Below are 57,671 nucleotides of genomic sequence, written 5' to 3' on the forward strand. Positions count from 1 at the left end.
TTACCCTGATGCAGCGGCGGGCAGGCTTCGTCAACCGGCGGCAAACGCTGCGCGCGCTGTTCGCTTTTCGGCAGCCAGGGCTCAAGCGGCAGCGGCCACAGTAGCCGTTCGCGGCTCTGGGCATCGGGGCAGTCCGCCGCCACGCGTCTTCCCTGCGGATTTTGCCAGTAGCGCAGCCGCAGACCGTTAACGCCTTCCTGCCCCGGCGCCAGCAGCGTCGGCGGCAGGGTCTGGTTCAGCACCCAGCTTTGACGACGCTGGCGACAGTTATCATCCCCGGCGGGCAGCGGCTGACCGCCCGGCCAGCAGATGCTCTGCGCGCTGACCGTCGCGGGACGCGGATCGCGCGGCGTGCCGCCGACGGGCATATGGCCAGCCAGCAGATTCGCCACCTGATGCATAACCGGCACCGCCGATGCGAAACCGAACTGACCGGCGACCGGCGTGGCGTCTGGTCTGCCAACCCAGACGCCGATGAGATAGCGCGGCGTGATGCCAATAGTCCAGGCATCGCGATAGCCGTAGCTGGTGCCGGTTTTCCACGCCAGCGGCACAATGTCGCTCACCGCGCCGCTGGCGGAGGGTTGCGCGTCGCCCGCCAGTATGCGCCGCACGATCCAGGCCGCGCCCGGCGACAGCAGACGACGCTGCTGCAGCGGCTGATCCGCCAGCAAGCGCAGCTGGGCAGCGTTGCCCTGGCGCGCAAAGGCGCTGTAGGCCGCCACCAGCTCGTCCATTCGGGTGCCGGTTCCGCCTAACGCCAGCGAAAGGTTAGGCTCCGCGCCCGCCGGAAACCGCAGATTCAGGCCAGCGTTGCGCAGCCGCGCCGTCACGCTTTTCGGCCCGAGCGCGTCAAGCAGCTGTACGGCGGGAAGATTAAGCGATCGCTTTAGCGCTTCGCTCGCGCTCACCGGGCCGTGAAAACCGCTGTCGAAATTGCCGGGCCGGTAATCGCCAAAGCGGCGCGGCACGTCCTGCAGCAGCGACTCGCCGTGGATCAGGCCGTCGTCCAGCGCCATGCCATAAATAAAAGGTTTCAGTACCGATCCCGGCGAGCGCACGCTGGCGATCATATCGACATGACCGAAACGCCTCTCGTCACGAAAATCCACCGAGCCGACGTAGCCGCGCACCTTCATATCGGTGTGATCGACCACCAGAATCGCCAGCGAGGTACGCGGCGGCAGCGACGGCTTAAGGGAGAGAGCCAGATTTTCCAGCTCGCGCTGCAGCGAGCTATCCAGCGTCGAGACAATTTTATCTTGCGTGGAGAGCGACAGCAGACGACGCGCCAGCAGCGGCGCGCTCTGCGGCATCTGACGCGGCGGCAGCCAGACCGGCTCCTGAAGGATTTCATCAACCTCCTGCCGCGGCCAGATATGATTCTCCGCCAGTCGCTGCAGCACCTTATTGCGCGCCGCCTCGGCGCGCTGCGGCCAGCGATCCGGACGTAAGCGGCCAGGCGCCTGCGGCAGCACCGCCAGCAGCGCGGCTTCGCCTTTAGTCAGCTGTGAAGGCGGCTTGCCGAGCCAGATCCAGCTTGCCGCACCCACCCCTTCGACCGTTCCGCCAAAGGGGGCGCGGTTAAGATAGAGAGTAAGGATCTCACGCTTCGACAGGTGCCACTCCAGCTGTAACGCCCGCCACGCCTGCACCACTTTGCCAGACAGCGTACGCGGCTGCGGATCGATCAGGCGCGCCACCTGCATGGTCAGGGTACTGCCTCCGGAAACAACGGCGCCGGCGCGCAGGTTCTGCCCTGCCGCGCGCAGGATGGCGATTGGGTTAACGCCAGGGTGATGCCAGAACCAGCGATCCTCATAGTTGAGCAGAGCGTCGAGATAGGCGGGCGCAACCTCCTCCAGCGTGACCGGATAGCGCCAGACGCCCTGTTTATCGGCGAAGCGCCAGAGTGGCGTCCCATCTTCCGCCACCACCACGCGCGCCGGCTGTACCTGGCGCAGCGGCAGCGGAAACAGCCGATCCATGCCGAGCAGCGCCAGCAACAGCGCGACAAAAACAAGCGGCGGCCAGAGCCACCGCTTTTTCCAGCCTTGCAGCTTCATGCCTTAACGTACACTGATCTTCTCCGGCGTCGCGCCGACGGCGCGCCACTCCGGCACATACATCGACTCGACCTGCGGCGGCGGGAGACGGTAGCTGCCCGGCGTCACGGCGCGCGCCAGATAAAGCAGCGTCTCCGTTTTGTAGCCGCTCAGCGCCAGCGCCGCGACAAAACGATCGTCGCGGAATTCAATATGGCGGATATCCGCCTGCTGCATATCCGCCATGCTCTCCTTCAGCGCATCCGCGCCGTCGCCGAGGCTGGCGCTGCTGTCGCTGAGGTTCTGATTCTCCAGCTCCAGACCCGCAGGCAACAGATCCACCACCAGCGCATCGCTGACGCGTTTGCTGGCGGAGACCTTCAGACGTACCACCAGCAGCTGGCCGCTGCTGAGGTTATCGAGATCCGCCGGTTCGCCGTCAAGGGTGAAATAGTCGCGAGTCACGTTCAGCACGTTGTGCATCGGCTTCGGCGCAGCGAGCGGATAGCCCGTTACGTTCAGCACGCCATAGAGCGGCGACTGGCTGTGACTCGTCAGCGTGACGCCGCGCTGCAGCTGGTCGGCGTTCAGCCCCTGCGTCAGCGCGCCTGTGCCGTTCAGCGGCGGCGCTTCGCCCTCCAGCGCCGCCTGCCAGGCTTCGCCTTTATGCTGCTGCAGCGTGCGCGCCGCCAGGAACAGGGCGTTATTCTCCTGCGTAGAGAACCAGACCTGGCCGCGCGCCGCTTTCGCCAGATCCTGCATCAGCGCGTCCTGCATCTCCGGCAACAGCTGATTTTCCGCCAGCAGCGCCAGAATCAGCGCGCGATCGCGCAGCGGGCTGCCGTAATCGCCCAGCCAGCCGTCTGATTCGCGCGTCAGCCCGATGCCCTGCGCCAGCGCCAGCTGCGCGCGCTGCGGATCGCCCATCAGCTTCAGCGCCACACCGAGCTGCGCCAGCGCCAGTCCCGATTTAGCCTTGTCGCGCTTCTCATAGAGCGCGCGCAGCGCGCCGAGCGGCGCCTGCTGCTGACGCGCCAGCACCATACCCGCATAGGCCTGCACGCTGAAGCGCATCGCCTCTTCATTGCTGCTCCAGCGGGTTTCGATCTGCGCCGGATCCTGCAGATAGCGCAGCAGCCGTTCGTCAGCGCGCGTGATAACCTCTTGCGGCACGCTGTAGCCCGCCTCGCTGGCGCGCAGCAGGAAATCAGTGACGTAGGCGGTCAGCCAGAACTCCTCGTCGCTCTCTTTGCTCCACAGGCCAAAGCTGCCGTTGCCGCGCTGCATACCCGCCAGGCGCGCTATGCCGGTATCAATGGCGGCACGCCGCGCCTCGTCGCTGCTGGTTTTGATGCCCATTGCGGCGAGCTGCGCCTGATTAGTGAAAATGGACGGCCAGATGCCGCTGGCGGTCTGTTCCAGGCAGCCGTAGGGGTAAGCGTAAAGCGCGCTGATATAGTGGCCGATATTCAGCGGCGGCTGATTGCTGAGCGTAAACTGTCCGCTCAGCGTCTCCGGCTGCAGGCCGCTAAAGGCAGCGGCCTGCACCTGCCAGCTCTGCCCCGCCTGCATCACGCCGTCGAAGCTCAGCGTTTGCGCCGGATAAGCCGGACGCACGCCAATCTTCCAGCTGCGCTGACTGTCGGCCAGCGCCTCGCCCGCGAGCGTAAGGCCGGAGACCCGCACCTGCACCGCGCCCTCGCCGAAACCGCCCTGCGCTTTCACCGGTATATGCAGCGTGGTGCGCGCCCCTTTCGCCAGCTGAACGCGGTGCGTGGCGCCGCCGCTCAGCGTAATCTGGCCCTGCGTTTGCACATCCACCTTCAGCGCCTGGGGTTGTTCGGTAAGGTTGGTGAGATCGAGCGCGAGCATCGCCTGATCGCCGCTCGCCATAAAGCGCGGCGTCGCCAGTTCGCTGATCAGCGGCGCGGCAACCACCACTTTTCGCTCCGCCGAGCCGAAGCTGTCGTCGCTCCACGCCTGCGCCATCAGGCGCAGCTCGCCGTTAAACTGCGGGATCGGCAACTCCAGCGTGCCTTCGCCGTTTTTATCCAGCGTGACCGGCTGAAGCTGCTGCGCCACGATATTCACCTCGGTCAGCGGCTTTTTACCGCCGCGCGACTGGGCGTCGTCGTCGCCATCGCCGCCGAAACGCAGCGTCGCCAGACGCCCGCCGCCTTCAATCAGCTGGCCGAAGACATCATACTGATCGGCGTTATAGCGCTTGCGGCCAAAGAAGCCTTCCCAGGGGTCGGGCGTTTTGTAATCGTTAATGTTCAGCACCCCGCTGTCCACCGCCGACAGCAGCACCTGAATTTTCTCCGGCAGTTCGCCGCCGACGCGGCTGGCTTTAACTTTTACCTTCAGCGTCTGCTCGGGGCGAATTTTCAGCGGCGCGTCGAGCACCAGGTCGATACGGCGCGCGTCGATCGCTATCGGCAGATGCAGCAGGCCGATGGCGCGCTTCGGCGTAGCACCGCTGACCTTATCGCCGTCGCGCACCACAATAGCGCTGAGGTAAAGGTCATGGCGTTTCCAGCTGGCATCAAGCGGCACGTTGATGGTCGCGCCGCCCGCAGGCACGTTAATCGGCTGCCACCACAGGGTACCGCTGCTTGATTCAACCATCAGATAGCCTTTCCCCGCCGCAGGCGACTCCACCTGAACATGGGCGGTCTCGCCGGGCCGCAAAGCGGTTTTATCGAGCTTGAGCTTCACCTGGTCGGGCCTTAGCGCACCGGTGCCATTAGTGTTGTCTTCCCACCAGTAGCCGGCGCGGAACCGCACGCTGGAGACAATCTTCTCGCCGGCCTGCACTTCCAGACGATAAGATCCCCACTCCACCGGGAAACTGACCTTTTTGCTGTCGCCCGCGGCCAGCGAAATGCGCTGCGCATCCTCCTGCAGATCCTTCTCATCATTGCGCATCTGCCAGCCTTCGCTGTCGGAGAAGCTCCAGTAGTAGTCGCGCCGCTCGTGGATCAGGCGAACCTCAAGATCTTTAGCGGCCAGCTTCTCGCCTTTGCTGTTGGCGTAAACGATATCGAAGTCGGCGAGGCTGTTTTCCGGCACCGTAGGCTGCTGGGTATAACGATCGTAGCGGTAGTCATAGACCGATTCGCTCTTGAACAGCGGCCGAATGCCGGGCAGCGCGGGCGCGGGCCAGATAGTCTGGACAGCGCGGCGCGTAACCGGCCGGCCGCCCGTCTCCAGCAGGCTCGCCTGCAGGATTAAGTTAAGCGGCGAATGGATCTGCGCCCACTCGCTCTCTACCGTTAGCTGCAGCTTGCCATCATCGTCCAGGGTATCGTCGATATCATCCAGATTGCGTTTGCTCTCCTCCATGATGTCGCCGAACTGGTAGCCCGGCAGCGCGGCGACCGCTTCACGCGCTGGCCGCAGCATCAGCTGTCCCTGCAGTTCGTTGCCCGCCGCGGGCGCGCCGTAGAGATAGCGCCCTTCAATATTGAAAACGACGTCGTCGTCAGGCGACAGCGGACTGTCGCTGTTTTGCAACGTCAGCGCCATGCGCTCCGGCAGAAAATCTTCAACGTGAAAGCGCCAGCTGCGCGGCTGGCTGTCGCCGCTGTTCAGCCGCAGCGTCCAGTCGCCGGTCATCGCCGAGGCAGGAAGCGAAAAGCGCTGCTGATAAAAACCGCTCTCCGGCTGCCAGACAAAAGTTTGCGCGACTTCGCCGTTGGGCTGCACTACTTCAGCTTTTAGCGGCTGCGCAGGCAGCGGCCTGCCGTCGGCATCGCGCAGCAGCGCGTTGACGATCACCGTTTCGCCAGGGCGATAGAGATCGCGCGGGCCGAAAACAAGCAGCTGTTTGTCGTACCCCTGTGGTCCGGCGACGGGAAACTCCGCCAGGTCAAGCGCGGGCAGATTGAGGTCGATAAGCGACGTCTGCTCCTTTTGCGTGGCGATCAGCACCTTGCCTTTCGCCTGCGTCGGCAGGCGCAGATGACCGCTACCGTCGGTGACGCCGCCGGCAAGCTTCCGTCCCTTCTCATCCAGCAGCTGCACAGTGACGTCCGCCAGCGGCGCGCCGCTGGCGAGGCTCTGCGTAAAGAGCTCCATTTCGCCGGGAAAGCGGTGCAGTGACAGACCAATATCGCTGAGGGTAAACAGCGTGGCGGGCAGCGTATAGTTATAGGAGCCAGCCTGTTTCATTACCGCCAGATAAACGCCCGGCTGCTTCAGCGGCGTCACGTCCCCCAGCGGCAGCTGCAGTTTTTCGCGCGTGTTACGCGCCGGATTAAGTTCGAAGCGGCCGCTGTAGACCAGATCGGCGTTATTGAGCAGCTCGCGCGAGGACCAGTAAGAAAGGTTGTTGCCGTAGTTCCACTGCGCAAGAAAATCGTTTATCGAGGCGCTTTTAACGCGGAAGAAATCGACATCGACGCGCGACACGTTAAGCGCCAGTACGGGCAGGCCCTGAGTCAGGCGCAGCGGCAGCAGCGAGCCGCGGCTGGCGAAACCAACCATCGGCTGGATATCGCGCGTGGTCAGCGACTGGCTGAAGGGTGCCGCCAGAGTGGTGCCGTTGGCGGCGCGTAATCCCGCCTCTACGCTCACCGTCAGCTTGCGCGACGGCTCAGGATGGCGAAAGCGCAGCGACTTGCCGTTCTGCGCCAGCTCCCAGCCGCCGTCTACCTTGCCGCTTTTGTCATCGATCAGCTTCACCCGCGCGGCAAAATCCTGTTTGTCGTCGAGCGGGGTATTAAAGGTGAGCACCAGCGCGGCCGCGCCGTCCAGCTGAAGCTCAGAGAAGTCGATAACCGACACGACTTTTGCCGCCTGCTGCGCTGCGGCAGGCTCTGCGGCAGGCAGCGTAAAGGTTGTTGCGCCGCCAAGCAGCGCCGCGCCCAGCACGACGCCAGAGAGCAGCCGTTTTATAGCTCTTGCCATGGTAAATCCCTCACCTGTCCCCGAAGGTATAATTTCGCCGCGCAATTTCACCGCAAACCCGCCATTTTAGCAATGCCGCCCTTGAGATAGCATTCACATTCCCCGACACTGAGCTTTTACTGATGATAAGAAGAGGTTGCTATGACAGCCATATTTGTCTCCGCTGACTGGTTAAATGAACATTACGCCGAAGGTAACGTGCAGGTGCTGGACGCCCGCATGCTGCCGCCGGGCCAGGAGGCCGTACGTAATATCACAGCGGAGTATCTGGCGGGCCATCTGCCGGGCGCACCTTTCTTCGATATTGAGGCGCTTTCCGATCACAGCAGCCCTTACCCGCATATGATGCCGCGCGCCGAGCGTTTCGCCGTGGCGATGCGCGAGCTGGGCATTAACAGCGACAGTCACCTGGTGGTTTACGATGAGGGCAACCTCTTCTCCGCGCCGCGTGCCTGGTGGATGCTGCGTACGTTCGGCGTTGAGCAGGTCTCGATTCTGGCGGGCGGCCTGCAGGGCTGGAAAGCGGCTGGCCTGCCGCTGGCGACCGGACAGGTCGCGCTGCCTGAGGGCGAATTTGAGGCGACGTTCGATGACGCGCAGGTGAAGCGTCTGACCGATGTGCTGCTGATTAGCCATGAAGGCGGCGCGCAGATTGTCGATGCCCGCGCGGCGAACCGCTTTAACGCCGAGGTTGATGAGCCGCGTCCGGGTCTGCACCGCGGCCATATTCCCCGCAGCCGCAATGTGCCCTGGAACGATCTGGTGACGAACGGCGCGCTGAAGCCGGAAGCCGAACTGCGCGCTATCTTCGCCAGAGCGGGCGTGAAGCTGGATGAGCCGGTGGTGGCGAGCTGCGGTTCAGGCGTCACCGCCGCGGTGGTGATCCTGGCGCTGACCGTGCTGGGCGCGCGCAACGTCACGCTCTATGACGGGTCGTGGGGCGAATGGGGCAGCAGAGACGATTTGCCGATCGAGAAGTAACAGAAAGGTGCGGCAAGACGCCGCACCCGATTCAGATAATACGCGGACTGCCTTTAAAGTCGCGCAAAAAACTGCCCCAGCGACGTTCGTAAAAGGGCGTGATATGGGCAGTAAAAAAGTGGCTGACGCCCTTCTCGTCCGCCACCACTTCGCAGATATCAATCGGCGCGTCATCCGGCAACGTATCGGTTGCGACGCTGCCCGCCGCCTGAATAATCGCCTCAATATCGCTTTCCGCTTCGATGCCGATCAGCAGGTTCGGCTGTTGATCCGCGCTTTCGCGAATGCTGGCGACAAAGGCGCGGCGCACCTGTTTGTATTTACTGAACAGCTGCGTCAGCGAGTCGATCATCTGCGCGGGCGGCGTTGCTATTTCTGACAGCAGCAGCGCCTGGCCGCCTTCCAGCACAGTTTGCTGACTCAGGGCGTCGCCCTCTTCACCCAGCAGGTGGGCGATCTCCGCCGGAGAGAACTCTTTGCCGGTAGGCAGTTTGGGATTGAGGAACAGCGTTTCGCCGCGCGTCATCTCAAACAGCGTGCGCACCGGCAGGCGCAAATAAGCCTGCTCGCCCGCGATCGCTTCGCTCATCGCCTCCTGCGAGGTAAAAAAGGGAATGACGCTGCGGCCATCCTCTTTTTCCCAGTGTTGCAGATCGACCGGCGTATCCGCGGCGAACTGCGTCTCGGTGCTTTCGCCTGGCACCCAGACGTCCGCGGCCAGCAACAGCTGAAAAAATTCCGGGCGGTGCGCCGGCTCGGTAGCCGCCAGCTTCAGCACCTCTTCAAGACGGTTCATGTTTTGCCTTTCTACATAAGGCGACGGCAAGGCCGCCGCCAGATCCTTTACTTAAGCAGCAGATTCGCCAGGGTACGCACGCCGATGCCGGTTGCGCCTGCCGACCACTGATCCACCGCGCTCTTGCGGTAGGTAGCCGAGCAGTCGATATGCAGCCAGCCCTCCTGATAGCGGGTCACGAAGTGCGACAGGAACGCGGCCGCGCTGCTTGCGCCCGCCGAATGCGCCGCGCTGGCGATATTATTGAGATCGGCGAAATTAGACGGCAGATGGTTGCGGTGGAACTCCGCCAGCGGCAGACGCCAGAACGGCTCGTTCTCACTGGTGGCGCTGCCCATCAGCGACTGCGCCAGCACATCGTCGAACGTAAAGAGCGCGTGGTAGTCATTGCCGAGCGCGGTTTTCGCCGCGCCGGTCAGCGTTGCGGCGTCAATCAGCAGCGTCGGATGCTGTTCGCTGGCGTCGATCAGGCCATCGGCCAGCACCAGGCGCCCTTCCGCATCGGTATTCATCACTTCCACTGATTTACCGTTGCGGTAGCGGATGATATCGCCCAGGCGGAAAGCGTTGCCGCTGACCATATTGTCGGCGCAACAGAGGAACAGCTTAACGCGCTGCTTAAGGCCGCGAGAGATAGCCAGCGCCAGCGCGCCGGTCAGGGTCGCCGCGCCGCCCATATCGGACTTCATCGAGTCCATAAAAGCGCTCTGCTTCAGGCTGTAGCCGCCGGTATCGAAGGTGATGCCCTTACCCACCAGACAGGCGAATACCGGCGCGCTGTCGTCGCCGGTCGGGTTGTAGTCCAGCGCCAGCAGCACCGGCGGGCGGCTGGAGCCGCGTCCTACGGTGTGAAGGCCGAGATAACCCTGCTCGCGCAGGTCGTCGCCGCGCGTCACGCGATAGCTGACCGCCTCGCCGCCCACTTCGCTGATCAGGTCGATAGCGCTGTGCGCCAGATCTTCTGGCCCCAGCTCCTCCGCCGGCAGGTTAATGGTGTCGCGCACCCAGTCAATAATGCGCAGACGACGCGTAAACTCCGCCTGATCCTGTTCATTCAGCGTCGGCCAGACCACGTTGCGCTGCCCTTTCGGGCCGCGGTAGCCCTGCCAGAACGCCCAGCATGGCTCCAGATCCCAGCCTTCGCCGCTCAGCGCCACATGGCGAATACCCTGCCCGTCAATTTTGCGCGCCGCGCGCTGGATGGTATTGAGCTGATCCGCGCCATTCAGGTGAATGGTCATGCCGTTGTCGTTGCTGGTCAGAATCGCTTTCTCGCCCCAGCGCGCATCAGCGGGCTGGTGGCTCAGCGTAATGTTCATCGGTTGTGTTGTCATCGCGAAACTCCATATGCGTATAAGTATCATCCAGCCAGAAGCGCAGGCTTTAGCCGTTAAACGTCAGACCTGATAACAGATATTGCCGGGTGACGCCAGCGGATCCAGTCGGAGGCGCGCCGTTTCCGGATTTCACCGGAGAGACGGCGCAGAAATTAGCGTGAAGCGGACACCGGCGCGCGCAGGCGGGGAAGCACCTTTTGCACCAGCGCAATGGCGTAGTCGATCTCCTCTTCCGTGGTGAAGCGGCCGAGTGAAAAGCGCAGCGAACTGTGCGCCAGCGCTTCGTCAAGGCCGATGGCGCGCAGCACGTAGGAGGGTTCCATACTGGCGGAGGTGCAGGCCGAGCCGGATGAAAGTGCCAGATCTTTTAACGCCATAATCAGCGATTCGCCGTCGACGCCAGCGAAACTGATATTCAGAATATTGGGCGCGCTCTGCGTCAGATCGCCGTTAAGCTGTACGCCTTCCAGCGCGCTTAGCCCCTGCCACAGTCGCGCGCGCAGCGCGGCCAGACGCGCCATCTCGGTTTCCCGCGCTTCACGGGCCAGCGAAAACGCCTCGCCCATGCCGACGATCTGATGCACCGGCAGGGTGCCGGAGCGCATACCGCGCTCGTGGCCGCCGCCGTGCATCTGCGCGTCGATATTCACTTTGGGTTTACGGCGCACATAGAGCGCGCCGATGCCTTTCGGGCCGTAGAGTTTGTGGGCGGAGAAGGACATCAGATCGACCTTCAGTTCGCTGAGGTCGATCGGCAGTTTGCCGACGCTTTGCGTGGCATCGACATGGAAAAGAATATCGCGCGCGCGGCACAGCTCACCGATAGCGGCGATATCCTGAATCACGCCGATTTCATTATTAACGTGCATCAGCGATACCAGTACGGTGTCGTCGCGCAGCGCGTCGCGCACCGCATCAGGCGTGATAATGCCGTTAGCGGGCGGCTTCAGATAAGTGACCGTAAAGCCTTCGCTCTCCAGCTGTTTGCAGCTGTCGAGTACCGCTTTATGTTCAGTCTGGCTGGTAATGATGTGCAGGCCGCGCCCGCGCTGGGCATGCGCGGCGCCTTTCAGGGCGAGGTTGTCCGATTCGGTCGCGCCGGAGGTAAAAATGATTTCACGCGGATCGGCATTGACCAGTTCCGCTACCTGATTGCGCGCCACGTCGACCGCTTCTTCAGCCTGCCAGCCGAAACGGTGCGAGCGCGAAGCCGGGTTACCAAAGGTGCCGTCCAGCGTCAGGAACTGCATCATTTTGCTGGCCACACGCGGATCGGCCGGCGTCGTTGCGGCATAATCCAGGTAAATCGGTAATTTCATTGCGCTAAAGCTCCGTATCGAAAATCATACGTCTTTATAGCAGATTCGGCCCTGACCGCGTTAGCAGTAAGGGCCGCACAGAAGGGGATCAGGAGGCGCGAAGATTGACGTTGATTTCCTGAACGCGATTGTTCTGGAAGCGACGATTGTCCTGTGAATTCTGGCGATCGGCCACGTCGAGGATCTCCTGGTTGTTCACCAGCTCGGCCAGCGTGATGTTATTCAGAAAATCGCTGATGCGTACGCTGAGATCGCGCCACAGCACATGCGTCAGGCAGCGTTCGCCGCCCTGACAACCCTCTTTGCCCTGGCATTTAGTGGCATCAACGGATTCATCGACGGCAGTAATCACTTCGCCGACCGCAATGGCGCTGGACGCTTTGCCCAGCAGGTAGCCGCCGCCTGGTCCGCGGACGCTGGCCACCAGGCCATGCTTGCGCAGACGCGAGAATAACTGCTCCAGATAGGAGAGCGAAATGCCCTGACGCTCGGAAATATCAGCCAGCGGAACCGGCCCTTCATGGGAATGCAGGGCAACGTCCAGCATCGCGGTAACGGCGTAACGTCCTTTGGATGTCAGTCTCATAGCGTACTACCTCAATAGCGTCCGGTTATCGGAGGATTAGCAAAAGATAGCCGAAGTCTGACATTCCCGAGTATTTTGGTCAACTATTTAACCGAGTAATTTACTCAACTACTCTTTTTCGCCTTTGCGCTTTTCAAACGAGGCGAGCATGCCGCGCAGAATATTCAGCTCGTCGCGTTCCGGACGCGCACGCGTATAGAGGCGACGCAGCTTGCTCATCACCTGTCCCGGATTGCCTTCGCGGATAAAACCACTGTTAAGCATCATCTGTTCCATGTGCTGATAGAAGCGCTCCAGATCGTCCACCAGTGGATAAGGCGATTCAGCATAGACCGGCGCAGGCTGCGCTTTTTCCTGCGCCGCCAGCCACGCCATACGCACTTCATAGGCGATAATCTGCACCGCCATCGCCAGGTTGAGCGAGCTGTACTCTGGATTAGCCTGGATGGCGACGTGGTAGTGGCACTTTTGCAGCTCTTCGTTGGTCAGACCGACGCGTTCGCGGCCAAATACCAGCGCGACAGGGGCCTGCTCGCCCTCTTCCACGCTTTTGACGCCGCATTCGCGCGCGTCCAGCATGGGCCAGGGCAGCGAACGGGAACGGGCGCTGGTGCCGACTACCAGGCTACAGCCGGCAATCGCCTCGTCGAGCGTATCGACGATTTTCGCGTCACCGATAACGTCGCTGGCGCCTGCCGCCAGGGAGATCGCCTGCGAGTCAGGTTTTACCAGCGGGTTGACGAGATAAAGATTGCTTAAGCCCATGGTTTTCATCGCGCGGGCCACGGAGCCCATATTGCCGGTGTGAGAGGTTTCCACCAGCACGATTCGAATATTCTGCAGCATAGATTGGCGTCAGTCAGGAAATGATGGGCAGCATGCTAACATAACTGGAGACATTTAAAGAACGCGCTGCTATACTTCGCGCCGTTTTTCCTCGTTCTTTAACATCCAGTGAGAGATACCGATGCATCCGATGCTCAACATCGCCGTGCGCGCTGCGCGCAAGGCCGGCAACCTGATTGCCAAGAATTATGAAACCCCGGACGCGGTCGAAGCCAGCCAGAAAGGCAGCAACGACTTTGTAACCAATGTTGACCGTGATGCAGAACGACTGATTATCGAAGTGATTCGCAAATCCTACCCGCAGCACTCTATCATTACCGAAGAGAGTGGCGAACTGGCGGGCGACGATCAGGACATTCAATGGGTTATCGATCCGCTGGATGGCACTACCAACTTTATCAAACGCCTGCCACATTTCTCCGTCTCTATCGCCGTACGTATTAAAGGCCGTACTGAAGTCGCCGTGGTCTACGATCCTATGCGTAACGAGCTGTTTACCGCCGTACGCGGTCAGGGCGCGCAGCTTAACGGTTACCGTCTGCGCGGCAGCACCGCTCGCGATCTCGACGGCACTATTCTCGCGACCGGTTTCCCGTTCAAGACCAAGCAGCATGCGCCGGCCTTTATCAATGTAGTCACGAAGCTGTTTACCCAGTGCGCTGATTTCCGCCGTACCGGCTCTGCCGCGCTGGATCTCGCCTATGTCGCCGCTGGCCGCGTTGATGGTTACTTTGAAATTGGCCTGAAGCCGTGGGATTTCGCTGCGGGTGAACTACTGGTGCGCGAAGCGGGCGGCCTGGTCACGGACTTTACCGGCGGTCACGGTTATATGCACTCGGGCAACATCGTAGCGGGTAACCCGCGCGTGGTGAAATCGCTGCTTTCCAGCATGCGTGACGAGCTGAGCGAAGCGCTGAAACGCTGATATGAAAAAGGCCCCTGAAAAGGGACCTTGAACCACGCTGCGGACGTAAAGCGTGGTGGGTATGAATCGAAGAGCAAAGCGTCCCGCGCCATGGATGGCGCGGGCCGAGCGGTCAGGGATGACTTAAGCGACTTTGCGATCGATTCATACCCACCGCGTCCGCACCGTACAAAAACTAAAGGCGGCTTTTCAGCCGCCTTTTTTATTTCACTTACTTGTTAGCGTCGTTCGTGACTCAGAACCTGACGCGGTTGAGTGCGACGACCAATACGACCCATCACCGCTGCCAGCACAGCTTCAATCAGCAGCATAAAGAAGGCGTACCAGCTCGCTTTCGCGGTTGCCGCAGCAGCCTGGTCAGCCGCTTCGCGCGCTTTCTGTTCTGCCTGTTGCTTCAGCTGTTGATACTGCTGCATCGCTTTCTGATAGCTCTGCTCGGTCTGATTAACGATCTGATCGACTTCCTGATCGCTCTTACCGGTACGCGCCTTAATGATATTTTTCAGCGCGTCGCGGTCAGCCGCCTGCAGGGTATCGGAATGACGACCCATGACGCCTTTAACCCAGTTGGTAATATCCGTATCGGCATTCTGCGGATTCTGCGCGGTATTCTTCGCCTGGTTCTCCGCATTATTGGCTTCGCTATTCACATCCTTCTGTAAATTCTCCGGCTGCAATTCTGGTTTGCCGGTCTGGCGCAGCGTGGTTTGCAATTCATTTTGCAAATCATCGAGGTTGATATTATTTTCCTGCAGCTTCTGTTTTGCATAATCAGTAACCGTCGGCGCTGCGGCGGAAATACCGCTGCCTACCGCCTGGAAACCTGAGCCAATAATATTGAAAGCGCCGCCGATCAGGCTGCTGGCCAGTGTTACCGCAAGCCAGATAGTAAATAAGGTACTCAGACCAAACATCAGCAGACCATGCAGAGCGCCTTCGCGCTGTGCCAGACGGCCAGCCAGATAGCTACCAACCGCCATCGCGATTAACATGCTCAGTCCGGTCCAGATTAAAGCGCCGGTGCCAAGATGCTGCAGCGGATTTTGCTCCTGTTGCGGATCTACCGAGGTAGCGCCGATCGCGGTACCCAGCAGGGTCAGTAAAATATGCACAATCAGCGCGCCAATTACGCCAGCGAATACTGCGCTCCAGGAAATACGTTTTAAGGGTAATCCCGCGTGCGTTTCAGTAATGGTTTCTGTTGTACCATTATTAATCCGGGTTTCGTGCATGGTAGTTCTCCTCGCAACAGATAACGTTAAAAAATCAATATTATTAAAGGGACACAACATCTGGTTGTTTTATTTAGCGTAGACGAGAAAACTGTTTTCACCACAATAAGCGGCAATATATTGCGATTAACGAAGCGTAAATAGAGGAGATAAACCAGGCGGAATAAAGCAAGGACGCGAAAGATTATTTTCTCCGCGTCCTCTGTCGCGGCTGTTAGCCAAAAGGACGCAGGCCGCCGCCGATACCGGGCGTCGTGCTTTGCCACAGCGCAAATCCCACCAGGATCAGCAGCGCGCTGCCGACCAGTGCTAAAAGCGGCATCGCCAGCGCCGCCGTTGAGGCCGCCCGGCTTTCGCCGCCCAGACGCAGCGCCAGCGTTCGCGAGCGCTGCACTAGCAGGCCGATGGCGGAAATGGTTAGCGCTGTGCCCAGCGCCATAACCGCCGCCGACAGAACGCCCCAGAGATAAACGCCGATAACGCGGGAAAACAGCAGCATCATTATTGCGCCCGAACAGGGACGTAAACCCATAGACGCCACCAGCAGCAGCTGGGTTTTAAGGCTGACCGCCCCGGCGACCTGCTGCGCATCTGGCAGATGCGCATGACCACAGCCGCAGTGCGCGTCGTGCTGATGATCGGCGCGCAGAGCATGGATTTTCATCGGCGAACGCGGCCGCAGCTGACGCCGCAGCGCTTTTAACGCGCGCACGCCAATCCATACCCCCAGCCCAATTACCAACAGATAGCTCCCCTTCTCCAGCCAGTAGCTGCTGAGATGCAGCTGGCGCGAAGAGGTTTGCAGCACCACCAGCATAAACGTAACCAGAACGATCGCCACGCTGCCCTGCAGCAGCGAGGCCAACAGCGTCAGCCTGAGCGTAGTCTTGAGACGCGCCGGATGCGTCGCGAGAAAGGTGGTGATCACTACTTTGCCGTGGCCGGGTCCCAGCGCATGCAGAACGCCATAGGCCAGACTGAAGAGCACCAGCATACCGCCAGCCTGTTCGGGCGCGGTTTTGACCTGCTGCAGCAGCTGAGTCATCTGTTGATGAAGCCCTTTCTGCCAGCGCACGCTTTGCAGCAGAATCTGCGGCCAGTATTGCCACAGCGCGAATGCCGTCGCCGCCATCACAACAGCCAGCAGCCACAGAGGCCAGACGCGACGCGCAGCAGAACGGGAAAGCATCAGTGACATGTCAGCGTGACCTTTTGCGCAAACTGTCGCCCTAAATCCATCTCCTCAGGCGGCGCATTGGCTTTATCCAGCGACAGGGCGTACTGCTTCAGGCTGTCGTCTGGTTTCGGCGTATGCAGCGCCAGTTCGCAGCGCGACTTTAACGCCGCAGGCAGGCTAAGGGCATGGGCATCGCTGTAGGTCATATCAACGAAGTAGGTCGGGTCGAAAGTCAGGATATCGAAACGCTGCCCGGCTAACGCTGGCGGCTCTGCCAGCGGCAAAATAAACTCCAGCACCGCTTTGTTGCCGCTTCGCGACAGCGCGTACTCTTTTGGCAGGTTGAAAAATTTCACGCGCTGGCCGTTGTGCCATACCTCAGAGAAGTAGTGCTGACCCAGCACATTCGCCATCACTTCCGCCGCCAGTTTTTTCCATACTTCACTGCCGGGCTTCGCATCGCCCGCATCGTAAAGCAGATCGGCGGAGGTGATCTCATCCATCGTCCAGTTCATCTTCAGTCCGGTGAAGGTATCGCCGTCGGCGAGCAGTTCGGTTTTCATATCGATAAAGCTGTGTGGATGGGCATAGCTGGCCTGGCTCATCAGTAACAGTAAAGTAAAAAGGACGCCTCTCATAATGTTATAAAGTTACATTCCCGGTTAAAAGCGCATATAAGTAACAAAAAATTGTGACCCACGCTGAAGCATTGCAGAAAAAATCAGCAGCAGGCCGCGACCCTTTTCGCCATTGGCTATTCTTAGCGCAATACCGGACCGCTGGAATCTAGACTGATGAGTTCTGCTCCCTCTTCGGCACCACTCTTCACCCGATCACAGCGTCGTTGTCATCTGCTGCTGCTATTGTATCTGCCCACTCCCGCGCTAACGCTCGAAAAACTCTGTCAGTTAAACGGCGTTGACGCTGTCGTCGCCCGACAGGATATCGAAGATGTCGGGGATGAGATACAGCGTTATCACCAGCTGGAACTGCATCAAATGGTGGACGGCAGCTTTCGCATTCACGGCACCGAGCTGGATCGGCGACTTTGCCTGCTGCACTGGCTGCGGCGCGGGCTGCGCTTGTCGGAAAACTTCGTGCGCGACCATTTTGCCGCGCCGCTGCGCCAGCGCCTGAAAGCCATGAAAATAGAAAAAGCGCTCTACGACGAGATAAATTTGCAGGCGCTGATCCAGCACTGCAGCCTGAAGCTCTCCCGCGACTTTAGCGCGCGCGACCGCCTGTTTCTGCAAATCTTTATGAAGTATGGGCTGATGCAGCGCCAGCCGGCTCTGTTCAACGAGCGGCAGCGCGCCTGGCTTCAGCAGAAGTATGAGCGCGAGGCGGCGATGGACGTCATTCTTCACTGGCAAAAGCGCTGTCACCTGGCGCCGCATATCAGCGAAGCGGACTTCTGGACGCTGCTGTTCAGCCTGATCCATGCGCCTGGCCCTGATACGCTGCACCATCCCGGCAGCCAGCAGCTGATGCGGGAAACCAGACAGCTTATCGCCAGATTCGAACAGCTGGCCGAGCTGCGCTTCGGTGAACCTCAGGAACTGACGGAGCAGCTCTATACGCATCTGGCGCAGGCGCTGGATCGCTCCCACTTCGGCATCGGCATTGATAACAGCGTGGCGCTGGACGTCACGAAGCTCTATCCGCGCCTGCTGCGCACCACGCAGCAGGCGCTGGACGGGTTTGAAACCACCTACGATCTGCGTTTCAGCCAGGAGGAGGTTAGCCTGATTGCGGTGATATTCGGCGCCTGGCTGATGCAGGAAAACGCGCTGCAGGAGAAGCAGGTTCTGCTGCTGACCGGCGATAACGCCCGGCTTGAACAGCAGCTTGAGCAGCAGATCCGCGAAATTTCCCTGCTGCCGATCAATATCAAATATCAGGATATGAGCGACTTCCAGCGCGACGGCGCACCGCGTGAAATCGCGCTGGTGATCTCCCCTTACGCCACCTCGCTGCCGCTCTATTCGCCGCCGCTGATCCACGCCGAGCTGCCGCTGAGCGAACATCAGCAGCAGCGTATTCGGGCACTGCTGGAGGCTTAAGCCGCGCGCGGCCGCAAAAAGAGCGCGGGCAGCGCGACCAGCGCCATCACCCAGAAGAGATGGCCCTGCAGCGGGGTAAACAGCACGCCGCAGATCATGGTCATTACCGCGATGCCGCCGCCCATCGCCAGCGCTGAGTAGATCGACTGCAGACGGATAACGTCAGAACCGCTGCGCGCGGCGATAAAGCGCATCGCCGCCAGATGGCAGACGGTAAAGCTGCCGCAGTGCAGAATCTGCCCTACGATAAGCCAGGGTAGTTCAACGGTCGCGCCCAGCAATGTCCAGCGCACCAGCGCGCAGATGCCGGAGAGCAGCAGCAAATCGCGCGCGCGCCAGCGTCGAAACAGGCGATTGCTCAGGGCGAAAATGACAATCTCCGCCACCACGCCAAGCGACCACAGATAGCCCACCACCGAAGCGGAGTAGCCGCTCTGCTGCCACCATATCGCGCTGAATCCGTAATAGGCGGCGTGCGCCCCCTGCATCAGCGTAACGCACAGCATAAAGCGCCATACGCTGTTCTCACGCAGCAGATCGCGCCACGCCTGCCAGCCGCCGCCCGTCGCGCTGTGTCGCTCCTCGCCCTGCGGTCGCGTAAGCGGTGGCAGCAGCATGCCGCCCAGCATCGCCAGCACGCCGACGGAGAGCAGCGCCAGAATCGCCTGCGATGACCAGTGATTGACCAGCAGTCCGGTAAGTGCCGAACTGATAACAAACGCCAGCGATCCCCACAGCCGCACCGGGCCATATTTCAGTCCGATCTGCTGGGTCCAGGTGGCGGCCAGCGCATCGCTGAGCGGCACCAGCGGCGAAAAGAAGAGGTTAAAGCCTACCATAACCAAGAGCAGCCACAGCCACTGCTGCCCTATCCAGTATCCAGCGGCAAACAAGCAGGTCAGCAGCGCCAGCAGCCGCAGCGCGGCGATCAGCTGCGCTGGATGCTTCACCTGCGAAGCGATCAGCAAACTGCCCACAAAGCGCGCCACCATCCCGCAGCCGAGCAGCAGACCAATTTTTTCCGCATCAAGGCCAGTGCCCTTTAGCCAGACGCCCCAAAAAGGCAGATAGATGCCGTAGCAAAAAAAGTAAGTGAAATAGCCGAGACCGAGCCATTTTGACGAGCCGATCGCCATTCTGCCTCCCGCAGTGAAGGGTCCATAGAAGATAATTGCGCGTTACTCTAACTTAAAAAAGGCAATAAAAAAGGATGGCCGAAGCCATCCTTAATCGCGGTCACACAAGCTCAGGCTTATGCGTAAACCGGCAGACGAGCGCAGACTTCCAGCACTTTCTGTTTGGTGCGTTCGATAGTCGCTTCATCGTTGATGTTGTCGAGCACGTCGGCAATCCAGCCCGCCAGCTCGCGAACTTCCGCTTCTTTAAAGCCGCGGCGAGTCACAGCAGGCGTACCGATACGCACGCCAGAGGTGACGAACGGGCTTTTCGGATCGTTCGGCACGCTGTTTTTGTTAACGGTGATGTTGGCGCGGCCCAGCGCGGCGTCCGCCTCTTTACCAGTCAGGTTTTTGCTGACCAGATCGATCAGGAACAGGTGATTATGGGTGCCGCCTGAAACGATGTCATAGCCGCGTTCGATCAGCACTTCCACCATCGCTTTGGCGTTCTTAGCAACCTGCTGCTGATACGCTTTAAACTCCGGCTCCATCGCTTCTTTAAACGCCACCGCTTTACCGGCGATAACGTGCATCAGCGGACCGCCCTGCCCGCCAGGGAAGACGGCGGAGTTGAGTTTCTTGTAGAGCTCTTCGTCGCCGCCTTTCGCCAGAATCAGGCCGCCACGCGGACCCGCCAGGGTTTTATGGGTGGTAGAGGTGACGATATGCGCGTGCGGAACCGGGTTCGGATAGACGTCAGCGGCAATCAGACCAGCCACGTGCGCCATATCGACGAACAGGTAAGCGCCGACGCTGTCAGCAATTTCACGCATTTTCGCCCAGTCGCACACGCCAGAATAGGCAGAGAAGCCGCCGACGATCATTTTCGGCTGATGGGTTTTCGCCAGCTCTGCCAGCTCGTCATAGTCGATTTTGCCGCTCTCATCGATGCCGTAAGGCACGACGTTATAGAGTTTGCCAGAGAGGTTTACCGGCGAACCGTGAGTCAGGTGACCGCCATGCGCCAGGTTCATGCCCAGAATGGTATCGCCCGGCTTCAGCAGTGCGGTATAAACGGCGAAGTTAGCCTGAGAGCCAGAGTGCGGCTGCACGTTGGCGTAGTCGGCACCAAACAGCGCCTTAGCGCGATCGATGGCCAGTTGTTCAACGATATCAACATATTCACAACCGCCGTAGTAGCGTTTCCCCGGATACCCTTCCGCGTACTTGTTGGTGAGCTGCGAACCTTGCGCCTGCATTACACGTGGGCTGGTGTAGTTTTCAGAAGCAATCAGTTCAATGTGCTCTTCCTGACGCACTTTCTCTTGCTCCATCGCCTGCCATAATTCGGCATCATAATCGGCAATGTTCATTTCACGCTTTAACATCCGCATCTCCTGACTCAGCTAACTTTTAACGGCGGTTTAGGCTCCCTTAGGGAGCAAAGGCCAACAGTGTAAACCGTTTTGCCAGGTGACGGTAGCGCCAATTCCTCATTGCACGCAAACGATTGGCTTGCCGCTGGCAAAGGATTTTTACGCTTTCTTCCCCTGCACCGACACCGCGATTTTTCCTCAGGTTGTGACGTAGATTTTTTCAATTTGTATTTAAAGCTTGCCACTAAAATAGCCCGATTTTTTTCCGGGTTATTTACAACTGCTGAGGCGCGATCATAACATGCATTTAAAATGCAACTTTAAGCAGCCTGAGGAACCACCATGCTTGACGCACAAACCATCGCTACCGTGAAATCTACCCTTCCCGCCGTCGCCGCCGTCGGGCCAAAGCTCACCGCTCACTTTTACGATCGCATGCTTTCGCAGCATCCAGAACTGAAAAACGTGTTCAATATGAACAACCAGCGCAACGGCGACCAGCGCGAGGCGCTGTTTAACGCCATCTGCGCCTACGGCGCGAATCTGGATAATCTGGCGGCTTTACTGCCTGCGGTAGAAAAAATCGCGCAGAAGCATGCCAGCCTGACGATCAAGCCGGAACAGTACGCTATTGTCGGCGAGAACCTGCTGGCGACGATTAAAGAACTGCTGAATCCAGGCGATGAGGTGCTGGCGGCATGGGGTCGCGCTTATGGCGTGCTGGCGGATGTGTTTATCAAGCGCGAAGAGGCGATTTACCAGGAAACCGAGCAGCAGGAAGGCGGCTGGCGCGGTACGCGCGCGTTCCGCATTAGCGCTATTGAGGATCAAAGTTCGGTCATTAAAAGCTTTACCCTGACGCCGGTCGATGGCGGCGCAGTCGCAGCCTTTAAGCCGGGCCAGTATATTACCGTTCGTCTGCACCCCGCCGGTTTTGAGTTTCAGCAGAATCGCCAGTACTCGCTCACGCATACCAGCAATGGCAAAACCTACCGCATTGCGGTGAAACGCGACGCACAGGGTACCGTCTCCGGCTGGCTGCATGAAAACGCGCAGCCAGGCGATGTGCTGGAGCTAACCGCGCCACACGGCGACGTATTTATGGACGTGACGACCGACACGCCGGTGGCGCTGATCTCTGCGGGCGTGGGCGTGACCCCGACGCTGGCGATGCTGCATGCGCTGGCCGAACAGCAGCATGCCGCGCCGGTGACCTGGCTGCACGCGACGGAAAACGGTGCACAGCACGCCTTTGCGGATGAAGTGGCCGAGACGGGTGCTCGCCTGCAAGATTTTGAGAAGCGCGTCTGGTATCGCGTGCCGGATGCCGCCGATGCGGGCCGGTTTGATGCTGAAGGTATGATGGATCTGGCCAGCGAAGCCGCGCGCCTGCAGGATCCGCGCACGCAGTTCTGGCTGTGCGGGCCGGTAGGCTTTATGCAGTTTATTGCCGGTCAGCTACGCGATATGGGCGTTGATGCCTCTCGCATTCACTATGAAGTGTTCGGCCCGCATAAAGGGCTGTAAGGCCACAGCAGAAGCAGGCTACAGACGATACCTGAGCCTGCACGCGGGTGATATAGACCGAGGAGCAAAGCGTCCCGCGCCAGGGATGGCGCGGGCCGAGCTGGCAGGGATGCCGTTTTGCGTCTTTGCGATCGGGCCATATCACCCGCGCAGACACCCAGCCAACAGACAAAGCCCGCAAGCAGGCTTTTATCTTTCACAGGCGAAATTAGATCGCCTCTTCATCCTCTTCGCCGGTACGGATACGCACCACGCGCGAGACGTCAAAGACAAAAATCTTACCGTCGCCGATTTTACCGGTCTGCGCGGTTTTCATAATGGTTTCCACGCAGGTATCAACGATATCGTCGCCCACCACCATCTCAATCTTCACTTTTGGCAGAAAGTCGACCATATACTCCGCGCCGCGATAAAGCTCGGTATGCCCTTTCTGGCGGCCAAAGCCTTTAACTTCAGAGACCGTCATCCCGGTGATGCCGACCTCGGCTAAGGCTTCGCGCACATCATCGAGTTTGAATGGTTTGATAATCGCATCAATCTTTTTCATGTCAGACCCTTTTCTCACTCCCTCCGTGGCCGGATGGGGTGCTGTAAGTGTATACCCGCAGCGTCAGGCTACAGGGGCGTCGCCCGCAACGCATCCCGCCCGAAGGGGCATTTATCAACGCTTTCAGACGCTTCATCGCGCCAGAAAGCTACTCTTTAAAATCGCTGGCGTCCAGTTCATGTCGGGACAGCAGCTTATAAAACTCGGTGCGATTACGCCCGGCCAGCCGGGCGGCATTGGTGACATTGCCTTTAGTCATCTGCAGCAGCTTACGCAGGTAGTTAAGCTCAAACTGGTTTCGCGCCTCGACAAAGGTTGGCAGAACGCTGTTCTCTCCGCTCAGCGCCTGCTCGACCAGCGCATCGCTGATCACCGGCGACGAGGTGAGCGCCACGCACTGCTCAATAACGTTCACCAGCTGACGCACGTTGCCCGGCCAGCTCGCCGTCATCAGACGCTTCATCGCATCCACCGAGAAGCTGCGCACAAAGGGTTTATGTCGATCCGCCGCCTGGCGCAGCAGATGGCTGGCGAGCAGCGGAATATCTTCTGTGCGCTCATGCAGCGCGGGCAGCTTCAGATTGACCACGTTAAGCCGGTAAAAGAGATCCTCGCGAAACTCTTTTTTCTCCATCGCCTTTGGCAAGTCGCGGTGCGTCGCAGAGATAATGCGCACGTTAATATCGATATCATGATTGCTGCCGAGCGGTCGGATTTTGCGCTCCTGCAGTACGCGCAGCAGTTTCACCTGCAGCGACGGCGGCATATCGCCAATCTCATCCAGGAACAGCGTGCCTCCTTCCGCCGCCTGAAACAACCCTTCGCGCGCGCTTACCGCGCCGGTAAAGGCGCCTCTGGCGTGCCCGAACAGCTCTGACTCCAGCAGCTGTTCCGGCAGCGCGCCGCAGTTAATGGCGATAAAAGGTTTGTCCGCACGCGGGCTGGCGGCATGGATCGCCTGTGCCAGCACCTCTTTGCCGCTGCCGCTCTGGCCGTTAATCAATACGCTGACGTCAGACTGCGCCACCATATGCGCCTGCTCCAGCAGACGCAGCATCGTCGGGCTGCGGGTGACGATCGCCTCGCGCCAGCGGTCGTCGCTGGCTGGCGCGCGCTGCGCCAGCGCATCGTCAATCGCTTTATAGAGCGCATCGCGGTCCACCGGCTTGGTGAGAAAGCTGAATACGCCCTGCTGCGTGGCGGAAACGGCGTCAGGAATGGAGCCGTGTGCAGTAAGGATAATCACCGGCAGGCTGGGATTGTGCTTCTGAATTTCGCCGAACAGCGCCAGCCCGTCCATCTCATCCATACGCAAATCGCTGATCACCAGATCGATCTTCTCTTTCTGCAGCAGGCGCAGCGCTTCCGGCCCGCTGGCAGCGGTGGTCACCTGATAGCCTTCGCTAGTGAGACGCATGCCCAGCAGCTTCAGCAGGCTGGGATCGTCATCTACCAGCAGCAAACGTGCAGATTGTCTGGCCATTAAGGCTCCTCATGTTGCGAGGCTTCCGGCGCATGGCCGCCCTCTGTAACGTCCGGCGCTTTGCGTGAAGAGAGCTGGCGCTCAATATCGGTCAGGCGCTCCAGCTTATGCTGCGTGTCATTAAGGGTTTTACGCATCTGCGCATCCTGCTGGCGCAGCGCATCAAGCTGTGCATCGCTGCTCTGCTGTAAATGCGCGAAGCGCGAACGCGTTTCGCTGAGATCGAGCTGAGCGACCTGGTTGCTGCGCCACAGCTGGATCAGCGGACGCACCGCACCAGGGAAACGGCTGCTGTATTCGTCCAGCGCCTCGACATAATCGCGTCGCTCCAGCGGCGTGACGTTGCCGTTAGCCATCAGAATGCCGTTTTTAAACGCGCGCGCCCAGCCTTCAACCGGCCAGCGGTGCGCTTCGGCGCGCGCCTCTGCGGGCGACAGGCGCTCGGCGCAGTCGATGGCGCGCATCCAGTAGAGCGGATTACCCGTCGCCGCCGCGCTTTCGTTACGCCAGACGCTGGCGCAGTCAGTCGCCAGATAATCGGGAAGCCTGACCTCCGGCTCGGCGACAATGGCGTCGCGATGCGCGGACGAAGCGGCCGGGGAGGCGTTACAGCCGCTGAGAGAAAGGCTCAGCAGCGCTGTAAAAAGTGAGGCGAAGACGATGTTCATCTGTCAGAGTTTCCCGGCTGTGTGATTCAGTACGATACGAAAACAAACGTCGGCATCTTTGCTGTCAACCAGCTGCAGATCCCCCTGCATGCGACGCAGACAATCTTTAGCGATGCTCAGTCCCAGCCCGCTGCCTTTAACCGGCCCTTTGCGCTGCAGACTGCCCTGAAAAAAGGGTTCGAATATCATTTCCCGTTCTTTCGCGGGAATCGGCGTGCCGCTGTTAGCCACCTCTATCCATACTTTATCGCCCTGTAGCTGGCTGCGCAGCCAGATGCTACCGGATTCGCCGCCATAGTTCACGGCGTTAGAGTATAAGTTGTCAATCACGCGCATCAGCAGCACAGGTTCGGCGAGGCAGCGCTTCGCCTGTAGATCGCAATGCACATGCATCTGCTTAGCGCGCGCCGGCAGCGCATGGGCGCTCACCACCATATCCACCAGGTTAACAATATCCACCGCTTCCAGCGTCGTAGGGCCTTCTGACTGTTTACGGTTGTAGTCGAGCAGCTGTTCAATCAGGCGCTGCAGATGACGGCTGCTGGTATCCAGGATCGCCACTACCTCTTTCTGGTCACTGTTCAGCGCGCCGACCACTTCGTCCGCCAGCAGTTCGGTGCCTTCGCGCAGGCTGGCGAGCGGCGTTTTCAGCTCGTGGGAGAGATGGCGCAAAAATTCATGGCGCTGCGTCTCCAGCCACGCCAGCCGCTCGCTAAGCCAGACGATGCGCTGACCAAGCGAGCGCAGTTCGCGCGGTCCGCGAAAGGCCACGCTCGCGCCCAGTTCGCGCCCTTCGCCGAGCCGGTTAATCATGCGCTCGACGCTTTTGACCGGTCCGATAATCATACGGGTGAAAAGCAGCACCAGCGCCAGGCTGACGATAAACAGAATAAGCGCCTGCCAGCCGAAAAACTGGCCGCGATCGGCGATTTCACGCTGCAGCTGCAGCCCGCGCGCGAAGACTACTTCCCGCGTCTCCTGCACCAGCTGCGCATTAGCGGCGGAAAAGCGCTCCAGCGCCTGCGAGGCAGCAGCGACCGGATTACCGTTATCGCACTGCAAATCGGTTAACTGCGGCAGCGTTGCGCGCAGCGTCTGGAACACCGCCAGCGCGGGCAGGCTGGAAGCGTGAGAATCGAGTATCTGGCTGTATCGCGCGCGCTGGGTTTGATAGAGGCGCGACAGGGTGGCGTCGCCCAGCACACAATACTGCCGATAGCTGCGCTCCAGCTCCAGCGCGGTACGCGCCATCGCCTCGCTGCGCCGCACGTCGGTAAAGGTATTGCGATTGGTATCGACAGCCTGATCGCTTAAGGCTGACAGGCTTTCCCAGGCCTGCCATGCCAGCACCAGCAGCGGCAACAGCACCAGTAAAAACGCCATCAGCACCAGCTGGCGCAACGATCGGGGAAATAAACGCCATCTTCTCACGCGGTCGCTTCCTTTAATAAACGCTGTAAGGATGCTAGCGAAGTCCGCCGGTGGAAGATAGAGCGGAAATGAAAACGGCAGGCCTTCTGGCCTGCCGTGAGAGCGACGCCGCAGCATCGCCGAAAAAGAGGTGGAGCCTAACTCAACGTTTCGCCCGATGCTTGATAACGTTGCAAAGCAAGCGATTATCGGCTGGTGGACGGCAGGCTCCGTTTGGTGCGTCATTCAGTTTTTATGAGCTCTGCCGCAGTGCGGGGCAATCATAAACAGGAGAATGAGCCACGTAGTGATATTAGCAAACTTCGTGCCAGAAAATAAATAGCATTCTTTTTCAGACGGTTGCCCGCGTTAGCGGCTATTGCTGCCGTGAAGCGCGAAAGCCGAAGCGCATATCTGTCGCCAAATACCAACACATCTGCCCAGCACACGATTATAGGTTATTTATCAGTAAGATATATGTCTCCTTTTAGAGACAGCCTAAAGGGGAAATGTCGCTGTTTCCCAACACTTATAAAAAAGGAGACATCGCTGTCTCCTTTTTGCCTGCTTACCAGATTTATCCTAGCTGCTTACGCGCATTGCGGAAGATGCGCATCCACGGGCTATCCTCGCCCCACTCAGCTGGATGCCAGGAGTTGCTCACCGTACGGAATACGCGCTCCGGGTGCGGCATCATAATCGTGACGCGCCCGCTTTCGTTCGTTACCGCCGTAATGCCGTGAGGCGAGCCGTTCGGGTTAGCCGGGTAAGATTCGGTGACTTTACCGTAGTTATCGATAAAGCGCAGCGCGACCAGACCTTTCGACTCCAGCGCGGCCAGATGCGCGCCGTCACGCACTTCCACAAAGCCCTCGCCGTGAGAGACCGCAATCGGCATATGCGAGCCTGCCATGCCGTCCAGCAGCAGAGACGGGCTGACGGCCACTTCAACCAGGCTAAAGCGCGCTTCGAAACGCTCAGACTGGTTGCGCACAAAGCGCGGCCAGAGGTCACTGCCCGGGATCAGCTCGCGCAGATTCGACATCATCTGGCAGCCGTTGCACACGCCAAGCGCCAGCGTCTGCGGACGATGGAAGAAGTTCTCGAACTCATCGCGCACGCGGTTGTTGAACAGAATAGATTTTGCCCAGCCCTCGCCAGCGCCCAGCACGTCGCCATAAGAGAAACCGCCGCAGGCCACCAGTGCCTGGAACTCTTCCAGCCCGCGACGTCCCGCGAGCAGATCGCTCATATGCACGTCAACCGCCGTGAAGCCAGCGCGGTGGAAAGCAGCCGCCATCTCAACATGGGAGTTAACGCCCTGCTCACGCAGCACTGCGACGCGCGGACGCGCGCCGGTAGCAATCATCGGCGCAGCGATATCCTCTTCCGGTTTAAAGGTCAGGTGAACGTTCAGGCCGGGATCGTTATCGTCTTTACGCGCCTCATGCTCCTGGTCGGCGCAGAGAGGGTTATCGCGCAGACGCTGCATCTGCCAGCTGGTTTCGCCCCACCAGGTACGCAGCGTGGTGCGGCTTTCGCTGTAGATCGCGCTGTCGCCGGAACGAATAACAAAACGATCGCCGCGCTGCGCGCTGCCCAGAACGTGACTGCAGCCTGCCAGTCCCTGCTCCGCCAGCACCTTCTCAACCGCATCGCGATCTTCCGCTTTAATCTGAATAACCGCGCCCAGCTCTTCGGTAAAGAGCGCCGCCAGCGCGTCGCTGCCCAGCGCGGCGATATCGACATCGATGCCGCAGTGGCCGGTAAAGGCCATTTCCGCCAGCGTCACCAGCAGGCCGCCGTCTGCGCGGTCGTGGTAAGCCAGAAGTTTCTGCTGCGCCACCAGCGCCTGCATCGCATTGAAAAAGCCCGCCAGCTGCTGCGCATCGCGCACGTCGGCCGGTTTGTCGCCCAGCTGACGATAAACCTGCGACAGCGCGGTCGCGCCCAGCGTATTCGCGCCGTTGCCGAGATCGATCAGCAGCAGCAGGTTTTCACCCTCTGCCTGCAGCTGCGGCGTCACGGTGCGGCGCACATCTTCCACGCGGGCGAAGGCGGTGATCACCAGCGACAGCGGCGCGGTCATTTCGCGCTGCTCGACGCCTTCCTGCCAGCGGGTTTTCATCGACATAGAGTCTTTGCCCACCGGGATAGTGATGCCGAGCGCAGGACAAAGCTCTTCGCCTACCGCCTTGACCGCTTCGTACAGGCCTGCATCTTCGCCCGGATGACCTGCAGCGGCCATCCAGTTAGCGGAGAGCTTCACGCGCTTGAGATCGCCAATCTGCGTCGCCGCAAGGTTGGTCAGCGCTTCGCCCACCGCCAGACGGCCCGAAGCGGCGAAATCGAGCAGCGCAACCGGGGCGCGTTCGCCCATCGCAAAGGCTTCGCCGTGATAGCTGTCGAGGCTGGCGGTAGTAACCGCGCAGTTCGCGACCGGGATCTGCCACGGGCCGACCATCTGGTCGCGCGCCACCATGCCGGTCACGGTACGGTCGCCGATAGTAACGAGAAAGGTTTTCTCCGCCACGGCTGGCAGATGCAGCACGCGGTTTACCGCATCGCTGAGGGTAATGCTGTCGCGCAGCAGCGGCTCGCCTTTTGCCTGCTGCGTCACTACGTCGCGCGTCATTTTCGGCGTTTTGCCCAGCAGTACGTCAAGCGGCATGTCGATAGGCGTGTTGTCGAAATGACTGTCGCTCAGGCTCAGGTGCTGCTCTTCGGTCGCTTCGCCGATAACGGCATAAGGGGCGCGCTCGCGCTGACACAGCGCGTCGAATTCAGCCAGCTTCTCTGGCGCCACCGCCAGCACGTAGCGCTCCTGCGACTCGTTACACCACACTTCCAGCGGGCTCATGCCCGGCTCATCGTTAAGGATATCGCGCAGGTTAAAACGGCCGCCGCGACCGCCGTCGCTCACCAGCTCCGGCATGGCGTTGGAGAGACCGCCCGCGCCTACGTCGTGGATAAAGAGAATCGGGTTCTCTTCGCCCATCTGCCAGCAGCGGTCAATCACCTCCTGACAGCGGCGTTCCATTTCCGGGTTATCGCGCTGCACCGAGGCGAAATCGAGATCGGCGTCTGACTGGCCGGAGGCCATAGATGAGGCCGCGCCGCCGCCCAGGCCGATATTCATCGCCGGGCCGCCCAGTACGATCAGCTTCGCGCCGACGGTAATTTCACCTTTCTGCACGTGGTCGGCGCGGATATTGCCGATGCCGCCCGCCAGCATAATCGGCTTGTGATAGCCGCGCAGCTCAACGCCGTTATGGCTGTTGACCTGCTCTTCATAGGTGCGGAAATAGCCGTTCAGCGCCGGACGCCCAAATTCGTTATTGAACGCCGCGCCGCCCAGCGGGCCTTCGGTCATGATGTCCAGCGCGCTGACGATGCGGTCCGGCTTGCCGAAATCCTCTTCCCAGGGCTGCTCAAAGCCTGGAATACGCAGGTTCGACACCGAGAAACCGACCAGACCGGCTTTCGGCTTCGCGCCGCGCCCGGTGGCGCCTTCGTCGCGGATTTCACCGCCGGAGCCGGTCGCCGCACCTGGCCACGGCGAGATCGCCGTCGGGTGGTTATGGGTTTCTACCTTCATCAGGATATGTGCTGCTTCCTGATGGTATTCATATTCGCCTTTGCGCGCGTCGGCGAAGAAGCGCCCTACCTCTGAGCCTTCCATAACCGCTGCGTTGTCTTTATAGGCTGACAGCACATGATCCGGCGTGGTCTCAAAGGTATTTTTAATCATTTTAAACAGCGACTTCGGCTGTTTTTCGCCGTCGATAATCCAGTCGGCGTTGAAGATTTTATGACGGCAGTGCTCAGAGTTGGCCTGCGCGAACATATAGAGCTCGATGTCGTTCGGGTTGCGTCCGAGGCGCTGGAAAGCCTCCAGCAGGTAGTCGATTTCATCGTCCGCCAGCGCCAGACCCAGCGTACGGTTAGCCTCTTCCAGCGCCTGGCGGCCGTTATTCAGCACGTCTACGCTCTTCAGCGGCTGCGGCTCATGATGGGCGAACAGCGCCTCCGCCTGCGAAAAATCGCTGTAGACGGTCTCCATCATGCGGTCATGCAGCAGCGACTGAAGCGCCTGCCACTGCGTTTCCGTCAGCTGCGGCGCCTGCACATAGAAAGCCAGGCCGCGCTCCAGGCGTCGCACCTGCGGCAGATCGCAGTTGTGCGCGATATCTGTCGCTTTGGAAGACCAGGGCGAAATAGTGCCGGGACGCGGCGTGACCAGCATCAGACGGCCTTGCGGCGCATGTTCGGCGAGAGAAGGACCGTATTTCAGCAGGCGCTGCAGGCGCGCTTTTTCATCAGCGTTCAGCGGTGCGCTGACATCGGCAAAATGGACGTACTCGGCGTAAATGTCACTCACCGGCAGGTGAGCGTCCTGAAAGCGGGTCAGCAGTTTGTTTACACGAAATGCCGACAGGGCGGGCGAACCACGCAGAATTTCCATCATTTAATCTCTCGTCAGAGCGCCGTGCGACGCTTCAAGGGGCACAACAGCAGAAAACGGGCGGTATTATAGAGAAACACCCCGCCCGACGAAACCGTTTGCGCATAATTTCTCTGACCACGGAATTGCCTGAAATTTGCGCAAAACCTGCTTTATAAGTTGCTCTGCGCTGCTGAGTTGCGCAAAATGCCCCTCGCTCTGAGAGTTTAAAAAAGATCAATACTGCCTTTAAAAGACAGAGGCCTTAGAGCCAGCGAGAGACAACTATTTGAAACGCCTAAAATTAAACTATCTGTTTATCGGTCTTGTCACCTTGCTGCTGGCGATGGCTTTGTGGCCATCTGTCCCGTGGTACGGTAACGGACAGGATGCGATTTCACAGATAAAATCACGGGGAGTGCTGCGTATCAGTACCATCAATTCCCCGTTGACTTACTACACCGTTAATAAATCTCCAGCCGGTATGGATTATGAGCTGGCGAAACGTTTTGCCGACTACCTGGGCGTTAAGCTCAAGGTTACGGTGCGTCCAAACCTCAGCGATCTGTTTGACGATCTTGACGACGGCAAGGCGGATTTGCTGGCGGCGGGCCTGATTTACAACGATGAGAGGCTGACGCGCTACAAAACCGGGCCGAGCTACTACTCCGTGTCCCAGCAGCTGGTCTATCGCGTTGATAAGCCGCGCCCGAAGAATCTCGGCGATCTGAAAGGCGAGCTCAGAGTCGCTTCCGGCTCAGCCTATCTTTCGTCGCTGAAAGCGGCGCGCGATAAGCAGTATCCCGATCTTAACTGGGTTATCTCCACCGACCAGGCGCCTAAAGCCCTGCTGGAAGCGGTAGCCGACGGTAAGCTCGACTACACCATCGGTGACTCCGTTACCATCGCCCTGCTGCAGCGCATCCATCCGCAGCTGGCGGTGGCGTTCGACGTCACCGATGAGGAGCCGGTCACCTGGTATGTGCCGCACAGCGACGACAGCAGCCTGGATGCCGCCATGCTCGACTTCTTCAACTCTATGGGCGAAGAAGGGGCGATGGCGCGCCTGGAGGAGAAGTATCTTGGCCACGTCGGCACCTTCGACTACGTTGATACGCGCACCTTTTTACGCGCTATTGACGTGACGCTGCCGGAGATCAAGCCGCTGTTTGAGAAGTATGCGGCCAGCATCGACTGGCGACTGCTGGCGGCGATCTCTTATCAGGAGTCGCACTGGAATCCGCTGGCGACCTCCCCTACCGGCGTACGCGGCATGATGATGCTGACGCGCAACACCGCCGATAGCGTGAACGTTGAGGATCGCACCGATATCGAACAGAGCATTCGCGGCGGCAGCCTCTATCTGCAACGCATGATGGAGAAGGTGCCCGACACCATTCCTGAGGAGGAGCGCATCTGGTTCGCGCTGGCGGCGTATAACATGGGTTATGCTCATATGCTGGACGCGCGCAAGCTCACCGCGAAACAGGGCGGTAATGCCGACAGCTGGGCGGATGTAAAGCTGCGGCTGCCGATGCTGAGCCAGAAGCGCTATTACGCGCAGACCACTTACGGCTACGCGCGCGGTCAGGAAGCCTACAACTACGTTGAAAATATCCGTAAGTATCAGCTGAGCCTGGTGGGGTATCTGCAGGAGCAGGAGAAACGCCTTGCCCAGCGCTCCGCGCAGGAAGCGGAGCTGGGCAGCGGTTATCCGGCGGTCGCGCCGGAAATTGCGATGAACTGAGAATGGGGTATTTGCTCAGGCGTGTCGCGCACCATCATTCCGTTCCGCGCTGCGCCTGACGCAGCGCTTTTTTCTGCTCGCGCCGCATGCGGAAAAAGTCGCTCAGCATTGCCGCGCATTCCTCCGCCAGTACACCGCTCTGCAGCGTGATCTGATGATTCATGCCGGGATGGCCGAGCACGTCCATAAGCGAGCCAGCCGCGCCGGTCTTCTCATCGCTGGCGCCGTAAACCAGCCGCCCGATGCGGCTGTGCACCATCGCGCCAGCGCACATTACGCAGGGCTCCAGCGTCACGTAGAGCGTGGTATCAAGCAGGCGATAATTTTCCAGCACCTTGCCCCCCTGGCGCAGCGCCATAATTTCAGCGTGCGCGGTAGGATCGTGCTGGCCGATGGGCCGGTTCCAGCCTTCGCCAATAACGCGATCGCCCTGCACCAGCACCGCGCCGACCGGCACCTCGCCCTGCTCCCAGGCCATGCGCGCCAGCCGCAGCGCATGGCGCATCCAGTATTCGTCTTGAGATTGATTCACGCAGGCCCACTCCCGGCAGCAGCAAAGCGGCGCATTATAGCGATCCCGCGCGCAGATTCGAAGATGAAACTCTACTCCAGCTGCTGAAGTTCGCCGCGCGGCGTTACGCGCCAGCGATGCTGGCAGAAAAAGAGCAGCGGGTTATCCTGCTTACTGTCGCTGTAGCCGCTGTAGAGCTGAAGCGGCGTGCCGATCTGCTCCTCAAGCTGAACCACTTTCTCATGGCCGAGACAGCGCATAGCCAGCACGCGGCCGCCCACTCCACGCTGCATCTGGCTGGCGATCAGCTTCACGCGCGGCAGGAACGCCGAATCGTAGTAAACCTGCTCCACCAGCGACTGCGGCGAACCGGTAATCAGCCATACGTCGGCATCGTCGCTGCTCAGATAGTCAGTCAGACGCTGCTGCACCACCGGAAAGGCGGTCACGCGCTGACGGAACCACTGCGCAAACTCCGCTTCGCGCCGCTGCAGAGTACGCTCTGAACGGCCAAAGGTGATCGACCAGAGTAACAGGCTCATCGGCCAGCGCGCCGCGCGCCCTTTAATCAGCAAGCCAAGCCCCACCACCGGCAGCAGCGGCACCACCAGCAGTAAGTTAAGCGGCTGGCGCCACAGCAGGTAGCGCATAAAAGTGCCAAACATATCCTGCTGATGTAGCGTGCCGTCCAGATCGAAAAACACGACGCGACGTTGTGTACCTTTGGTCAAAAAACGCTCCTTTCAGTTTTGTTCTCCACCCTGCTCCTTATTGTAGCCATCAACCGCCACAGCGGCGACGGCGGCTATTTTTAATTCCAGCTACTACAATGCCAGATGAATAGTTTATTCTTCAGCGGATATACGCATCTTGCGGCAGGATATTTAAACGAGGACCAGGCATGAGCTCATTGCTGCGCATTCGTCAGCTCTATCCGCGTCTGGCGCTAAACGAGCGTCGGCTGGCGGACTTTCTGTTGTCACAGCCGGATCGGGCGCGCCATCTCAGCTCGCAAAAACTGGCTGAAGAGGCGGGAGTCAGCCAGTCGAGCGTGGTGAAATTCGCGCAAAAGCTGGGCTATAAGGGGTTTCCCGCGCTTAAGCTGGCGCTGAGCGAATCGCTGGCGGATCGCGACGCGATTACCGTGCATAACCATATTCTTAGCGATGATTCGCTAAAAACTGTGGGCGAGAAGCTACTGACCGAAAAGCTTTCCGCTATTCGCGCCACGCTTGATATCAACAGCGAAGAGAAGCTGACCGAGACGCTGCACCTGCTGAAAAACGCCCAGCGCATCGTGCTGGTGGGCATCGGTGCCTCCGGGCTGGTGGCGAAAGATTTTTCCTGGAAGCTGATGAAGATCGGCATCAATGCGGTAGCGGAGCAGGATATGCACGCGCTGCTGGCAAGCGTGCAGGCGATGCGTCCCGGCGACGTGCTGCTGGCGATCTCCTACACCGGCGAGCGGAAAGAGATCAATCTGGCGGCGCAGGAAGCCGCACAGATCGGCGCCTACGTGCTGGCGTTTACCGGCTTTACGCCCAACAGCCTGCAGCAGACTGCGACCCACTGTCTCTATACCGTGGCGGAAGAGCAAAGCACGCGCAGCGCCGCTATCTCCTCGACCACGGCGCAGCTGGCGTTGACCGATTTGCTGTTTATGGCGCTGGTGCAGAACGATCCGGAACGCGCTGCCAGCCATATCCGCCATAGCGAAGCGCTGGTGAAAAAGCTGAACTAAGCGGCGAACGCGAGTATAATGGCGCCGTTTTTAGCTGATCAGGTGAAATGATGGCGCTGCTGATTACCGCCAGATGCATTAATTGCGATATGTGCGAACCCGAATGTCCCAACCAGGCGATCACTCTCGGCGCGGAGATCTATGAGATTGACGCCAGCCGCTGTACCGAGTGCGTCGGACATTACGACGTGCCGACCTGTCAGAGCGTTTGCCCTATCGACAACACCATTATTATCGATCCACAGCACATCGAATCGCGCGATGCGCTGTGGGAGAAGTTCGTGGTGCTGCACCACTAGTTTTCGATAATCACCGTTGCGCAGGCGTAGTGGCGCTCATCCGCCAGCGTGACGTGTACCTGTCTGACACCCAGCTTTTCCGCCACTTCGCTGGCGTGGTTAAAAAAGCGCAGTCCGGGCTTGCCCAGCGCATCGTTGTAAACTTCAAACTGATTAAAAGCCAGCCCGCCGCGAATGCCGGTGCCAAAGGCTTTGGCCGCGGCTTCCTTGACGGCGAAGCGCTTAGCCAGAAAGCGCACCGGCTGCTGGTGCTGCTGATATTGCTGCCACTCGGCTTCGCTCAGCACGCGTCGCGCCAGGCGATCGCCGGAACGTTCAATCACGCCGGCGATGCGCTCGATTTCGACGATGTCGGTGCCCAGTCCGAGAATAGCCATTAGCGACGCGCTTCCCGCATCAGCAGCTTCATCTCTTTTACCGCATCGGCCAGACCGCTGAACAGCGCGCGGCCGATAATGGCGTGGCCGATATTCAGCTCGTGCATCTCCGGCAGCGCGGCGATCGGCTGTACATTGTGGTAGGTCAGCCCATGACCGGCATTAACCCGCAGCCCCAGGCTGGAGGCAAAGGTGGCGGCGTGACGGATACGCGCCAGCTCGGCCTCGCGCGGCAGGCCTTCCGCCGCCTCGGCGTAGGCGCCGGTGTGAATTTCGATATAGGGCGCGCCGCTGGCGACCGCCGCCTCAATCTGACGGTGATCCGGGTCGATAAACAGCGAAACCTGAATGCCCGCCTCGCTCAGCTGTTTAACCGCCGCATTGATTTTGTCCTGCTGGCCCGCCACGTCGAGGCCGCCTTCAGTCGTTACCTCTTCGCGCTTTTCCGGCACCAGGCAGACGAAATGCGGTTTAATATCGCAGGCGATACCGACCATCTCATCGGTGACCGCCATCTCCAGGTTCATGCGCGTCTGGATGGTGTCGCGCAGAATACGCACGTCGCGATCGGTAATGTGGCGGCGATCCTCACGCAGGTGTACGGTAATGCCTTCTGCGCCCGCCTGCTCGGCGACAAAGGCCGCCTGCACCGGATCGGGATAGTGGGTGCCGCGCGCGTTACGTACCGTGGCGATATGATCGATGTTGACCCCTAACAGCAACTCAGCCATGACAATCCTCAGCTTAACTATGTCGTAAAATCAGAGTGTACCGCGGCGCGCGGCGCAGGCACAGCGCTACGGGCTTGCCGCATCCGGCCGCTTTTTCGGCACGAACTGGCGAAACAGCTCGGTGCTCTTTAAGGGCTTGCCGCCCAGGTAGGGTTTCAGCGCCATACGGGTGAAACGCTTGGCGGCGCGCAGCGTGTCAGCGTCAGGGAAATCGCGTTCCCACAGCGCGCGTAGCTGGCGGCCGGTAAAGCTGCGCTGGTTCGCGACCAGACTGGCGATAAAGCCCTTCTCTTCGCGGTAGTTGTAGGTCATCGCGTCGGCGACAGGTTCACCGCTGCCGGCGCAGTGCAAAAAGTCAACGCCGTAACCGAGATGGCCGAGCAGCGCCAGCTCAAAACGGCGCAGCGCCGGTTCAGGCGAGCTTTCGCCCGACGCCAGCGTCTGCAAACAGTTCAGATAGTCGAAAAAGAGTTCTGAGAAGGGAAATTCCTGCTCCAGCACGCGCGACAGCAGTTCGTTAACGTAGAGGCCGCAGTAAAGTGTGATGCCGCTGAGCGGCAGCGCCAGCGAGACCGCTTCGGCTTTGGTCAGAGTTTTGACTTCGCCGCGCCCGGTCCAGCGCACCAGCAGCGGCGTAAAGGGCTGCAGCGTGCCTTTCAGCTGCGAGCGACGCGCGCGCGCCCCTTTCGCCAGCACCCTGACCCGCCCATGGCTTTCGCTGAAGAGATCGAGCAGCAGGCTGGTTTCGCTGTAGGGGCGACTATGCAGCACAAAGGCGCGTTGCCAGCCTTCCATAGGATCAGAGGTCGTCTACATAGCCCAGGCTGCGCAGCGCACGTTCGTCGTCGGCCCAGCCCGATTTAACTTTGACCCACAGCTCAAGATGCACTTTCGCTTCAAACATCTCTTCCATATCTTTGCGCGCTTCAATGCCGATGGTCTTGATTTTGGCGCCTTTGTTGCCAATCACCATCTTCTTCTGCCCTTCGCGCTCAACCAGGATCAGGCCATTGATATCGTAGCCGCCGCGCTCGTTAGAGACGAACTGCTCGATTTCGACCGTTACCGAGTAAGGCAGTTCGGCGCCGAGGAAACGCATCAGCTTCTCACGGATAATCTCTGACGCCATAAAGCGCTGCGAGCGATCGGTGATGTAATCTTCCGGGAAGTGGTGCTCCGCCTGCGGCAGGCGCTTGCGCACGATCGCGGCGATGGTATCGACATTTTTCCCGCTTTCTGCGGAAATCGGCACGATATCGAGGAAATCCATCTGCTGGCTGAGGAACTGCAGGTGCGGCAGCAGGATGCTCTTATCCTGAATATTGTCCACTTTGTTAATAGCCAGCACGACCGGCACTTTATTGTCGCGCAGCTTGTTGAGCACCATCTCATCGTCCGGCGTCCAGCGCGTGCCTTCAACCACGAAGATCACCAGCTCGACATCGCCGATAGAGCTGCTGGCCGCGCGGTTCATCAGGCGGTTGATGGCGCGCTTCTCTTCCATATGCAGCCCGGGCGTATCCACGTAGATGGCCTGATATGCGCCTTCGGTGTGGATGCCCATAATGCGGTGACGCGTGGTTTGCGGCTTACGCGAGGTGATCGACACCTTCTGCCCCAGTAGCTGGTTCAGTAAGGTGGATTTGCCGACGTTGGGTCGGCCGACAATCGCGACAAAGCCGCAATAGGTGTTCTGTTCGCTCATTCGAGTCCTGACTTATTCAGCGCCTGTTCAGGCGCCGGGATGTTGCTATTCGAGACCAAGCTTGATTAACGCCTGTTCGGCAGCAGCCTGTTCTGCTTTACGGCGGCTTGAGCCTACGCCCACCACCGGTTCAGCCATGCCACTCACCTGACAGTGAATGGTGAATTCCTGATCGTGGGCTTCGCCACGCACCTGCACCACCAGATAGGACGGCAGCGGCAGGTGACGCCCCTGCAGATACTCCTGCAGGCGGGTTTTCGGATCTTTTTGCTTGTCGCCCGGGCTAATCTGCTCAAGGCGCGTCTGATACCAGTCCAGGATCAGCTTCTCCACCGTCTGGATATTGCTGTCGAGAAAGATACCGCCAATCAGCGCTTCCACCGTATCCGCCAGGATCGATTCACGGCGGAATCCGCCGCTCTTCAGTTCGCCCGGTCCCAGGCGCAGGCATTCACCAAGGTCAAATTCTCGTGCCATCTCCGCCAGCGTGTTGCCACGCACCAGCGTCGCGCGCATGCGGCTCATATCGCCCTCGTCAACGCGAGGAAAGCGATGATAGAGCGCATTGGCGATCACATAGCTGAGAATGGAATCGCCGAGAAATTCAAGACGCTCGTTGTGCTTACTGCTGGCGCTGCGGTGCGTTAACGCCTGTTGCAAGAGTTCCGGATGAGTAAAAGTGTAGCCCAGTTTGCGCTGAAGCTTATTAATGAGGATGGGGTTCATGCGATTCCAGTTCTTTTGTGCGTCTGTGACTCTGCATACGAAACAGGGCTGGCTTTCCAACGCAATCTGTTTAGTGTGCAGTGGCCCCCCGAAGGAGGCCAACCGTTTTGCCCATTAATCGGGGCCAGATTTATCAATGAATGCCGCCAATACGGCTCAGGCGAACGCCTGTCGGCCATTGGCCTTCCTGCTTATCGAAGCTCATCCAGATGGCAACCGCTTTTCCGACCAGATTACGTTCCGGGACAAAGCCCCAGTAGCGGCTGTCGGCGCTGTTGTCGCGGTTATCGCCCATCATGAAATATTGCCCCTGCGGCACGATCCAGGTCGCCTGCGGCTGGCCCGGCTGCTGATAATACATGCTTGCCTGACTCTGCGCTTCGTTTACCAGCAGAATATCGTGCGTTACGTTGCCCAGTGTCTCTTTGCGCGTGCCGAGACGCAGCCCGCCGCGCATGGTTTCGCCCTGCGGCACCTGATAGAAGCCATTGCCGGTTTCGTTGCCGTCAAACCCGCTGAAGGTCTGAATAAAGTTGCTCGGCTCGACGTTGGTATAGGTGATCGGCAGCGCGCTGGCGCAACGCTGGCCAGCGGCGCAGTTCGGGCTGACGGTCAGCGTTTTGCTGTAGGGGTCAAAGACCACTTTGTCACCCGGCAGGCCGATAACGCGCTTAATATAGTCCAGGCTCGGATCTTTCGGGTATTTAAATACCGCGATATCGCCGCGCTGCGGATGACCGGTCGGGATCAGCGTCGTCTGGGTAATAGGATCTTTAATGCCGTAGGCAAATTTCTCGACCAGAATGAAATCGCCGATCAGCAGCGTGGGCATCATGGAGCCGGACGGGATCTGGAACGGCTCATAAATAAACGAGCGCACCACAAATACCACCAGCAGCACCGGGAAGACCGACGCGGCGGTCTCAATCCAGCCTGGCTGCCCGCTGACTTTCGCCAGCGTTTTATCATCGAGGGTGTTGCCTGCCGCAGCCTGCGCTTCCGCTCGTTTGGCCCGGCGCGCCGGTGCCCACTTAACGCGATCGATACACCAGATAACGCCGGTAACCAGCGTCGCTATCGCCAGAACCAGGGCGAACATATTAGCCATTGGGGATCCTTATTTGCTGTCCTTACCGACATGCAGAATGGCGAGGAAGGCTTCCTGCGGCAGCTCAACGTTACCGACCTGCTTCATGCGTTTCTTGCCTTCTTTCTGCTTCTGCAACAGTTTCTTCTTACGGCTGACGTCGCCGCCATAGCACTTGGCGAGTACGTTTTTACGCAGCTGCTTCACGGTTGAGCGAGCAATGATGTGGTTGCCGATCGCCGCCTGAATCGCAATGTCGAACTGCTGACGCGGGATCAGATCTTTCATCTTCTCCACCAGCTCGCGGCCGCGATATTGCGAGTTGTCGCGGTGGGTAATCAGCGCCAGCGCATCGACGCGCTCGGCGTTGATCAGCACGTCGACGCGCACCATGTCAGAGGCCTGGAAACGTTTAAAGTTATAGTCCAGCGAGGCGTAGCCGCGCGAGGTCGATTTCAGGCGGTCGAAGAAGTCGAGAACCACTTCCGCCATCGGGATCTCATAGGTCAGCGCGACCTGGTTGCCGTGGTAAACCATGTTGGTCTGCACGCCGCGCTTCTCAACGCAGAGCGTGATGACGTTGCCGAGATACTCCTGCGGCAGCAGCATATGACACTCGGCGATCGGTTCGCGCAGCTCTTCGATATTATTCAGCGGCGGCAGCTTAGACGGGCTGTCGACGTAGATAATTTCTCCGCCGGTGGTTTCCACTTCATACACAACGGTCGGCGCCGTGGTGATCAGATCGAGATCGTATTCGCGCTCCAGGCGCTCCTGAATGATCTCCATATGCAGCAGACCGAGGAAGCCGCAGCGGAAGCCGAAGCCGAGCGCAGTAGAGCTTTCCGGCTCATAAAACAGCGAGGCGTCATTCAGGCTCAGCTTGCCGAGCGCGTCGCGGAAGGCTTCATAGTCGTCAGAGCTTACCGGGAACAAGCCAGCATAAACCTGCGGCTTCACTTTCTTAAAGCCGGGCAGCGCTTTATCCGCCGGGTTACGCGACAGGGTCAGGGTATCGCCCACCGGCGCGCCAAGGATATCTTTAATGGCGCAAACCAGCCAGCCTACCTCGCCGCAGTTCAGCTGCGTACGGTCAACCTGCTTCGGCGTAAAGATGCCGAGGCGGTCGGCGTTGTACACCTGACCGGTGCTCATCACTTTAACCTTGTCGCCTTTGCGCAGCGTGCCGTTTTTCACGCGGATCAGCGAGACGACGCCCAGGTAGTTATCAAACCAGGAGTCGATAATCAGCGCCTGCAGCGGGCCTTCCGGATCGCCTTCCGGCGGCGGAATATCACGCACCAGACGCTCCAGCACTTCAGGCACGCCGACGCCAGTTTTCGCCGAGCAGCGCACCGCATCGGTCGCGTCGATGCCGACGATATCTTCAATTTCCTGCGCCGCGCGTTCCGGATCGGCGGCAGGCAGGTCGATTTTGTTCAGTACCGGCACAACTTCCAGATCCATCTCGATCGCGGTGTAGCAGTTCGCCAGGGTCTGCGCTTCCACGCCCTGTCCTGCATCCACCACCAGCAGCGCGCCTTCGCAGGCCGCCAGCGAGCGTGATACTTCATAGGAGAAGTCAACGTGCCCTGGGGTATCGATGAAATTGAGCTGGTAAGTTTCGCCGTTCAGCGCTTTGTAATCGAGCGTTACGCTCTGCGCTTTGATGGTAATGCCGCGTTCGCGCTCCAGGTCCATAGAGTCAAGTACCTGTGCCGCCATCTCGCGATCGGTTAAGCCGCCACAGATTTGAATCAGGCGGTCAGAGAGCGTCGATTTACCGTGGTCGATGTGCGCGATGATGGAGAAGTTTCTTATGTGCTTCATTTATATGAATATCTTCACGTAGAAAAACAGTTGAGAACCTGAGCACAGACACATTCAGGAAGATCGCTCTTTACCTACAATCCTGTCAGCCTCATTAATGACGACGCATATTACACTGTTAAGGCCGCGCATAAAAGAATGGAACGTTGCGGAATCACAACACTTTTTGGCGAGAAACAGGCGCTAAAAGGCCGCGATATACGCGGCCTGGCAGAGGATCACGCTTCGCTTTCCACCCGCAGGGCGTCGGGCGGAAGCGCAACGTTCAGGATGATGGGCTGAAAAGCGGCGCGATCGCCTACCTTCAGCGAGACGCCTTTCGCGACGATAAAACCGCCGATGCCGCCGAGCAGCGCGCCGCAGGCTGCCGCCAGATCGCTGTGGAACAGCGCCTGGAACAGGCCCGCCAGCAGAAACAGTCCAAACAGCGGCGTCATATAGACCAGCAGCGCCGAACCGAGCAGGCTGCTCTCTTTAATGCCCAGCTCAACGCGCTGACCGGGCTGTAACGGCGTCGCGCTGACGATTTCCATCACGTGAGCGTCTTTCGGCCCCAGCTTATTGAGCATATGGCTGCCGCAGCCTTTGCGCGCTGAACAGCTGTTGCAGGAGGTTTTCGCCTCTGTATGCAGCGTGGCGATGCCGTCACGCCATGCCACTACCGTGGCCCACTCTCTCATCATCGTTGCGACCCCAAATCAATACTGTCCGCTATGCGTTTTGCCGTCGCGGGCGGCAGTTCGCCCACCACGGTGATTTCGCTATTATTGCGCACTTCGGTCTGGACCGTTCGACGTCCTGTGCGCAATGTCTGCGTGACGCTGCTTTTATCGGCCGGGGTAATATTGATGGCGAAGCTGAACAGGCCGTCGCTGTAAAGCTGTGACTCTACGGTTTTGTTCATGGCCGGAATGTCGCGGCGGCTCTGCGAAATAAGCTTCATACCCGCCGGCACCCAGCCTGGCTGCCAGCTGAGTTTGACCTTCTCCCCTTCCGGCACCGAAAGCGACGGCGGCAGATTAGCCTTTTGCAGCCCCTGCATAAGATTGCGCACGCCTTCATCGACCGCGAAGCTGATCACCCGGAACTGCTCCAGGGTTTCGCCATCGCGATCCAGCAGATCGATTCGCAGCGGCAGTTTGGTATCCACATCCAGCCATACCACGTAGCTGTAGCGCGTGCCGTCGCGCGAGACGATGCGAATCACCTCGCACAGCTGATCGGCGATGCGCGAGCGGCCTACCGGAATAAAATCCCAGGCGTTAGCGAGCTGAGAGAAATCTGCGAAGATCAGCGACGGCAAGGCGTCAATGATATGTTTGCCAGGCAGAGAGAAAGGATCGAGGCCGGGTTCGAAGTAGCTGATATCGTTCCCGCGCTGGATCACTTCCCGGCGCGGGCCGTCCATCTGCAACAGCTGCGCATAGATGCGGTTATCGATGACTGCATGACGATAACGCAGCGATTCAATCCCTATACGCGAGACGTTGATATAAGCGAATTCGTAATTGAGGGTCTGGCTTGCCTGCTCCATCTGCTGTAACAACGCCCCGGACGCAGAGGTCTGCGCCGGGGCGGGAGATGAACAAAGCAGGCTGCCTGCCAGCAGGCTAACGGCGCACCAAAGCTGCTTCATTACTGCTGTTGCGTACCTAAAGACTGATTGCCGGGAACGTTCGCCTGCGCCTGCTGCGGCGCATTGGTTTCAAACTGCAGACGATCGGAATGCAGACGACGCTGCAGTTCGTAGTCCTGCAGCATGGCATTGACGCGACGGCGCTGCTCCTGAACCTGCTGAGTGGCGCCGCTGGTGTCGAAGGCGTCAGACGGCACGCCGAGGCTAACCGGCGAAGCTTTGCCCATCATCGGCAGCGTATTGAACACCGGCGATTCAGACGGCTCTGCGGTGGTGCCGCTCGGCTGGTTGTAGTGCTGTACGCCCACGATAACCGCCAGCGATACGCACGCCGCTACGCCGACCTGCGTCAGCTGAGCCGCCCAGGGACGCATTTTGCGCCAGAAAGGCATCTTCGCAACGCTGGCCGGTTCAGGCTGTGATTCGACAATCAGCGGCGTAACTTTGCGGGCGGGCTCCTGCTCGAGGGCCGCCGCGACGCGTGCGGAGATATCGAAGTGCAGCACTTCGCCTACATCGCCGCGCATGGTGTCGCGGATCAGATGATAGCTTGTCCAGCGCTGTTGCAGCTCTGCATCCTGAGATAGTGCTGACAGCAGCGCGTTATCGAGCGCCTCGCCATCCATCAAAGCGGAAAGTTGTTCTTTCTGCATGCCTAAGTACCCTTCCAGTAGCCGTTATCACTGACGTTGGATAAGCGGTTGAACTTTATTATCAATGGCCTCTCGCGCACGGAAGATACGTGAACGCACTGTACCGACCGGGCAATCCATAATGGCGGCGATCTCTTCGTAGCTCAGTCCGTCCAGCTCCCTGAGCGTGATTGCCATACGCAGATCTTCAGGGAGTGCCTCAATGGTACGAAAGACGATTTGTTTCAGTTCATCTGACAACATTAAGTTCTCAGGGTTCGAAATTTCTTTTAGCGCGCCCGCACTTTCGAAATTTTCTGCATCGATCGCATCCACATCGCTGGATGGCGGACGACGCCCCTGAGCAACCAGGTAATTTTTTGCGGTATTGACCGCAATACGATAAAGCCAGGTATAAAACGCGCTGTCGCCGCGGAAGGATTCCAGCGCGCGATACGCTTTAATAAAGGACTCCTGCACGACATCAGGCACGTCTCCCGACGGAACATAGCGGGAAACCAGGCTCGCCACTTTATGCTGGTAACGAATGACCAGTAGGTTAAATGACTTCTGATCTCCCTTCTGCACCCGTTCTACGAGTACCTGATCCGTTAACTGCTCGCTCATCCGAGGTAATGTCTCCCCAAATTCTTTTAAATGCGTAAAAGGAACTGCCAGCACATCTTCATGGTTCTGAGCAAGCATGCGCTTAGAGTCGTGGTGCGGCAAAAAGTTCGCTTAACGCGCTAATGATGACTATTCCAGATACGCTGTCATTTGTTTTTCATTCTCTAGACAGTGTAATCCAGACTGCGGCTATCAACGCAGAATCGCAGGCAGAGTACCTTATGACGGAGGCTTTTTCATCTTTAAATCCTTTACGGCCGCTACGTTTTATATAAAAAACAAGCTTTAAATAAGCGTTTTTGTAATTTGTTGATTTTACGTATAACTGCCTGTTAATTAATCTGCGCCAGCGCCCGTCTGGTTTAAAATACTTCACAAGGACAGTGAAAACGCTTATTCTCAAACCACCCTTGTTTAGTAAATTAAACACTATGGCACATAGAGACTCTGCGGATTACCAGTGCGATGTTTTGATTATCGGCAGCGGCGCGGCGGGTTTATCGCTGGCGCTGCGGCTGGCGGCGCACTATGACGTGCTGGTGCTGAGCAAAGCGCAGGTCAGCGAAGGCTCGACGTTTTATGCGCAAGGCGGCATCGCCGCAGTGTTCGATGAGACTGACAGCATTGAGTCGCATGTGGAAGATACCCTGATCGCCGGCGCTGGCTTATGCGATCGCGAAGCGGTCTCTTTTGTCGCCAGTAATGCGCGTCACTGCGTGCAGTGGCTGATTGACCACGGCGTCGCTTTTGATCGCGATCCGCTGGCGGCGGGCGATATGCCCTATCACTTGACGCGCGAAGGCGGCCACAGCCACCGGCGTATTCTGCACAGCGCGGACGCGACCGGGCGCGCCGTCGAGACGACGCTGGTGAGCCAGGCGTTGAGTCATCCCCGTATCCGCATTCTTGAGCGCGCCAATGCGGTAGACCTGATCCTTTCAGACAAGCTGGGCCTTGCGGGTTCGCGCCGCGTGGTCGGCGCCTGGATCTGGAACCGCAATCGCGAACGGGTCGAAACCTGCAGCGCGCGCGCAGTAGTGCTGGCAACCGGCGGCGCAGCAAAAGTTTACCAGTACACCACCAATCCCGATGTCGCCTCTGGCGACGGTATTGCGATGGCGTGGCGCGCCGGCTGCCGCGTCGGCAATCTTGAATTTAACCAGTTCCATCCTACGTCGCTGTTTCATCCTGACGCGCACAGCTTTCTGCTGACCGAAGCGCTGCGTGGCGAAGGTGCCTGGCTGCTGCGGCCCGACGGCACACGATTTATGCCGGACTTCGATGAGCGCGCCGAACTGGCGCCGCGCGATATCGTGGCGCGCGCAATTGACCATGAAATGAAACGGCTCGGCGTTGACTGCCTTTATCTTGATATCAGCCACCAGCCGCCGGAATTCGTGCGCGCCCACTTCCCGACCATTTATGAAAAGCTGCTGGGCTTTGGCCTCGACCTGACGCGGGATCGCATCCCCATCGTGCCTGCCGCGCACTACACCTGCGGCGGCGTCATGGTGGACGCGCGCGGACGTACCGATGTCGACGCGCTCTACGCTATCGGCGAAGTAAGCTGCACTGGACTGCACGGCGCAAACCGCATGGCGTCCAACTCGCTGCTGGAGTGTCTGGTGTACGGCTGGTCGGCGGCGGAGGATCTGCTTCAGACGCTGCCGCAAAGGGAGACGCTCCACGCCCTGCCGCCCTGGGATGAAAGTCGCGTAGACGATGCGGACGAGCGCGTGGTTATCCAGCACAACTGGCACGAGCTGCGGCTGTTTATGTGGGATTACGTCGGGATAGTGCGCACCACGCGGCGGCTGGAGCGCGCGCTGCGTCGCATTAACCTGTTACAACAGGAGATCGACGAGTATTACGCGCATTTCCGGCTCTCCAGCGATCTGCTGGAGCTGCGCAATCTGACGCAGGTCGCCGAACTGATGGTGCGCTGCGCGATGGCGCGTAAAGAGAGCCGCGGGCTTCATTTTACCCGCGACTATCCTGATATGCTGCCTGAAGCGAAGCCGACGGTTTTAACGCCCTCTTACATAAAGAGATAAAAGTCGCGCGTCAGGCTGCACCAGACTTCTGAATAGTGCGTATCCTGATTGCGGATCGCCATTCTTTCCAGCAGGGTTTCGCCCGCGCTGGGGGAGAAGCCGAGCAGCACGCGATGCGGCGGCCGATGCGCATACTCCGCCACGTCGATGCGGAAACGAAGATGCCAGCCCTCTTTCTGCGCTAGCGCGATCATCGTTTGCCCAACGGCTTCTGGCAGCACGACGCAGAAGAAGCCCTCTTCCTCGATCAGACGCGCGGCACAGCGCAGCAGGCTTGCGTGATCCAGCGTCGCCGTCGAGCGGGCCACGTCGCGCTCCGGCGTCGCGCAGGCGACATCGGGCGGGTAATAGGGTGGATTGCTGACAATTAATGAATAGCGTTGGCCGCAGCTGTCGGCAAAGGCGACAATATCCTGCTGATGGACGTGCACGCGCGCTGGCCAGGGCGACTGCGCGACATTTTCCTGCGCCTGCTGCGCGGCGGCGACATCCAGCTCCACCGCGTCGATGATCACTGAATCCGGCGTGCGCTGCGCCAGCATCAGGGCAATTAGCCCGCTGCCGCAGCCGATATCCAGCACGCGGCGCACGTTTGCTACCGGCGCCCATGCGCCCAGCAAAATAGCGTCAGTGCCCACTTTCATGGCGCAGCGGTCGTGCGCCACAAAAAATTGTTTGAAGGTAAAACCGTTTCTTTTTAACAATGGCCGCACATGCGGCTTTTCCTGCGTCATACTCTGCAACCATTACCTTTTTTCCTGCCGTACGGCAGCGCTTCAGTGTAACGTGACAGCCTGAGGAATACACGTAGTGGGCTGGCCGCTGCGGATTAACAGATGAAGATTGCGTTTGATCTGTCTATAATCAGCGCCCCAAACTGAGGTAGACCATGACCGTAACCACATTTTCCGAACTCGAACTCGACGAAAGCCTGCTGGAAGCCCTGCAGGAAAAAGGCTTCACGCGCCCGACAGCAATTCAGGCCGAGGCGATCCCGCCCGCGCTGGAGGGCCGCGACGTTCTGGGTTCGGCGCCTACCGGAACCGGGAAAACCGCCGCTTATCTGCTGCCGGTACTGCAGCATCTGCTCGACTTCCCGCGTAAAAAGTCAGGCCCGCCGCGCATCCTGATCCTGACTCCCACGCGCGAGCTGGCGATGCAGGTCGCCGACCATGCGCGTGAACTGGCGAAACATACTCACCTGGATATCGCGACTATCACCGGCGGCGTGGCGTATATGAACCATGCGGAAGTGTTCAGCGAGAACCAGGATGTGGTGGTGGCGACCACCGGTCGTCTGCTTCAGTACATCAAAGAAGAAAACTTCGATTGCCGCGCCGTTGAGACATTAATTCTTGACGAGGCCGACCGCATGCTGGATTTGGGCTTCGCGCAGGATATCGAAACCATCGCAGGCGAAACCCGCTGGCGTAAGCAGACCATGCTTTTCTCCGCCACGCTGGAAGGCAATGCGATCAAAGATTTCGCTGAGCGTCTGCTTAACGATCCGGTGGAAGTAGAAGCCGATCCGAGCCGTCGTGAACGCAAAAAGATCCAGCAGTGGTACTACCGCGCTGACGATCTGGAACATAAAACCAAACTGCTGATCCACCTGCTGAAGCAGCCGGACGTGACGCGTTCGATCGTCTTCGTGCGTAAGCGTGAGCGTCTGCATGAGCTGGTGAAGTGGCTGCACGATGCGGGGATCCGCAGCTGCTATCTGGAAGGTGAAATGGTGCAGGCCAAACGCACCGAAGCGATCAAACGCATCACCGACGGCCGCGTCAACGTGCTGGTGGCGACCGACGTCGCCGCGCGCGGTATTGATATCGAAGATGTCAGCCACGTCTTTAACTTTGATATGCCGCGCACCGCCGATACCTATCTGCACCGTATCGGCCGCACCGCGCGCGCCGGCCGTAAAGGCACCGCGCTGTCGCTGGTGGAAGCGCACGATCATCTGCTGCTGGGTAAAATCAGCCGCTACCTGAACGAACCGCTGAAGCCGCGCGTCGTTGATGAGCTGCGTCCGGTCACGCGCGCGCCGAGCGCCAAGACCACCGGAAAACCGTCGAAAAAAGCGCTTGCGAAACGGAAAGAGAAAAAAGAGAGCGAAGCGGAAAAACCGCGCGTGAAGAAGCGTCACCGCGACGCCAAAAACGTGGGCAAACGTCGCAAGCCAAGCGCTGCCGCGCCAGCCAGCGGCGATGCGGAATAAATCAGCACCGCTATAAAAAAATCGCCTCTATTGAGGCGATTTTTTTTAGTTAAGCGGGTAAAACAGCCGTTATCCCCTTTAGCCAAAGGCTCTGTGCTACGGGATGCAGTTCCGGCAACGCTGTTAAGGTTAAAAAAAGCAGATTTGTTGCTTTATCAGCAACATATATTTAACAACGAAGTGGATGCTTTTTCTGCAGCCCTCTAAAGTTCTACCGTTACAGGCTTTCGGTAAAGGTACGGGTAATCACGTCACGCTGTTGTTCCGGCGTCAGCGCGTTAAAACGCACTGCGTAACCTGAAACGCGGATCGTCAGCTGCGGATATTTTTCCGGGTGCTTAACCGCATCTTCCAGCGTTTCGCGACGCAGCACGTTAACGTTCAGATGCTGACCGCCCTCAATACGCACCTGCGGTTTCATCTCCATTGGCACTTCGCGGTAAGCGAATTCGCCCAGCTCGCTGACAGCCACTACCTGATCTTCTTCGTAGCCCGCTTTAGCGCACAGGCAGCGCGCTTCCGCTTTTTCGTCGTCGATCAGCCAGAAGGAGTTTATTAAGTCGGGATTGTTGGTTTGGGTAATTTGAATGCCTGTGATCATAGTCAGTTCTCCACAACGAGGCGCTATCCTGCTCAGCGCGGTAAGTATTAATGTCCTGATATAACACCTGCCCTCTGGAGCGACTTTGACCTCAGTCAATTTCCACAGCCACGCATTTCACTGCTAATTTCAATTATTTGATTCAGATACTCTTTTTTATTAAAAAATATTTTGTAAATTTCAAATATTTTTTACCTTCTACCTGGCGCGGTGAAACGTTAAGCTTAAGAGACCGATCTTTAAGGGAGCAAATCATGACGGATAAACTGACCTGGCACGACGTGCTGGCCGAAGAGAAAGAGAAGCCCTACTTTAATGAAACGCTAAAACTGGTGGCTAACGAACGGGCGGCTGGCGTAACGGTTTATCCGCCGCAGAAAGATGTCTTCAATGCGTTTCGCCTGACCGAGCTTGGTGATGTGAAGGTCGTTATTCTGGGTCAGGATCCCTACCACGGCCCGAATCAGGCGCATGGCCTGGCCTTCTCCGTCCTGCCGGGAGTGCCGGTACCGCCCTCTTTACAGAATATGTATAAAGAGCTGGAGCAGGAGTTTCCCGACTTTAAACGTCCGCAACACGGCTTTCTGGAGAGCTGGGCAAAACAGGGCGTGATGCTGCTGAATACGGTGCTGACCGTCGAGGCGGGCAAGGCGCATTCCCATGCGCGCTTCGGCTGGGAGACCTTTACCGACAACGTGATCGCTGCGATCAACGAGCATCGCGAAGGCGTAGTTTTCCTGCTCTGGGGATCGCACGCGCAGAAGAAAGGCAGCATTATCGATCGACAGCGCCATCATGTGTTACAGGCACCGCATCCCTCGCCGCTTTCCGCGCATCGTGGCTTCTTTGGCTGCGGACACTTCGCGCAGGCGAATGCGCTGCTGAAGCAGGCGGGCGAAACGCCCATCGACTGGATGCCGCAGCTGCCCGCCAGCTGAGCCGCAAATAAAAACGGCCGCGTCACTGCGCGGCCGTCTGATTCTCTTTGCTTTCGTGCTTAGCTTTTGGCTTTCGCGACCGCAACCATCGCCGGACGCAGCAGGCGACCGTTCAGGGTATAGCCGCGCTGCATCACCATCATCACATGGTTAGGCGCCACGTCGTCCGATTCCATCATCGACATTGCCTGATGAATTTCCGGGTTAAACGGCACGTTGGTGTCGCCGACAACTTCAACGCCGAACTTACGCACCGCGCCAAGCAGCGATTTCAGGGTCAGCTCGATACCTTCGATCATCGAAGCCAGCTCAGGGTTCTCTTTGTCCGCGACTTCCAGCGCGCGCTCAAGGCTGTCGATAACCGGCAGCAGCTCGTTGGCGAATTTTTCCAGCGCAAATTTGTGCGCTTTTTCAACGTCGATTTCGGTGCGGCGACGGATGTTTTCGATTTCCGCCTGCGCGCGCAGCTGGGCGTCGCGTACGCCGGACTGAGACTGCGCCAGTTCAGCTTCCAGCTGAGCAATACGCTCATCACGCGGATCCACCTCTACTGCCGTCTCCGCTTCCTGAGGTTGTTGCTGATCCTGTTGAATTTCGTCTGAGACTTGCTCGTTTGGGGTGTTCTGTTCTTTACTACTCATGAATTTCTCCGCGTTTTGCACATTCATCTCGCCAGTCCGCTTATTATGGGGATCGGTTTGACGGTTTCAAGGGAACCCATCACATTGCCTTGCCGTTTTGGCTTATGAGGAAAGACCCACCAAATGAACAAACACTTTAACTGTATTGGTATTGTAGGCCATCCGCGTCACCCTACCGCTCTCACGACGCATGAGATGCTGTGGCGCTGGCTGACGTCCAGAGGTTATCAAGTGATTATTGAGCAGCAGATCGCGCAGGAGCTGAATCTGCAGGATGCGCAGACCGGCACGCTGGCGGAGATTGGACAGCAGGCGGACCTTGCGGTAGTGGTCGGCGGCGACGGCAATATGCTGGGCGCGGCGCGCGTGCTGGCGCGCTACGACATCAAGGTGATCGGCATTAACCGCGGCAATCTGGGCTTTCTTACCGACCTTGACCCCGACAATGCGCAGCAGCAGCTGGATGAGGTGCTGCAGGGAAACTATTTCGTTGAAAGCCGCTTTCTGCTGGAAGCGCGCGTATGCAAAGACGAATGCTCGCCGCGCCTTGGCCTGGCGATCAATGAGGTGGTGCTGCATCCTGGCAAAGTGGCGCACATGATCGAGTTTGAAGTTTATATCGACGAGGTATTCGCCTTTTCGCAGCGCTCCGATGGCCTGATTATCTCTACGCCGACCGGCTCGACCGCTTATTCGCTGTCGGCGGGCGGACCGATTTTAACCCCGTCGCTCGATGCTATCGCGCTGGTGCCGATGTTCCCCCATACCCTGTCGGCGCGCCCGCTGGTGATCAACAGCAGCAGCACCATCCGACTGCGTTTTTCCTCGCGCCGCAGCGATTTAGAAATCAGCTGCGACAGCCAGATCGCCCTGCCGATTCAGGAAGGAGAGGATGTCCTGATCCGCCGCAGCGAGAACCACCTGAATCTGATCCATCCTAAAAATTACAGCTATTTCAATACCCTGAGTTCAAAGCTGGGCTGGTCGAAAAAATTGTTTTAATTTCAGCGCGCCCTCTTTACTGGATAAAAAACCAGTTTATACTGTACGAAAAACCATATCTGTTTTTCCATACAGGTGATTCTATGCTGGCACAGCTGACCATCAGTAATTTCGCTATCGTTCGTGAGCTCGACATTGATTTCCAACGCGGTATGACGGCGATTACCGGTGAGACCGGCGCGGGTAAGTCTATTGCTATTGACGCGCTCGGCCTGTGCCTTGGCGGCCGCGCTGAAGCGGACATGGTGCGTCAGGGCGCCGCGCGCGCCGACCTCTGCGCCCGCTTCAACCTCAAGTCCTCGCCTTCCGCGCAGCGCTGGCTAGAGGAGAATCAGCTGGATGACGGCAATGAGTGTCTGCTGCGCCGCGTTATCAGCGCTGACGGCCGCTCACGCGGCTTTATCAACGGCACCGCGGTGCCGCTGTCGCAACTGCGCGATCTGGGTCAGTTGTTGATTCAAATTCACGGCCAGCACGCCCATCAGCTTCTGCTGAAGGCTGACCATCAGAAACACCTGCTTGACGCCTACGCCGGCCATGACGATTTGCTGCTGCAGATGCGCAACGATTATCAGGCCTGGCATCAGAGCTGCCGTAACCTGGCGCAGCATCAGCAGCTGTCGCAGGAGCGCGAGGCACGCCGCGAACTGCTGCAGTATCAGCTGAAAGAACTCAACGACTTCGCCCCACAGGCGAATGAGTATGAACAGATTGATGAAGAGTACAAACGTCTCGCTAACAGCGGACAGTTGCTCTCCACCAGCCAGCAGGCGCTGCAGCTGCTTGCCGACGGTGACGACAGCAACCTCAACAGCCTGCTTTACACCGCGCGCCAGATGGTGACGGAAGTGGTGACGCTCGACGACAAGCTGAGCGGCGTGCTGAATATGCTGGAAGAAGCGGCGATTCAGCTCAGCGAAGCGAGCGACGAACTGCGCCACTACGTTGACCGTCTCGACCTCGACCCGAATCGTCTGTATGAGCTGGAACAGCGTATCTCCCGCTATATCGCGCTGGCGCGTAAGCACCACGTTGCGCCGGAAGGCCTGGCGGAGCTGCATCAGCAATTGCTGGCGGAAGCGGAGCTGCTTTCGCAGCAGGAGAGCGACCAGGAGAGTCTGCAGGCGTTAGTTAGCGAACACTATCAGGCTGCGCTGCATAGCGCTGAGCGTCTGCACCAGCAGCGCCAGCAGTATGGCGCCGAGCTGGAGCAGTTGATTACTCAGAGCATGCATCAGCTCTCTATGCCGCATGGCCGTTTCACCATTGCGCTCGCGTTCAATCCCGATCATCTGACCGCCGACGGCGCGACGCGTATCGACTTCCAGGTTACCACTAACCCAGGCCAGCCTCTGCAGCCGCTGGGTAAAGTGGCCTCCGGCGGTGAGCTGTCGCGTATTGCGCTGGCGATCCAGGTGATTACCGCGAAGAAAATGGAAACCCCGGCGATGATCTTCGACGAAGTGGACGTCGGTATCAGCGGCCCGACCGCCGCCGTGGTAGGCCGTCTGCTGCGCCAGCTGGGCGAATCGACCCAGGTGATGTGCGTTACCCACCTGCCGCAGGTAGCTGGCTGTGGCCATCAGCACTTCTTTGTCAGCAAAGAGACCGACGGTGCCATGACCGAAACCCATATGCAGGCGCTGGACAAGCGTGCGCGTCTGCAGGAGCTGGCGCGTCTGCTGGGCGGCAGCGAGGTCACGCGCAATACCCTTGCGAACGCGAAAGAACTTTTAGCGGCGTAAGGGTCGCACTTTCTTCCCGCTGCGTGGTCATATGCTTGCTCTGTCGATGTAGAGGTTTCCAATAGCGAAAAGGTTTATTATCATCGGCAACTTATGTCGCCTGAATAATAAAGCCTGCCGCAGGCAGAGTTCAGAATTTGATGGCAAAAAAACAGCCTGAGAAAAGGCGTTTGGCCCCAGAAAAGGAATGTAGAGATGCGCTGTAAAACGCTGACTGCCGCGGCAGTGGTAATGTTGATGATGACCGCCGGATGCTCCACCCTTGAGCGCGTGGTTTACCGCCCAGATATCAACCAGGGCAACTATCTGGTTGCCAACGATGTGGCGAAAATCCACAACGGCATGACGCAGCAGCAGGTTGCCTATACGCTCGGTACGCCGATGATGCGTGACCCGTTTGGCAGCAACGTCTGGTATTACGTGTTCCGTCAGGAACCAGGCCATGAAAGCGTGAAGCAGCAGACGCTGACACTTACCTTCGACAGCAACGGCGTACTGACCAATATCGACAATAAACCGAATCTGACAAAGTCGGGTGACTGATCGAAAACGCAACAAAAAAGGCGCCGCTGGCGCCTTTTGCATTTCTGGCCTGTCTGTTCTGACGGGCGCTATTTTTTGCCGCTGGCTGAACGTTCTGCGCGCTGACGACGCAGCTCTTTGGGGTCGGCAATCAGCGGGCGATAGATTTCTACCCTGTCGCCTTCCTGCAGCGTGTCGCCCAGCTTAACCGGACGGCTAAAGACGCCAACCTTGTTGCGGCTGAGATCGATATCGCGGCGCAGCTCAAGCAGCCCCGATGCGACGATTGCCTGCTCGACAGTGCTTCCCTCTTCCAGCGTGACTACGCGCTGATACTGTTTTTCCGGCAGCGCGTAAACCACCTCAACGGAGATCTCAGGCACTGTAGACCTCTTTGGCGCGCTGGGTAAAAGCCTGCACCATGCTGTTTGCCAGCTCTTTGAAAATGCGACCGAACGCCATCTCTACCAGCATATTGGTGAACTCAAAATCCAGGCTGAGTTCTACCTTGCAGGCGTCATCGCCCAGCGAGATAAAGTGCCATCCGCCGGTAAGCTTGCGGAACGGGCCGTCCACCAGTTGCATCTGGATACGTTGATTGTCGGTTAGGGTGTTACGCGTAGTAAATGTCTTACTGATGCCCGCTTTTGAGACGTCTACGGAGGCCGTCATCTGATTTTCAGACGATTCCAGCACGCGACTGCCAGTGCATCCTGGCAAAAACTGTGGATAGGCATCCACATCGTTGACCAGCTGGTACATTTGCTCAGCGCTGAAGGGCACCAGCGCCGAACGACTAATCTGAGCCATAATGGTTCCTGTTCATCACAAAACCGCTGAATTGTAGCATTTCCAGCGATCAAACAAAAATTCCCCGCTTTCAGAGGTGTGCTAGAATATCCCGTTTCCCGGTGCCCCGCTGGACAAGGGGTGCGATGGCCGCTTAAGTGATGTAAAATACGCCGCACTATGACAAAGAAAAAAGTACATAAACCCGGTTCTGCCACTATTGCCCTTAACAAACGCGCCCGTCATGAATACTTCATTGAAGAAGAGTTCGAAGCGGGATTGTCGCTACAAGGATGGGAAGTCAAATCGCTCCGTGCGGGTAAAGCCAACATCAGCGACAGCTATATTTTGCTGCGCGATGGCGAAGCTTATCTGTTCGGCTCTACCTTCCAGCCGCTGGCGGTCGCCTCGACGCATGTCGTCTGCGATCCCACGCGCAACCGTAAGCTGCTGCTGAACCAGCGCGAACTCGACTCGCTTTATGGCCGCGTTAACCGTGAAGGCTATACCGTCGTTGCGCTGTCGCTTTACTGGAAAAATGCCTGGTGCAAGCTGAAGATTGGTGTAGCGCGCGGTAAGAAAGAGCATGACAAGCGCGACGACATCAAAGAGCGCGAGTGGAAGCTCGATAAAGCGCGCATTATGAAAAATCGCAACCGCTAATCGCTGGATAGTTTTAAAGTTTTTTGCTAGAGTAGTTGGTTCCTGGGGCTGATTCTGGATTCGACGGGATTTGCGAAACCCAAGGTGCATGCCGAGGTGCGGTAGGCCTCGCTAAAAAACCGCAAAAAAATAGTCGCAAACGACGAAAACTACGCACTAGCAGCTTAATAACCTGCTTAGAGCCCTCTCTCCCTAGCCTCCGCTCTTAGGACGGGGATCAAGAGAGGTCAAACCCAAAAGAGATCGCGTGGATGCCTTGCCTGGGGTTGAAGCGTTAAATCTAATCAGGATAGTCTGTCAGTGGCGTGTCTGTCCGCAGCTGCCAGGCGAATGTAAAGACTGACTAAGCATGTAGTACTGAGGATGTAGGAATTTCGGACGCGGGTTCAACTCCCGCCAGCTCCACCAAAATTCTTCAAAGATGATTACCAGAGTCATCTGTAGAAGTCCTGAAAGCCCGTACGGCGCAAGCCTGGCGGGCTTTTTTGTGCCTATAATCTTCTGGCACGATGATCCGCCTGAATCCAGGGATTATTGGTACACGTTTAGGTACACGACATAAGGTGGGCCAAAAACATGTACCAATTATGGACGGAAACCAGTCATGGCGCGGATTACACGCCCCCTCACCAATAACGAAATCCTCAAGGCTAAGCCTCTAGAGAAAGACTTCACGCTGCATGATGGCGATGGACTTTTCATCCTCATAAAAACGTCTGGTAAGAAACTGTGGCGCTTTCGCTATCAGCGGCCATCAGCACCCGCTGAGCCTGACTGCATTCGGCCAGGCAGTGCCACAGACGTTGAAAGAGTATGAGCGCATTCTGCTGAAGCGCCGGACGAATAACGGCGTCCAGACCAATCTCACGTTACATGAGGACAGCGAGGCCGACTGGCTGCCAGCATGTAGCCAGTAAACCCCGCAGCAAACAAACCGGCTCAGGCCGGTTTGTTTACGTTTAAGCCCGGAGTGATCACTCCATATGAACACAAGTGTACACGCAGCCCTTAATCCTTCACCACCTAACCAACTGATTTAAAATACTTAAAATCCACAGTGAACAGTGTGAACACTTTTTACTAAAATCATTTATGCCTCTGATATGATTGGTCAAGTCAGAAAAGGGGTTAGAATCGACCTGTGTATCTTTCAAACACATGAGGTTTCATTATGGATGATGGCATAAAGATAGCGATGTCCCCTGTTCAGCTTGCTGCCGCGCTCTCTGATAAGACAGTCACAGAGGCGGAAACGATGAGTAACCGCCTCCTCGGGGGGCTGGGGCTTATCATGGGTTCACTTGAGCTGGCAGGCGCCACTGCTCTGTGTATCGCACCTGAACCTACCGGATTAACAAAAGCAGGATGTGTAGTTGTCGGAGCACATAGTCTCGATAGCATTCACTCTGCTGCAAACCAGCTCATTGTGGGCAGAGACACCCGCACGGCAACTTACGAGGCAGCAACAGCAATTGCCAAATCCTTTGGAGCAGATGACGATACAGCGATGAAAATCGGCCTGACTGTCGATATCGCTGTTCCATTAGGATTTGCACTTGGCATCGGCGCAAGCCGGGTAGCAGCAGTAAGAGCTGGCCGCATAAAACTCAGTGAACATGAGTCAATGACGGGTTTTAAACCCGGCGGGCATACGCTTTCCACACATGTTGGCAAAAGCGATGCAGAGTTGTTAGCCCGCTTTGATGCGAATAAGCGTTTGCAGTATTCCACCACCTTTACCAACGCGCAGGTAGCAGAAGAAGCCATATCGAGAGCGCTCTTTGCTAACCGGGGCATTATAAAATCCGTTCTTGGCGGAGGCAGGCAGGGAGCCAGGCTGACTATTCGTAATGCATCAGGTAAAGCGATTGGCTACGGTTTCCGGCGCGGGAGTAACCAGCGGATAGTCATGACAAATGTGAGAATTGTTATTGAGTTTCAGCAATATAACGGCAAACCCTATTACATTCTCACCGCGTTCCCGGATCTATAGGTACAAAATGCAAAACTTCCACTTTCTTGACCAATTGATTTTCGGTTATTTCAACCAGGACGCCG

At 58.5% G+C, this 57,671-nt stretch carries 51 protein-coding genes, 1 other RNA gene and 2 pseudogenes (2 of these 54 only partly in view); 19 read left to right on the plus strand and 35 right to left on the minus strand.

Features of this window, described 5'->3' with window-relative positions:
* Both pbpC and MHZ89_RS10430 read right to left on the minus strand, forming a co-directional pair.
* Positions 1-2,066: the 5' portion of a peptidoglycan glycosyltransferase PbpC gene (gene pbpC / locus MHZ89_RS10425; protein ID WP_311782933.1), read on the minus strand. It extends 259 nt beyond the left edge of the window; only the first 2,066 of its 2,325 coding nucleotides appear in the window; it begins with the start codon at positions 2,064-2,066; the stop codon falls past the left edge of the window.
* 3 nt (positions 2,067-2,069) lie between these two features.
* Complete coding sequence (locus MHZ89_RS10430; protein WP_311782934.1) at positions 2,070-6,956, minus strand: alpha-2-macroglobulin; 4,887 nt, start codon at positions 6,954-6,956, stop codon at positions 2,070-2,072.
* Positions 6,957-7,097: 141 nt separating this feature from the next.
* Between MHZ89_RS10430 and sseA the strand changes: the two genes are divergently transcribed.
* Positions 7,098-7,937, plus strand: a complete 840-nt coding sequence (gene sseA, locus MHZ89_RS10435; RefSeq protein ID WP_311782935.1) for a 3-mercaptopyruvate sulfurtransferase — start codon at positions 7,098-7,100, stop codon at positions 7,935-7,937.
* Between the two features lie 31 nt (positions 7,938-7,968).
* Here the strand turns inward: sseA and sseB are convergent, their stop codons facing one another.
* The 5 genes from sseB to trmJ all read right to left on the minus strand — a co-directional run bounded on the left by sseB (position 7,969) and on the right by trmJ (position 12,821).
* Positions 7,969-8,733: an enhanced serine sensitivity protein SseB gene (sseB, locus tag MHZ89_RS10440; protein WP_311782936.1), complete on the minus strand. Its 765-nt coding sequence runs from the start codon at positions 8,731-8,733 to the stop codon at positions 7,969-7,971.
* A 47-nt stretch (positions 8,734-8,780) separates the two neighbouring features.
* Positions 8,781-10,067 (minus strand): aminopeptidase PepB, encoded by a 1,287-nt coding sequence (pepB, locus tag MHZ89_RS10445; protein ID WP_311782937.1) that lies wholly within the window; start codon positions 10,065-10,067, stop codon positions 8,781-8,783.
* A gap of 155 nt (positions 10,068-10,222) precedes the next feature.
* Positions 10,223-11,389 carry an IscS subfamily cysteine desulfurase gene (locus tag MHZ89_RS10450; protein WP_311782938.1) on the minus strand — a complete coding sequence of 389 codons (1,167 nt, stop codon included), beginning with the start codon at positions 11,387-11,389 and terminating at the stop codon, positions 10,223-10,225.
* Positions 11,390-11,477: 88 nt separating this feature from the next.
* The gene (gene iscR / locus MHZ89_RS10455; RefSeq protein ID WP_120457525.1) at positions 11,478-11,975 is read right to left on the minus strand and encodes a Fe-S cluster assembly transcriptional regulator IscR; all 498 of its coding nucleotides are present in this window, start codon (positions 11,973-11,975) and stop codon (positions 11,478-11,480) included.
* 108 nt (positions 11,976-12,083) lie between these two features.
* Positions 12,084-12,821, minus strand: a complete 738-nt coding sequence (trmJ, locus tag MHZ89_RS10460) for a tRNA (cytosine(32)/uridine(32)-2'-O)-methyltransferase TrmJ (protein WP_120457523.1) — start codon at positions 12,819-12,821, stop codon at positions 12,084-12,086.
* Positions 12,822-12,942: 121 nt separating this feature from the next.
* Here trmJ and suhB point away from each other — a divergent pair, with 121 nt between their 5' ends.
* Positions 12,943-13,746, plus strand: a complete 804-nt coding sequence (gene suhB / locus MHZ89_RS10465) for an inositol-1-monophosphatase (protein ID WP_311782939.1) — start codon at positions 12,943-12,945, stop codon at positions 13,744-13,746.
* A gap of 218 nt (positions 13,747-13,964) precedes the next feature.
* Here suhB and MHZ89_RS10470 read toward each other — a convergent pair whose 3' ends face one another.
* The 3 genes from MHZ89_RS10470 to MHZ89_RS10480 all read right to left on the minus strand — a co-directional run bounded on the left by MHZ89_RS10470 (position 13,965) and on the right by MHZ89_RS10480 (position 16,793).
* The gene (locus MHZ89_RS10470) at positions 13,965-14,978 is read right to left on the minus strand and encodes a hypothetical protein (RefSeq protein ID WP_311782940.1); all 1,014 of its coding nucleotides are present in this window, start codon (positions 14,976-14,978) and stop codon (positions 13,965-13,967) included.
* A gap of 214 nt (positions 14,979-15,192) precedes the next feature.
* Complete coding sequence (locus MHZ89_RS10475; protein ID WP_311782941.1) at positions 15,193-16,176, minus strand: nickel/cobalt transporter; 984 nt, start codon at positions 16,174-16,176, stop codon at positions 15,193-15,195.
* The gene (locus MHZ89_RS10480; protein ID WP_311782942.1) at positions 16,167-16,793 is read right to left on the minus strand and encodes a DUF1007 family protein; all 627 of its coding nucleotides are present in this window, start codon (positions 16,791-16,793) and stop codon (positions 16,167-16,169) included. Before MHZ89_RS10480 ends, MHZ89_RS10475 begins: the two co-directional genes overlap by 10 nt.
* Before the next feature lie 156 nt (positions 16,794-16,949).
* Between MHZ89_RS10480 and csiE the strand changes: the two genes are divergently transcribed.
* On the plus strand, positions 16,950-18,218 hold the full coding sequence (gene csiE, locus MHZ89_RS10485) for a stationary phase inducible protein CsiE (RefSeq protein WP_311782943.1): 1,269 nt from the start codon (positions 16,950-16,952) through the stop codon (positions 18,216-18,218).
* Here csiE and MHZ89_RS10490 read toward each other — a convergent pair.
* The gene (locus tag MHZ89_RS10490) at positions 18,215-19,354 is read right to left on the minus strand and encodes a 3-phenylpropionate MFS transporter (protein WP_311782944.1); all 1,140 of its coding nucleotides are present in this window, start codon (positions 19,352-19,354) and stop codon (positions 18,215-18,217) included. The two genes, csiE and MHZ89_RS10490, sit on opposite strands and share 4 nt — an antisense overlap.
* Before the next feature lie 116 nt (positions 19,355-19,470).
* Positions 19,471-20,724, minus strand: coding sequence for a serine hydroxymethyltransferase (gene glyA, locus MHZ89_RS10495; RefSeq protein WP_311782945.1), 1,254 nt, complete (start codon positions 20,722-20,724; stop codon positions 19,471-19,473).
* A 330-nt stretch (positions 20,725-21,054) separates the two neighbouring features.
* Between glyA and hmpA the strand changes: the two genes are divergently transcribed.
* Positions 21,055-22,239, plus strand: coding sequence for an NO-inducible flavohemoprotein (gene hmpA, locus MHZ89_RS10500; RefSeq protein WP_311782946.1), 1,185 nt, complete (start codon positions 21,055-21,057; stop codon positions 22,237-22,239).
* A 208-nt stretch (positions 22,240-22,447) separates the two neighbouring features.
* Here hmpA and glnB read toward each other — a convergent pair whose 3' ends face one another.
* From glnB to purL, 5 genes are all read right to left on the minus strand, one after another.
* Positions 22,448-22,786: a nitrogen regulatory protein P-II gene (gene glnB, locus MHZ89_RS10505; protein WP_033753971.1), complete on the minus strand. Its 339-nt coding sequence runs from the start codon at positions 22,784-22,786 to the stop codon at positions 22,448-22,450.
* A gap of 148 nt (positions 22,787-22,934) precedes the next feature.
* Entirely contained in the window at positions 22,935-24,269 is a 1,335-nt protein-coding gene (gene glrR / locus MHZ89_RS10510) for a two-component system response regulator GlrR (RefSeq protein WP_311782947.1), read from the minus strand.
* Positions 24,269-24,937, minus strand: coding sequence for a two-component system QseEF-associated lipoprotein QseG (gene qseG, locus MHZ89_RS10515; RefSeq protein WP_311782948.1), 669 nt, complete (start codon positions 24,935-24,937; stop codon positions 24,269-24,271). The genes glrR and qseG overlap by 1 nt, the downstream gene beginning before the upstream one ends.
* A 3-nt stretch (positions 24,938-24,940) precedes the next feature.
* A complete protein-coding gene (locus tag MHZ89_RS10520; protein WP_311782949.1) occupies positions 24,941-26,368 on the minus strand; it encodes a HAMP domain-containing sensor histidine kinase in 1,428 nt (475 codons plus the stop codon).
* Positions 26,369-26,924: 556 nt separating this feature from the next.
* Entirely contained in the window at positions 26,925-30,815 is a 3,891-nt protein-coding gene (gene purL, locus MHZ89_RS10525; RefSeq protein WP_311782950.1) for a phosphoribosylformylglycinamidine synthase, read from the minus strand.
* 265 nt (positions 30,816-31,080) lie between these two features.
* On the opposite strand from purL, the gene mltF reads away from it, so the two are divergent.
* Positions 31,081-32,538 (plus strand): membrane-bound lytic murein transglycosylase MltF, encoded by a 1,458-nt coding sequence (gene mltF / locus MHZ89_RS10530; protein ID WP_311782951.1) that lies wholly within the window; start codon positions 31,081-31,083, stop codon positions 32,536-32,538.
* 34 nt (positions 32,539-32,572) lie between these two features.
* On the opposite strand, the gene tadA is transcribed toward mltF, so the two are convergent.
* A complete protein-coding gene (gene tadA, locus MHZ89_RS10535) occupies positions 32,573-33,070 on the minus strand; it encodes a tRNA adenosine(34) deaminase TadA (protein ID WP_311782952.1) in 498 nt (165 codons plus the stop codon).
* A gap of 71 nt (positions 33,071-33,141) precedes the next feature.
* A complete protein-coding gene (gene yfhb, locus MHZ89_RS10540) occupies positions 33,142-33,780 on the minus strand; it encodes a phosphatidylglycerophosphatase C (RefSeq protein ID WP_311782953.1) in 639 nt (212 codons plus the stop codon).
* 170 nt (positions 33,781-33,950) lie between these two features.
* On the opposite strand from yfhb, the gene MHZ89_RS10545 reads away from it, so the two are divergent.
* The gene (locus tag MHZ89_RS10545; protein ID WP_311782954.1) at positions 33,951-34,790 is read left to right on the plus strand and encodes a MurR/RpiR family transcriptional regulator; all 840 of its coding nucleotides are present in this window, start codon (positions 33,951-33,953) and stop codon (positions 34,788-34,790) included.
* A gap of 50 nt (positions 34,791-34,840) precedes the next feature.
* Positions 34,841-35,089 carry a YfhL family 4Fe-4S dicluster ferredoxin gene (locus tag MHZ89_RS10550; RefSeq protein ID WP_311782955.1) on the plus strand — a complete coding sequence of 83 codons (249 nt, stop codon included), beginning with the start codon at positions 34,841-34,843 and terminating at the stop codon, positions 35,087-35,089.
* On the opposite strand, the gene acpS is transcribed toward MHZ89_RS10550, so the two are convergent.
* From acpS to rpoE, 11 genes are all read right to left on the minus strand, one after another.
* Positions 35,086-35,466: a holo-ACP synthase gene (acpS, locus tag MHZ89_RS10555; RefSeq protein WP_120457492.1), complete on the minus strand. Its 381-nt coding sequence runs from the start codon at positions 35,464-35,466 to the stop codon at positions 35,086-35,088. The two genes, MHZ89_RS10550 and acpS, sit on opposite strands and share 4 nt — an antisense overlap.
* On the minus strand, positions 35,466-36,197 hold the full coding sequence (pdxJ, locus tag MHZ89_RS10560; protein ID WP_311782956.1) for a pyridoxine 5'-phosphate synthase: 732 nt from the start codon (positions 36,195-36,197) through the stop codon (positions 35,466-35,468). Before pdxJ ends, acpS begins: the two co-directional genes overlap by 1 nt.
* A 66-nt stretch (positions 36,198-36,263) precedes the next feature.
* Positions 36,264-36,992, minus strand: a complete 729-nt coding sequence (recO, locus tag MHZ89_RS10565) for a DNA repair protein RecO (protein ID WP_311782957.1) — start codon at positions 36,990-36,992, stop codon at positions 36,264-36,266.
* Positions 36,993-36,996: 4 nt separating this feature from the next.
* A complete protein-coding gene (era, locus tag MHZ89_RS10570) occupies positions 36,997-37,902 on the minus strand; it encodes a GTPase Era (protein ID WP_311782958.1) in 906 nt (301 codons plus the stop codon).
* A gap of 45 nt (positions 37,903-37,947) precedes the next feature.
* Positions 37,948-38,628 (minus strand): ribonuclease III, encoded by a 681-nt coding sequence (gene rnc, locus MHZ89_RS10575; RefSeq protein WP_081142359.1) that lies wholly within the window; start codon positions 38,626-38,628, stop codon positions 37,948-37,950.
* Positions 38,629-38,761: 133 nt separating this feature from the next.
* The gene (gene lepB, locus MHZ89_RS10580; RefSeq protein WP_311782959.1) at positions 38,762-39,736 is read right to left on the minus strand and encodes a signal peptidase I; all 975 of its coding nucleotides are present in this window, start codon (positions 39,734-39,736) and stop codon (positions 38,762-38,764) included.
* Between the two features lie 9 nt (positions 39,737-39,745).
* Positions 39,746-41,545: a translation elongation factor 4 gene (gene lepA / locus MHZ89_RS10585; protein WP_311782960.1), complete on the minus strand. Its 1,800-nt coding sequence runs from the start codon at positions 41,543-41,545 to the stop codon at positions 39,746-39,748.
* 218 nt (positions 41,546-41,763) lie between these two features.
* Positions 41,764-42,228, minus strand: a complete 465-nt coding sequence (gene rseC, locus MHZ89_RS10590) for a SoxR-reducing system protein RseC (RefSeq protein WP_120457480.1) — start codon at positions 42,226-42,228, stop codon at positions 41,764-41,766.
* Positions 42,225-43,181: a sigma-E factor regulatory protein RseB gene (gene rseB, locus MHZ89_RS10595; protein ID WP_311782961.1), complete on the minus strand. Its 957-nt coding sequence runs from the start codon at positions 43,179-43,181 to the stop codon at positions 42,225-42,227. Before rseB ends, rseC begins: the two co-directional genes overlap by 4 nt.
* Entirely contained in the window at positions 43,181-43,834 is a 654-nt protein-coding gene (rseA, locus tag MHZ89_RS10600) for an anti-sigma-E factor RseA (protein ID WP_311782962.1), read from the minus strand. The genes rseB and rseA overlap by 1 nt, the downstream gene beginning before the upstream one ends.
* A 27-nt stretch (positions 43,835-43,861) precedes the next feature.
* On the minus strand, positions 43,862-44,440 hold the full coding sequence (gene rpoE, locus MHZ89_RS10605) for an RNA polymerase sigma factor RpoE (RefSeq protein ID WP_010617748.1): 579 nt from the start codon (positions 44,438-44,440) through the stop codon (positions 43,862-43,864).
* A 431-nt stretch (positions 44,441-44,871) separates the two neighbouring features.
* Here rpoE and nadB point away from each other — a divergent pair, with 431 nt between their 5' ends.
* Entirely contained in the window at positions 44,872-46,494 is a 1,623-nt protein-coding gene (nadB, locus tag MHZ89_RS10610; RefSeq protein WP_311782963.1) for an L-aspartate oxidase, read from the plus strand.
* On the opposite strand, the gene trmN is transcribed toward nadB, so the two are convergent.
* Positions 46,479-47,228, minus strand: coding sequence for a tRNA(1)(Val) (adenine(37)-N(6))-methyltransferase TrmN (gene trmN, locus MHZ89_RS10615; RefSeq protein ID WP_311782964.1), 750 nt, complete (start codon positions 47,226-47,228; stop codon positions 46,479-46,481). The two genes, nadB and trmN, sit on opposite strands and share 16 nt — an antisense overlap.
* Before the next feature lie 155 nt (positions 47,229-47,383).
* On the opposite strand from trmN, the gene srmB reads away from it, so the two are divergent.
* On the plus strand, positions 47,384-48,712 hold the full coding sequence (srmB, locus tag MHZ89_RS10620; RefSeq protein WP_311782965.1) for an ATP-dependent RNA helicase SrmB: 1,329 nt from the start codon (positions 47,384-47,386) through the stop codon (positions 48,710-48,712).
* 217 nt (positions 48,713-48,929) lie between these two features.
* Here srmB and grcA read toward each other — a convergent pair whose 3' ends face one another.
* On the minus strand, positions 48,930-49,313 hold the full coding sequence (gene grcA, locus MHZ89_RS10625; protein WP_311782966.1) for an autonomous glycyl radical cofactor GrcA: 384 nt from the start codon (positions 49,311-49,313) through the stop codon (positions 48,930-48,932).
* 254 nt (positions 49,314-49,567) lie between these two features.
* Here grcA and ung point away from each other — a divergent pair, with 254 nt between their 5' ends.
* On the plus strand, positions 49,568-50,251 hold the full coding sequence (gene ung, locus MHZ89_RS10630; protein ID WP_120457467.1) for a uracil-DNA glycosylase: 684 nt from the start codon (positions 49,568-49,570) through the stop codon (positions 50,249-50,251).
* A 59-nt stretch (positions 50,252-50,310) separates the two neighbouring features.
* Here the strand turns inward: ung and grpE are convergent, their stop codons facing one another.
* Positions 50,311-50,892: a nucleotide exchange factor GrpE gene (gene grpE, locus MHZ89_RS10635; RefSeq protein ID WP_120457655.1), complete on the minus strand. Its 582-nt coding sequence runs from the start codon at positions 50,890-50,892 to the stop codon at positions 50,311-50,313.
* Between the two features lie 123 nt (positions 50,893-51,015).
* On the opposite strand from grpE, the gene nadK reads away from it, so the two are divergent.
* The 3 genes from nadK (at position 51,016) to bamE (ending at position 54,182) form a co-directional block, all read left to right on the plus strand.
* The gene (gene nadK / locus MHZ89_RS10640; RefSeq protein ID WP_311782967.1) at positions 51,016-51,894 is read left to right on the plus strand and encodes an NAD(+) kinase; all 879 of its coding nucleotides are present in this window, start codon (positions 51,016-51,018) and stop codon (positions 51,892-51,894) included.
* Between the two features lie 83 nt (positions 51,895-51,977).
* Complete coding sequence (recN, locus tag MHZ89_RS10645) at positions 51,978-53,639, plus strand: DNA repair protein RecN (RefSeq protein WP_120457463.1); 1,662 nt, start codon at positions 51,978-51,980, stop codon at positions 53,637-53,639.
* Between the two features lie 195 nt (positions 53,640-53,834).
* Positions 53,835-54,182 (plus strand): outer membrane protein assembly factor BamE, encoded by a 348-nt coding sequence (bamE, locus tag MHZ89_RS10650; protein ID WP_120457461.1) that lies wholly within the window; start codon positions 53,835-53,837, stop codon positions 54,180-54,182.
* A gap of 68 nt (positions 54,183-54,250) precedes the next feature.
* Here bamE and MHZ89_RS10655 read toward each other — a convergent pair whose 3' ends face one another.
* Positions 54,251-54,544, minus strand: coding sequence for an RnfH family protein (locus MHZ89_RS10655; RefSeq protein ID WP_120457459.1), 294 nt, complete (start codon positions 54,542-54,544; stop codon positions 54,251-54,253).
* Entirely contained in the window at positions 54,537-54,971 is a 435-nt protein-coding gene (locus MHZ89_RS10660; protein WP_120457458.1) for a type II toxin-antitoxin system RatA family toxin, read from the minus strand. Before MHZ89_RS10660 ends, MHZ89_RS10655 begins: the two co-directional genes overlap by 8 nt.
* 159 nt (positions 54,972-55,130) lie before the next feature.
* On the opposite strand from MHZ89_RS10660, the gene smpB reads away from it, so the two are divergent.
* From smpB to MHZ89_RS10690, 6 genes and pseudogenes are all read left to right on the plus strand, one after another.
* Positions 55,131-55,613 (plus strand): SsrA-binding protein SmpB, encoded by a 483-nt coding sequence (gene smpB, locus MHZ89_RS10665; protein WP_033754058.1) that lies wholly within the window; start codon positions 55,131-55,133, stop codon positions 55,611-55,613.
* A 44-nt stretch (positions 55,614-55,657) separates the two neighbouring features.
* Positions 55,658-56,021, plus strand: a transfer-messenger RNA (tmRNA) gene (ssrA, locus tag MHZ89_RS10670).
* 196 nt (positions 56,022-56,217) lie between these two features.
* Positions 56,218-56,373: pseudogene (locus MHZ89_RS10675) on the plus strand (integrase arm-type DNA-binding domain-containing protein); the annotation flags it as partial.
* A pseudogene (locus MHZ89_RS10680) lies at positions 56,363-56,530 on the plus strand (primase-like DNA-binding domain-containing protein); the annotation flags it as partial. The pseudogenes MHZ89_RS10675 and MHZ89_RS10680, both read left to right, overlap by 11 nt.
* Before the next feature lie 254 nt (positions 56,531-56,784).
* A complete protein-coding gene (locus MHZ89_RS10685; RefSeq protein ID WP_311782968.1) occupies positions 56,785-57,606 on the plus strand; it encodes an RNase A-like domain-containing protein in 822 nt (273 codons plus the stop codon).
* Between the two features lie 7 nt (positions 57,607-57,613).
* On the plus strand, positions 57,614-57,671 hold the 5' end (the start) of the coding sequence (locus MHZ89_RS10690) for a contact-dependent growth inhibition system immunity protein (protein WP_311782969.1). Its footprint extends 239 nt past the window's final position; 58 of the gene's 297 nt are visible here — the first part of the coding sequence; the start codon lies at positions 57,614-57,616; its stop codon lies beyond the right edge, outside the window.

Source organism: Pantoea sp. ACRSB, from assembly GCF_022346905.1.
In the GTDB taxonomy this organism is placed as follows: domain Bacteria; phylum Pseudomonadota; class Gammaproteobacteria; order Enterobacterales; family Enterobacteriaceae; genus Pantoea; species Pantoea piersonii.

Coding starts and splice junctions, on each gene's coding strand:
- recO (WP_311782957.1), bottom strand. CDS start 36,992: ATGGAAGGCTGGCAACGCGCCTTTGTGCTGCATAGTCGCCCCTACAGC.
- era (WP_311782958.1), bottom strand. CDS start 37,902: ATGAGCGAACAGAACACCTATTGCGGCTTTGTCGCGATTGTCGGCCGA.
- rseA (WP_311782962.1), bottom strand. CDS start 43,834: ATGCAGAAAGAACAACTTTCCGCTTTGATGGATGGCGAGGCGCTCGAT.
- lepA (WP_311782960.1), bottom strand. CDS start 41,545: ATGAAGCACATAAGAAACTTCTCCATCATCGCGCACATCGACCACGGT.
- bamE (WP_120457461.1), top strand. CDS start 53,835: ATGCGCTGTAAAACGCTGACTGCCGCGGCAGTGGTAATGTTGATGATG.
- pdxJ (WP_311782956.1), bottom strand. CDS start 36,197: ATGGCTGAGTTGCTGTTAGGGGTCAACATCGATCATATCGCCACGGTA.
- glyA (WP_311782945.1), bottom strand. CDS start 20,724: ATGTTAAAGCGTGAAATGAACATTGCCGATTATGATGCCGAATTATGG.
- trmN (WP_311782964.1), bottom strand. CDS start 47,228: ATGACGCAGGAAAAGCCGCATGTGCGGCCATTGTTAAAAAGAAACGGT.
- acpS (WP_120457492.1), bottom strand. CDS start 35,466: ATGGCTATTCTCGGACTGGGCACCGACATCGTCGAAATCGAGCGCATC.
- recN (WP_120457463.1), top strand. CDS start 51,978: ATGCTGGCACAGCTGACCATCAGTAATTTCGCTATCGTTCGTGAGCTC.
- glrR (WP_311782947.1), bottom strand. CDS start 24,269: ATGGCCAGACAATCTGCACGTTTGCTGCTGGTAGATGACGATCCCAGC.
- purL (WP_311782950.1), bottom strand. CDS start 30,815: ATGATGGAAATTCTGCGTGGTTCGCCCGCCCTGTCGGCATTTCGTGTA.
- suhB (WP_311782939.1), top strand. CDS start 12,943: ATGCATCCGATGCTCAACATCGCCGTGCGCGCTGCGCGCAAGGCCGGC.
- lepB (WP_311782959.1), bottom strand. CDS start 39,736: ATGGCTAATATGTTCGCCCTGGTTCTGGCGATAGCGACGCTGGTTACC.
- MHZ89_RS10550 (WP_311782955.1), top strand. CDS start 34,841: ATGGCGCTGCTGATTACCGCCAGATGCATTAATTGCGATATGTGCGAA.
- nadB (WP_311782963.1), top strand. CDS start 44,872: ATGGCACATAGAGACTCTGCGGATTACCAGTGCGATGTTTTGATTATC.
- MHZ89_RS10545 (WP_311782954.1), top strand. CDS start 33,951: ATGAGCTCATTGCTGCGCATTCGTCAGCTCTATCCGCGTCTGGCGCTA.
- srmB (WP_311782965.1), top strand. CDS start 47,384: ATGACCGTAACCACATTTTCCGAACTCGAACTCGACGAAAGCCTGCTG.
- rseC (WP_120457480.1), bottom strand. CDS start 42,228: ATGATGAGAGAGTGGGCCACGGTAGTGGCATGGCGTGACGGCATCGCC.
- MHZ89_RS10470 (WP_311782940.1), bottom strand. CDS start 14,978: ATGCACGAAACCCGGATTAATAATGGTACAACAGAAACCATTACTGAA.
- sseB (WP_311782936.1), bottom strand. CDS start 8,733: ATGAACCGTCTTGAAGAGGTGCTGAAGCTGGCGGCTACCGAGCCGGCG.
- MHZ89_RS10490 (WP_311782944.1), bottom strand. CDS start 19,354: ATGGCGATCGGCTCGTCAAAATGGCTCGGTCTCGGCTATTTCACTTAC.
- MHZ89_RS10480 (WP_311782942.1), bottom strand. CDS start 16,793: ATGAGAGGCGTCCTTTTTACTTTACTGTTACTGATGAGCCAGGCCAGC.
- glnB (WP_033753971.1), bottom strand. CDS start 22,786: ATGAAAAAGATTGATGCGATTATCAAACCATTCAAACTCGATGATGTG.
- rpoE (WP_010617748.1), bottom strand. CDS start 44,440: ATGAGCGAGCAGTTAACGGATCAGGTACTCGTAGAACGGGTGCAGAAG.
- csiE (WP_311782943.1), top strand. CDS start 16,950: ATGAGTTCTGCTCCCTCTTCGGCACCACTCTTCACCCGATCACAGCGT.
- trmJ (WP_120457523.1), bottom strand. CDS start 12,821: ATGCTGCAGAATATTCGAATCGTGCTGGTGGAAACCTCTCACACCGGC.
- smpB (WP_033754058.1), top strand. CDS start 55,131: ATGACAAAGAAAAAAGTACATAAACCCGGTTCTGCCACTATTGCCCTT.
- pepB (WP_311782937.1), bottom strand. CDS start 10,067: ATGACAACACAACCGATGAACATTACGCTGAGCCACCAGCCCGCTGAT.
- sseA (WP_311782935.1), top strand. CDS start 7,098: ATGACAGCCATATTTGTCTCCGCTGACTGGTTAAATGAACATTACGCC.
- MHZ89_RS10430 (WP_311782934.1), bottom strand. CDS start 6,956: ATGGCAAGAGCTATAAAACGGCTGCTCTCTGGCGTCGTGCTGGGCGCG.
- MHZ89_RS10450 (WP_311782938.1), bottom strand. CDS start 11,389: ATGAAATTACCGATTTACCTGGATTATGCCGCAACGACGCCGGCCGAT.
- rnc (WP_081142359.1), bottom strand. CDS start 38,628: ATGAACCCCATCCTCATTAATAAGCTTCAGCGCAAACTGGGCTACACT.
- grpE (WP_120457655.1), bottom strand. CDS start 50,892: ATGAGTAGTAAAGAACAGAACACCCCAAACGAGCAAGTCTCAGACGAA.
- ung (WP_120457467.1), top strand. CDS start 49,568: ATGACGGATAAACTGACCTGGCACGACGTGCTGGCCGAAGAGAAAGAG.
- hmpA (WP_311782946.1), top strand. CDS start 21,055: ATGCTTGACGCACAAACCATCGCTACCGTGAAATCTACCCTTCCCGCC.
- MHZ89_RS10685 (WP_311782968.1), top strand. CDS start 56,785: ATGGATGATGGCATAAAGATAGCGATGTCCCCTGTTCAGCTTGCTGCC.
- rseB (WP_311782961.1), bottom strand. CDS start 43,181: ATGAAGCAGCTTTGGTGCGCCGTTAGCCTGCTGGCAGGCAGCCTGCTT.
- MHZ89_RS10475 (WP_311782941.1), bottom strand. CDS start 16,176: ATGTCACTGATGCTTTCCCGTTCTGCTGCGCGTCGCGTCTGGCCTCTG.
- iscR (WP_120457525.1), bottom strand. CDS start 11,975: ATGAGACTGACATCCAAAGGACGTTACGCCGTTACCGCGATGCTGGAC.
- grcA (WP_311782966.1), bottom strand. CDS start 49,313: ATGATCACAGGCATTCAAATTACCCAAACCAACAATCCCGACTTAATA.
- MHZ89_RS10660 (WP_120457458.1), bottom strand. CDS start 54,971: ATGGCTCAGATTAGTCGTTCGGCGCTGGTGCCCTTCAGCGCTGAGCAA.
- nadK (WP_311782967.1), top strand. CDS start 51,016: ATGAACAAACACTTTAACTGTATTGGTATTGTAGGCCATCCGCGTCAC.
- qseG (WP_311782948.1), bottom strand. CDS start 24,937: ATGAACATCGTCTTCGCCTCACTTTTTACAGCGCTGCTGAGCCTTTCT.